This window comes from Oscillospiraceae bacterium (genome assembly GCA_031265355.1).
Lineage (GTDB): Bacteria > Bacillota > Clostridia > Oscillospirales > UBA929 > JAIRTA01.
Genome location: JAISCT010000018.1, coordinates 1 through 47,762, shown reverse-complemented (window position 1 = coordinate 47,762; position 47,762 = coordinate 1). Strand labels below are relative to the sequence as shown.

Here is a 47,762-nt window from a genome sequence, read left to right as displayed (position 1 = left end):
CTCGCGCTCGTAGACGCGCTGCCGCAGGATCCGCATGCCTTTCGGCGCCTCTACGCCCAGTCGGAACAAGCTGCCGGTCTTGATGACTTTGATCTTTACGTCCTCTCCTATGACGATGTAATCGCCTTCCTTCACCCCCAATACCAGCATCTTAGCACCTCCCTGTTGCATGTCCTCGCCTACAACGGAATTGACATTCCGGTGTGAAAAAACGCTCGCCGGCGGCCCGGCGCGGCGACGGCGGCGCGGCGGAAAACCCTTGCCGCAGACTGCTTTCCCGTTCATGTGGCAAATCCCGCGCCGATTTGACTCCCTTGACGTTTCAACCTTGCGTCGCCAAAAACTTCCGTCGGATGCAAGGCCGAGAGCGTTTTTGTCAAACGAAACAAGATCCCAGCGAATATCCGTATATTCGTCAGGATCTTGTCACAATATGCCGGAAAAAGATCCGGTGCAGCGTCAAACACGAAGTCTAGAATGCTGAATTACAAAATTTTCCATAACGTGAAAAGCACTTGACAATAGATAACAAACGCATTATCATTTGAGTAAAGAGAATAGTCCGTATGAGGTTTCGTTAAGAAATCACAAAAATCGATGTCGCGCATACTTGAACCATGAATATATGCGTCAACATAAGCTCGCGCCGTGCGGGTTCGTTGAGTTTGATAAGAAATAATATGGAGGCGAAGCGGGGGATGTGGAGGCGCTTTTTGCCAATGGAGAGAGAAAGAGGTTTTGTTGTGAAGAAGCTGCTCCTGTTTGTGTGCGTGCTTACCTTGGTGTTTGCCCTGCCCGCCTGCTCCTGGATGGGACAAAGCCTGGACGATATGGCGGACAGCGCCGGGGGTGAACCCGAGGTGGACCCGGAGGCCGCTGAGGTCTACAAGCACAACGCGTACATCGAACTGTACAACGACATCCAAAGCGACATCGAAAGGGTCGTGTTCGACTACATAGAGGCGTTTGGCTCGGACGACACTGTTCACATAGACGACGACTTTGACGGATACTCCTTGTATGCCACGAACATTGCGGACAGCCTCGCGGAGGCGATGGAATACGTGGACAAAGAACCGCTGGACACGGCGTCAGACGACGCTCTGCGGGCCTTGGAACCGGTGCTCAGCCGCTATGCCGCCGCGCTGACCGAAGCTAAAAAATATTACGGAGACAAAAATTACGTGGACGACGACCTGGGCCGGGCTCAGGCGTTTCACGACGTCATTGTGGGCGAATATACGCTGGTGTGGGAGAAGGCGGACGCTTTCCTGTGGGCGCTGGACGCACTGCTGGAGGGGCAGTCTGAGGAACAACTGGCCGCGTACCGGGAAAACGGGCAGATGATCCACTACTACAGCCTGCTCTCGCTGATCAGCGCGCAGGATATCAATCTATATCTCACCGACTGCGGCATCGGCGCCGAGAACATACACGACATCAACATGGTCGAATTCCGTCCGCTCTACAATGCGTTTACGGACGCCTATGTGGAATATACGGCGCTGGCCGAAAACAAAGACGCGATCGACGCCGAAGGATTCTTCTCTCTCTTCTCGTACAGCAGCGAGCTCGCCGATTTGAAGGCCAGTCTCTCCGAACTGATCGATATGGTACAAAACGGCCGGAGGTTCAGCGACATCGACGTCCAAGTCGCGCATATCACCGAGGGTACGCCGGAACACATCCGTGAAAGCACACAAAAACTGCTCGACGCGTACAACAGTGGGATTGTCTGAGCGCCATGTTTTGTTTCCGCGCGCGGCGCAGAGGCAAACCGCGTTCGGGAGCCTCCAAGAAGAGCCGTCGAAGACGGCCAAATCCCGTCTATTTGGACGGGGGAGCGGTTTTGTACATCCTGCGGGGAACTTTTTCGCCAAGCGGACGTCTAAACGCGTATACCCGGCGTTTGCCCGGAGCTGTCATTTTTTGTTACCGGATTGTTGCCACTTGTTCTTGTACTGAGAAGAACTACGGTATACAATGGATGAGAAAGGGTGAGAATCGGCCGCTTTGCGGAGGAAGGGCGGCTTTGTTCGTTTGTTTTGGAGGGAAATCCAGCGTTTGCGTTCTCCCTTCGTGCGGAGAAATGATGTGCTAGGAGGTAAATGTCGTGTCGGAAAGCGAAAATACCATATGGACAGACAGCGCGGCGCCGGTCGGGGACAGTCAGAACAGGGCGGCGGAACAGACGGCCGCTCCGTGGGAATCCCCATCGGGCCCGGGAGGGCCGGGGAACCCGGGGCAGTCCGCCCGGAACCGGAGGCGCCGTAAAAAAATCATCAAAACAACCGTCGGTATCGCCGCGGCGCTGCTCGTTTTGGGCGGTATCGCCTACGGCATGTACCGGCTGTTCTTCATCGAGCCGCCGGTCTCCTATGCGACGGAGTTCATCTATACCGGCATGCTGGAGACCAGCGTCAGCGGCTGGGGCAACATACGGCCCGTCGAGTCCTCCGACATCGCGGTGCAGAACCGGGGACGCGTACTGGAGAGCTTCTTCGCCGCTGGCGACATGGTGCAGGAGGGCGATATGCTGTTTACGCTGGACTCGGAGACCCTGGACGCCGAAATCGCCGAGGTCCAAAAAAAGATCGCCGACCTGACCGAGGATCTGACGGCGATCCAGGGCGACCGGCAGGAGCTGATGAACAACCTGGAGCTGAAAGCGCCCTTCGCGGGCCAGCTCATCGAGGCTGAAACGCTGAAGGCGGGGGACACGGTGACCGTCGGCACCAAGGTGGGCACAATGGTCGACAACCGGACGCTCTCGCTTTCGCTTTACTTCAGTTACGCCTACGAGGACGTCATCCGTACCGGCATGACGGCCCGCGTGTCGGTCCCCGCGTATATGTCGGCGGTCGAGGGCTCGGTGGCGCAGATCCACAAAGTGCGGCGCGTGTCGCCGGAAGGTGTTATGACGTTTGAAGTCGTAATCGACATACAAAACCCCGGCTCGCTCACCGACGGCATGGACGCCGGCGCCTCCCTTCAGTCGGGCGGCGAGGAAATCTTCCCGAGCGAAGCGGGCAAACTGGCCTACAAACGCACCGAGGATCTGATCATCAAGGCCCCCGGCGTGCTCCAGACGGTGAACCTTGTGAACTACCTCGACTACCGAGCCGGCGAGACGCTGTGCCGCATCGAGTACAAGCAGGACAACGCCGAGGCGGAGACCATCGAAAAGCAGATTCAGGACCTCGAAAAAGAGATCGCAACCAAAAGCGAGGGGTACAAGAACCTCCAGGTCACGGCCCCGATTGAGGGCACCGTCATGTACAACAACCTGGTCCCCGGGACGGTCGTGGAACCGGGACTGGCCGTTATCTCCATCGCACAGCTCCAGAAGATGATGGTCGAGGCCCAGGTGGACGAGCGGGACGTGGGCAAGGTGCAGCCCGGCATGCCGGTGGAGATCACCGTCTGGGGCCCGAACGGCCAGAGCTCCATGGTCGGCGCCGTCAAATCGGTCAGTATGCAGGCCGGTACGGACCAGGCCGGCATGGGATCCGGTTATTTCCCGGCCATCTTTGAGATCGACAACTACGGAGGCTCGCTGATGAGCGGCATGGGCGTCGACTACCGCCTGATCGTCGAGCAGAAGACGGACATCTTAGTCGCGCCGGTCATCGCGGTCAAGAACACGGAGCAGGGCACCTGCGTCTTCGTCAAAGCCGACGCGCCGCCGGAAAACGCCATTGAGCTGGAGGGGAACATCGTGCCGTCCGGTTTTTACGCCGTGCCCGTCGTCTGCGGCATCGGCAATGAAAACGGCATCGAGATCGTCTCCGGCGTCGCGGACGGGACAGAGGTGTTCACGCAGATCACCCCTTACGATGAGAACAACCAGGACGGCGGCGGGATGGTGGTGTCCTATGCAGGCTGAACCGCTGATTGACGTCCGGGCGGTCTATAAGATCTACCACGAGGGCTTCGAAAACGAAGTGCGGGCGCTGGACGGCGTCAACTTGCGGATTGGCCGCGGCGAATACGTGGCAATCGTGGGCGCCTCGGGCTCGGGAAAATCCACCCTCATGAACATATTGGGCTGCCTCGACCAACCTACTTACGGCGACTACCATCTGGACGGCCTCCTGGTCTCGGACCTGCCGGACCGGAAGCTCGCCCGCATCCGCAACCGGGAGATCGGCTTCATCTTCCAAGGCTTCAACCTGTTAAACGGCCTCACGGCGCTTGAAAACGTCGAGCTGCCCCTCGTCTACCAGGGTGTGCGCGGCGAGCGGCGGCAGAGCATGGCCGAGGAGGCGCTCCGCCGCGTGGGCCTCGAACATCGCATGCGGCACAAACCGGGCGAGATGTCGGGCGGCCAGCAGCAGCGCGTCGCCATCGCCCGGGCCATCGCCGCCAAGCCCGCCATCCTCATGGCCGACGAACCGACCGGCAACCTCGACTCCCGCACCGGCGAACACGTCATTTCGATCTTAAACGGGCTGCACCGCGAGGGCGTCACCATCCTGCTCATCACGCACGACAACAACGTGGCGCGGGTGGCCCGCCGGCGCGTCGGGATCATGGACGGGCGCATCACGCGGGACGAAACCGAGGGCGGCGGAGAGGAGGCGACAGGATGAAATTCGCACAGTCATTCAAAATGGCGTTCAAATCCATCCTGGCCAAAAAGGGGCGCGCCGTCTTGACGATGGTGAGCATCTTCATCGGCGTGGCCGCCGTCATCATCATGGTGTCGCTCCAGCAGGCCCAGACCGACTACTGGATGGAATACATGCGCAACATGGGTACCAATCGCATCCAGGTCTACGCCAGCATGTGGGGCGGCAAGGACTTCACAAAACAGCTCTACGACTTCTGCCTCGGCATGACGGACCTCGTCGAAGGCGTGACGCCGAGCCAGACGCTGTGGGGCACTCAGACGCGCTACGGCGCGAAAAATATGAACGCAAACCTCTACTTCGGCTCCGAGCAGTACGGTGTCTGCACAAATTCCACCGTCGCGGCCGGGCGGGATCTCAGTTACATGGACATCGAGAAGATGAACCGGGTGTGTGTCATCGGTTCGGCCGTCAAAGACAAGCTCTTTGACTACCAAAACCCCGTCGGCGCGCGTATCACGATCAACAACCAGAGTTTCACGGTGGTCGGCGTGTACAAGCAGAAGTTCGACGGCTCCGAGTATTCCGAGGACAACATCGTCTTGGTGCCCTACTCGCAGAACCGGCTGCTGGCGCGGGACACGCGCATGGAGCAGTTTGTCGTCAAGGCCAAGGACGCCGCCGCCACCGACAAGGCCATCGACCGGCTCAAGATCTACCTGATGGCGATGTACCGGGACCGCCCCTATGCCGGGTACGACGTTTACAGCCTGAACCAGTCCATCGAGGAGGGCAACCAGCAGGAGCGGCAGAACATGCTGATGTTCGGCGGCATCGCGGCCATTTCGCTGCTGGTCGGCGGTATCGGCATCATGAACATCATGCTTGTCACCGTGACCGAGCGCACCAGGGAGATCGGTGTGCGCAAGGCCATCGGCGCCGAGCGGCGGAGCATCATCGCGCAGTTTCTCATCGAGTCGTCCCTGGTGTCGGCGCTCGGCGGGGCGCTGGGCGTGATCCTGGGCATTCTGGGGACTCTCGTTTGGATCAAGATCAGTCAGAACAAGATCTTTTACCCCTCGCCGTTCATCATGCTGTTGGCCTTCGGCGTCTCTGTGGCCCTCGGTGTTGTCTTCGGTCTATACCCAGCCGCCAAAGCCTCCCGCCTGCAACCCGTAGACGCGCTCCGCAACGAGTGATGTTTTTAGAAACATCAGCGATGTTTCATGGCCCGTAGACGCGCTCCGTAGCGAGTGATGTTTTCAGGGCGCGGAGATGCGGATGTGCCCGCGTTTGTATAAGAGTTTGCTCCCGTAATAGGTGAGGGGCAAAAGGGCGAGGATGACGAAGCCGCGGAAGGAGGACATGATCACCCCGCGGTCCGGTTGGCCCAGGAAGACGTCGAGACCCAGCAGGAGACTGAGTTCCCGGTCGAACCGCGCGATCAGCAGTGTGAGGACGGCGGGCAGAAGCAGGCTCTTCCAGCGGCCCGCCGCGCGCAGGCCGCCGCCGAGGGACCCGCCCAGCGCGCCGGCGGCCAGAGCCCCAAACAGTGCGGGCAGTACGTTGGCCGAGACGGTCTGTACCTCGGGCCGCGTCAAGACGGGCTGCAGCGGCACGAACAGCGCCACACAGACCACCACCAGGCCCATGACGAGGAGTGACGACACGCCGACCGCCAGGGTGGCTATCACGTCGGCGTCCTCGGTACCGGCCTCCACGTGCAACTGTTTCAGCGCGTTCTCGGCCACCGGCAGCTTGACGTTGATGATCTCCCCCGTGATGAAAGAGAGATAGACGGAGCTGCCGAGGACAGGCGTGTAATAGAGAACCTCGGAAAGACTTGAGGGCACAAAGATCATCAGCAGGGGCAGCGCGGTCTGAAATACCTGCCCAAAGGACGGCAGGCAGTCAAACCGGAGCCCCAGCAGGGTGGGGATGCCCAGCATGATCAGCAGGGCGCCCACCGTGCCCCAGCGCCCCAGCCTGTGCATGGCCCGCAAATGCCGCGCACTCTCCGCCGCGTGCGGAGAGGCGGGCGGCTCCGGTGTCGTATGCATGCGCTGCGCGCCTCCTTTCCCGGCCGAAACGCCCCGGCCGTCCGGTGTGTCTGTACGCAAAGGGCATCTGATTTTGGGTCACGACAGAAGCGCGGTCCACAGCAGCGACGACGCCATGGCCGCCAGCATGCAGAGAACGGGCGCGAACTCCGGAAGCCAGGCGAGCCGGCCGCGCCGGCTGGCGCGGCGCAGCGCCGCAGACAACGCCGCGCTGGTGAGCAGGGTCAACAGGGAGACGGAGAGGGTGAGCAGGAGCGGGACAATCATGACGAGGAAGATTGTGGCGACGAACGCGCCGGCGCCGAGCGCGCCCCAGTGCGGGTCATGCCGCCGCAGGTTCAGCGTGCCCCGCTGGATGCGCGGCGCAAACAGGACGGCGCAGACCATGCCGCCCAGAATCCCGATGGTCATGACATACATGACGAGAACAAACGTCTCTGCCGACGCCCCGGCCGCCCCGGCGACCCCGGTTGCCCCGAGGGACATCTGGGCGGCCATCAGTTCGTAGACCGTATTGCCGACAATGGACAGCCGCCACCAAGAGAGCGGAATGCCCAGCAGCGGGGCCAGACTGAAAAATCCGATCACCACGGCGGCGGCGGGGAGCAGCGTACACGAGAGCGCGCCTTTGACGACGCGCCGGAGTTGCGCCCGTGTATACCCGATGTGTAGCGCGCGCCGCCAGGACCGGTGGAGGAACAGCGCGGTGAGGGCGGCGATGTACAAAACGCCGCCCGCGACCAGCAAGTAGGTCAGCGTGTCCCCGGCGAGTGTGAAGTAACTCACATTCTCACCTCCGACGCCCCGGCGGGACGTCGGGGCCGTCCGGCGCCGATGAGACGCATGTCCGCCGCGATGCGCACGGCGTCCGCCCGGTTGACGGCGCCCAGTTTGTTGTATATACTCTTGATGATACCCTTCACCGTGTTGTCCGAGAGGTAGAGGGCGGCGGCGATCTCCGCCCGCGTGAGGCCCTGCGCCAGGCTGCTCAGCACCTCCCGTTCGCGGGGGGAGAGCCGGACGGGCTCCGCATCCTCCCGGACGTAGGCCTTGACAAAGAGCGTCAGCTTTTTGGCGTAGGCGGAGGATTTGCGGTGTATGTTCTCCAGCCAAGGCCGCGAGAGATGGCAGGACGTGTCCTCCAGCGCGGCGCCGGTCAGGGTTCGCATGTCCCGTCCCAGCTCGACAAAGGGCATGTCGAGGTCCTCGCACCGGGCAATCGCGCGGGCCTCCGCGAGCGCGCGCAGCGCGCCCGGCCTGTCCCCGATGCGGTAAAGGCAGACGGCCCGCAGCACGGTGAGTTCGAGTTTGCCTATCAAAAAATCATCTACCCCCCGCAGCGCTTCCCGGTTTTCGAGGAAGGTGAGGACCAGATGATACTGTTTCTCACCCATGTGATATTTGGCCCGCACGATGTTTTCGAACCCGTAGAGCAGCGAGTTTAAGTCGCTCTTCGCGAAGTCGTTTTTCAGCCAGACGGCGATGTCGCCGGGGCGGTCGATCTGCGCGAAGAACCAACCCGCCGCGATGTCGTACAGCGTGTTGCCGTTGAAAAACTCCGGGTGGCCGCACAGAGCCTCGAGCCGAGTCAGCAGGTGAAGGACTTTCGGCACGTCTCCCGCATGGAGGGCGATTCGGATCAAGAAAAACAGCCCGCGGGTCTCCACCTGAAACTGCTCCCGCTCACGCGCCTGATCGACGGCTCGGTGGGAGAGGCGTTCGGCGTTTTTCAGATCGTTTTTGAAGTAAGCGGTCTCGGCGGCGGCGAGGGCCTCCGTTCCGTACAGCATGCCGTTTTTTGCCTTTGTCACGTAGTGTGCGTAGCGGGCGTAGATCGCATTTGCACGTGCGAGGCAGCCCCGCTCGGCCGGGTGGGCGACCCGGTTCACATAGGAGCTGATGAGTGTCCGCTCGGTGGGCCCTCGGATCATGCCGCCGCTGAGCTGGAAGTACCGGTAGCCCATCTCGCAGTGGTAGGAGTGATCCAAGATATTTGTATGCAGGGCTGTGAACAGCCCGATGTAGCCGAGTTGCAGGTGGCACTCCGAGAGCAGCCAGCAGTGCGTCTGCGTGGGCGGCAGCGGCTCGTAGCGCCGGATGATCTCACGTGCCTCCTCGGCCGCCTCCTCGAAGCGCGAGAGGCTCTGGAGCGTCTTGTTTTTGATAATATACAGCTCTACGTGGTCGCGGTAGGCGTGCTCCGGAAGTCTCTCCAGCAGCGCGAGCAGGTACTCGGCGTCGTGCCTCGGCGTCATCCGGGTCATCGGGTAGGCGGTCTCGGCCACGCCCCGGTAGTCGCCCGCTTTCTCGTAGTAGGTGACGGCGTCGATGGCGTAGTCGTTGGCGGCGCACCAGCGCGCGGCTTTCGTATAAATGGTCTGCCGCTCTTCCGGCGTGAGCCGGCTCTGTTTTTGGTGCAGGAACTCAAGAAAGAGATGGTGGATCCGGTAGGCGTCCGTGTGGCTGTCGTACCGGATGAGAAAGCTCATCCGCCCGATCTGCGCCGGCAGCGACGCCTCCGGCGCCAGTGCCCGCAGCAGATCCATCGGCAGGTGTTCGAGAAGAGAGAGTCCGACGAGAAAACGCTGCAGCGGCTCCGGCGCCACCGAGAAAATCTCCGCCTCGATCAGTTTGAAGAGATTCAGCCGCATCGCGGACAGCGCGTACGCCTCCCCCGTCGGGCCGTTTTTGAGCGCGAGCGCGAGCAGGCTGACGGCAAAGGCCCACCCCCCGGTGGCCGTGTAGGCGCCGGCGGCGGTCTGTGGCGAAAGTGTGATGCCAAGCATCCAAAAGTACCGCAGCATCTCATCCTTCCGAAAGCGGAGGTCCTCCTCGCCGATCTGAAACAGCTGCCCCCGGGCCATCGGACTTATCAGATTGACGGCCGGTTCGCTGCGCGAGATCAAGATGACGGAGACATCCTGAAACGGTGCGGCGGCGACCTCCACAAACTGCAGAATCGCCGGCTCCCGGATCAGATGAAAGTCGTCGAAGACGAGGACGTACCGCGCCTCCGACCGCGTCTCGGACAGGGCCCGGTACTGTGCCAGCTGTGCCGTAGTCTCGGGGAACCCAATGGCCTTCATCCGGGCCGCAAACGCTCGGTCGTACTCCGCAAACGCCCGGGTGAAGGTGTCCCAAAACCGACTGGTCAGGTTGTCCGCCGCGGAAAGCGGCAGCCAGAATGTCACCGCCTCGCTGGTCCGCAGAAACGAATCCACTGCCTGCGTCTTGCCAAACCCCGGACCGGCCACCACCGTGACCAGCTCGCTTTGTATGGCCTGGCGCAGCAGGTTGTGGATATGCGGTCGCTCCAGATACGCTTGGCGACCGGACATGATGGCAGTATTGCGGGTAAAAAATGACCCCGGCATGGCGCACCTCCTTGCTCTCTCCTGTGCTTCGTCTTCGCTGTTATCATACAGGGTGTACGGCGGCCGTTGCAAGCCACAAATGTGAGAGATTGTCAGATAACGTGCGGTGGGGGCCAAATTGTCAGATAACTTCAGATCTGGTAAAATTAGAGTGGGTGTCAAAATGTCAGATAGCTTCAGATCTGGTAATTTTAGAAAAGAAGACCTGCGTATCGTCAAGACGAATAAAACACTGGTCCTGGCGATGCTGTCTCTGCTGCGGCGCCGGAACTTCAATAGGATCACGGTGTACGACCTGTGCGGCGAGGCCCTCGTGAGCCGGACGACGTTTTACGCGCATTTCAACGACAAATACAGCCTGCTGCGGCATTGTCTGGAGGACCTTGAAACAGCCCTGGTGCAGGTGCCGCCCGAGACCCGGGCGGCGGTCATCACGCAGTATATACAGACACAGCGCAGCGTGTTGGCCAACCTGCTGAGCGATGCAAACGCCGAGCTGCGCGCCATTTTGACGGATTTTTTGTCGAGACTCGCGGGGGAGGTCTTCCCGGTGGCGCCGGACAGAGCACCCTCGGTCCACCGCGGCGATCTGTCCCTGTTCTGCGGCGGCGGGCTGCTGAGTTTGCTGCTGTGGCTGGTGAACAAGAATTTTCCCACTGGCAGCGAGACGCTGGCGCTGTATCTCTGCGAGATGCTGCAGGCGCTGTATCGGTGGGACGCCGAGTGGCCCGGCCCTGCCACCGCGCGGACGGCGGATGACGCCTCTCCGGAGCCGCCGGAGCGGCCTCCTTCCGCCTTCTGACACTTGAATTGGACGCTTGAATCAGAGATTGCTAGATATTGGAGGTATTGGCATGCGTCGAACCGAACTGTCCGCGCCTGAAAAGGAAAACACACTGAGCGCGCTGATGCGGGCGGCCTGCGCGGATCTCGGCAATCCGGCCGTCCTGATCGACACGAGCTACAACCTGCTCGCCAGCACGGAGAACACCGTCCGCGACGATCCGCCGTGGAACGAACTCATGACGCTGGGGCACTTCTCTCACGAGATGGTGGATTTCTTTTTCCGGGAAAACTTTGTTCGGGCGTTCGCGGAAAACCCCGTGGTGGCGCCCATGGTGAGCGGCGTGCTGCCCTATGACCGGGTGGCCGGCAAGATTTTCGACGAAAACGGGATCCAGCTGGGCTGTATCGTCGTGGTCGCTTGTTACCGCCCCTTCGAGGTGGGGGAATGGGCGCGCCTCGAGGCAGTCTGCGAGCGCTTCTCGGAATCGCTCCGGCGTCATCCGGGACTGCTCACCGAGCAGGTGTTCGGCGGCGGACCGCTCGGCGCGCTGATCGCGGAAAACACGGAAGACGCGGGCCATACGGGGGAGACCGCCGGCGCGGCGGGCGGGCCGCCCTTCTGGCCGGACCGCGACCCGGACAGCCTGCGGGACATCTACGAGGGGCTCAAACCGCATCTGTTCCTTCTCATTGTGGACATCTCCCGTTACGATCCCACGTTGTCTCACCTCGCGTACTTCAGGGATCTCTTCGCGCGTCTCCAGGACGCGTGCAAGTGCGACATCTACCTAAACCACATTGTGATCTTGACGGGGACGGACCGGCCGCTGTTCAGCGTCCGGCGCGATCTGCCGGCCCTCGGAGCGTTTTTCGAGCGCTACGGCATCTATGCGGGCGTGAGCGGAGGGTTTCAGAACCTTTTGGAGGCGCGCGACCGTTACCGGCAGGCACTCGCCGCGCTGAATCACGGGATGGTCCAGAGCGGCAACGGGCATGTCTTCTGCTACGACGACTTTCGGATCGACCACTTCCTGGACGTCTGCAAAGACGCCATCGACGCCGGGAGTCTGATCCATCCGCTCGTCCCCCTGCTTAGGGACTACGACGCCGAACACGGCACCCGGTTTTTCGAGACGCTCCGCTGCCACATGTTCAGCGGGTTGGACGCGGAGCAGGCGGCGCTCCTGGCCGGCACCGACCTCGACACGCTGCGCGGCCGGCTGCAAGCGCTGGAGGAGCTCTTTGAGGTCGATTGGCGCAGCGGCCACACGCTGTTTTCGCTGACGCTGTCCTACAAGATCCTGGAGTCCGCCTGACCCGCGGGCGCGGCGGGACGCTCTCGCCGAAAAATGGAAATATCTTCAAATTTTGCGAATTTTATAAGGCGGTGTATTGCGTGAAACGAATTCTCTCCCTTGTGGCGGCGCTGGCGCTGTGCGCGGCGCTGTGCCTGCCGGCCGGCGCCGTGTTCTCCGACGTCCCGGACCCGGACGAGCACGCCGCGGCCATGCTGCTGCAGAACCTGGGTATCGTGGACGGCTACAACGACGGCGGCTTTCATCCAAACGACAGGCTGACCCGCGCGCAGTTCTGCAAGATGGCGATGCTGCTGTCCGGCGTGGACGACGTCACCTCCCACGCGGGGTATACGATCTTCCCCGACGTGAAGGCGGCGCACTGGGCGCGCGGCTATGTGAACGCCGCGGTGCGCGCGCGGAAGATCATCGCGGGGTTCCCGGACGGCACATTCCGGCCCGACGTGCCCGTCAGTTTTTCGCAGGCCGTCACGATCCTCGTGCGCCTGCTCGGGTACGGGGATGAGGACGTGGGCCTCGATTGGCCGCGCGACTACCTGGACAAGGCGGCCCTGCTGGGGCTGACGAAGGATCTGCCCGCCGGGCGTGAGGAGATCGACCGCGGTCTTGGCGCGCGGCTCTTTAGCAACATCCTCTTCGCGCAGGACAAAGAGGGCAAGCCCTTCGGCGAGCGGCTTGGCCTCTTGGAGCGCAAAGACGCCGTCGTACTGAAAGCCGATGTGCCGGCGCCCGACGGGTCCGCGTCCTTGGGGCTGCTCCTGCTGGGAACGGATCTCAGCGCGTCGGCGTTTGTGCCCGCCCGCGCCGCGACCGGCCTTGCCGCCGGTGCGAAGGGCACGCTCCTCGTGGACGGGGACGGGTATTTTCTCCGCTTCACGCCGGCGGCGCAGCGCGTCACGGCGCTGACGGCGCAGCGGATCACGGCGCTCGCCGTGACGGGAGAAGGCGGCGAGACGGTGAGCGGCATCGGTTCCGGCGCCCTTGTCTACGACGGCGAGGCGCTCACGACCTGGGGCGAGGCCTGGGTCGATTTCCCCGTCGGGACGCGGCTGCGGTTTTTCTTCACGGCCGGGGGTGCGGTGGAGTACGTCTTTTGGGACGGCGCGTCGTCCCAGACCGAGGCCCGGGTGCTGACGTTTGAACCGCCGGCCGGGCAGAATCCGCTGCCCGCGCTGGGCCTGCCGGCCGACGCCGTGGTGTATAAAAACGGCGCCGCGGCCTCCTGGGCCGACCTGCGCCGCTGGGATGTGCTGACCTACGGCGACAGCGCTGCGGCGACGGCTTCCAGCTTTCGGATCACCGCCCTGTACGAGGGCGGCGCGCCGAATCTGGAATCCCCCGAGACGGTGACGACGCTGGGCGGGCAGTCGTTTCCGGTGCTGCCGGAGGCGTCTGTCAAGCTGGGGACATACGCGCTGAACGCGCCCGTCACCTTTCTCTTTACGCAGGACCGCCGCGTGGCCGACGTGCAGCCGGTTTCGGTGCTGAACGCCCGGCAGCCGGGGGTCGTGACCGACGAGGGCGTCGTGACGCTCTGGAACGGCGTCACAGTCAGAGGGCGCAACACCAACGAGTCCGTCGGGCTGGGAGAGATAGCGGAGATCAACATGACGATCCCGGGCACGCTCTCACTGTCGCCCCTCCTGAAGACCGGCGGGGCCGTGTCGATCCAGCGGACGGCGGGCACGGCGGGAGCCGCGCCGCTCGCGGCCCACGTCCTTTTTTTTGACCGCTGCGCCCCGCAAGGGATCGCGGCCGCGGTGCCGGCCGACCGGCTGCCCGAGAGCATCCCCGCGTCGAAGGTGCTGTATGTCCGGCACGACGCGGCCGGCCGCGCCGACCTCGTTGTGTTGGACAACGTCACGGGGGACGGCTTCGCGTACGGCTTTCTCACCTATACGGAGGGGCACAACGCGTCGGGGCTGGACGACGTCTATGTTCCCTCGGTGGTCGAAGTGAGCGGACCGGACGGGACGCGCCGCTTCACGGCGCCCGTCGGATTCCCCCATCCCTCTGACGGGACCCCGGTGGGCGTAGCGGCCCGGGCGGGCGGCGACGTGACGGAGATCCGGCCGCTGACGCAGGTCAAGGGGATCCGCCGGGCCGACTTCTCCGCCGGCCGCCTCCTCGTCTCGGGCGTCTCCCTGTCGCTGCCGGACGGCATGAAGGTTTACATCCAGAGCACAAAGACCTATGCGACCGTCCAAGAGGCGCGGGTGCTGTCGAACGACTTCGAAGCCTATCTGGACGCTCCGGCCGCCGCGGGCGGGCGGGTGCGCCTGCTCACGGCGCGGGCCTGACGGCCGCATGGACCATCTCGGAGAACAACAGCCCCTGCCAATTGGCAGGGGCTGTTGTCGAAATTGGAAATTGTTGCATGCGCGGCGCTCTTAAAAATCTGCTCAGTACAGGCGGCTCAGGACTTTGGAGGCCTCGGCGCGGGTGATGTCGCCCGCCGGGCGCATTGTGTTGTCGGGGTAACCGGCGATGACGCCCAGAGAGAGCAGGGTGTCGATGTGTTCCTTGGCGTAGGCGGGGATACTTTCCCGGTCGCCGAAGACCGACGGCATCTTCACGTACCCGCGCGCGAGCGTCCGGCCGATGATCGTGCAGAACTCGGCGCGCGAGATGGAGGCCGCCGGGTCGTAGAACAGCCGGCCGCTCTGCGTCTTGCCCCGGACGACGCCGAGGGCGTACAGCGCGCGCACCTCGCGCAGCGCCGCCGCCGGGATCTCGTCCGTGTCGGTGAACGGCAGCGTCACGCTGTCGTACCGGCCGAGATCGACGCCCAGCATCCGGGCGATGTAGACGGCCATGTCGGCGCGCGTCAGCGCCCGGCTCGGCGCGTAATAGAACCGGCCGTCCCGTTCCTCGGCCGTGAGGACGCCCCGGTTGTCCAAAAAGGCGATGTCGCGGCGCGCCCAGTGCGTGAGTTCCACATCCGCGAACCGCAGGTCCGGGGGCAGCCCCTCCGGCAGGGTCGACAGGTCGAAGCTGCGGCGGTCCCGGTTGCCCGCCGGATCTACCGCCTCCAGCGTCAGCCGGTGCGGGTGGATGTCGTCCAGCGGCAGATACGCCGTCACGCGGCCCGTGAGTTCGTCGTGGGTGAAGCTCACGAGCACGCCGTCCAGCCGCAGCGTGATGTCTTCCCGCCGCAGGATGGCCCCGGTATCGTCCGTGACGACGGCCTCGAAGAGGATCCGGCCGGACTGGCTTGTGGCGTCGGCCTTCTCCACGGTCATCTTGGGCGGCAGGTTGTCCTCATACCGGTGGTGGGACGCCACCCACTGGTCTGTCAGAATGGTCCCCGAGAGCGCGCCGGACCCCGCGCGCAGGATGCTCAAGCCCGTCACCCGCGCCGCGCCGGCCGGGAGCAGCACCTGTGTGTACCGGTAGCCCGTGAAATTCAGCGTTTGTACCGTGAGGTCGGTCACGCCGCCCGAGGCGCCCTCCACCTTGACGCTCAGGATGTTTCCGGATTCGTCGCCGGAGACCCACAGGTTGAGGTAGGCGGGCGAGCCGGACAGCGGCAGGTCGACGGGCAGCGTCAGTGTCTGCCCCGCCGGCAGTCCCGTGAAGTCGTAGGAGAGGCGCCCCGCCCGGCGGCCGTAGCGCACATTTTCCGCCTCGGTTTCGTAGGCGAAGGAGATCTTGTCGTCGCCCTCAGAAAACCGCCCGGCGGCCTCCTCGAAATTTTCCACGGTCTGCGGGAGCTGACCCACCGTCACGGGGATGCTGACCGTGTTGCCGCCGCGCAGCGCCACCAGATAGCCCGTCACGCCGATGGTGTCCGCGGCTGTGAACGTGCCCTCCGCGTCGACGGCGCCGATGCGGCCGATGACGTCCCAGACAAAGCAGCTGTCCTGGCTCACGACCGACAGCGTGTCCACGAACCCGACGGCCGTCAGACGCACGCTCTCGCCGGGCATCACCGCGAGAGCGGTGACGGTCTGGTTCGTCTGTTCATTGATGAGGGTTAGGGAATCCAGCGCGTTTACGACCCGGACGACGGCGCCGCCGGAGACGCCGCCGGCCGTCGCCGCCACGGAGACGGTTCCGGGGGCGTGGGCCGTGAAGGTGCCGCCGGCGTCCAGTGTGCCGACCGTGTTGTTGTCACTCCACCAGGTGAAGGCGGGCGCCGGCACAGAGTGATAGTTGCCGTCCGCCGCGAAGCCCTTGTATGTGAGCTGCGCGTTTTGCAGGAGGACGGCTCCGTCCGGGTAAACGAAGATCCGCTCCGCGACGCTCTGGGCGGACGTCTGGTTGGCCAGCACGATAAAATCGGCCACGCGCCGCTGCGCGCCGTCCGACGGCCGGCCCGTGACGGTGAGTTCGCTCTGCCCGGGGTATCGCGCGCCCAGGATCGTCGAGCCGTCGCCGTCCAGGCCTACCGCATCCACGCAGCCGAGGGAGAGCAGACGCCGGGCCAGTTCCGTCAGCGAGAGGCCGAGGCTGTAGTTTTCCTGCCGGCCGTCCACCGTGTAGAACACGCAGGTGCCGTCCGCCTTGATGCCGACGGCTGTCCGAGGCGCCGTGCCGGCCTCCAGGCCGGAGACCGGCTGCCCGTTGGTCAGCAGCCGCTGGTACGCGCCCACCGCGTAGTCGCACGACGAAAGGCGCGCGTCGGCGCAGCGCACGGTGAGGCTGACCGAGGCGCCCGGCACAAGTCCCTCCAGCCGCATAAGCGGCCCCTGGGCGTCCGCGGAGAGCACCATCTCGCCCGCCCGGAGGACTGCCGGGGCCGCGCCGGAGAGGACCTCCTTCACCGTGCCGGTCACCGTGCCGCCCACCGTCAGCGCCCCGCTCACCGTCAGCACCACATGGGTGCCCGCCGTGTTCGTCTGCGTGTTCGCGGCAAAGTCCGGCGTGTAAAGGACCAGCCGGTCCCGGGTTCGGAGCCGGTTGACGTCGTCGACGGTGATGGTTCTGTCGTTGGTGCCGACCCGTGCCGTCAGGTTCACATAGACCGGCGATTTGAAGAGAAACACCCCGCCCGTCCGGGGAAATCCGACGGCTGTCTGGCCGCCGTCGGAGGCGCGCAGGACCCCCTCCGTGATCAGCAGCCCCGTCGGTACGCCGGTCTCCGGCGAGAAGGAATCGGCGTTTACAATGGCCACGGGTTCGATGCCCCGCGCCGTGAGACGCCGGTATACGTCGTTTAACGTGAGCGTTCCCCCGTACACGGCGTCGCCGCCCGCCGTCATCGCGGTGACGGCGGAGCCTGGGCCCCACTCTATGTAGCGCTCCTCCTGCCGCCCGGCGGTGCCATGCGTCAGCGTGGTCTGCGTCAGCACCGTCCGGTCGGCCAGCGTCAGCCGGTCGGCCCGGTGCAGCGTCCCCACATCCGCCACGGTGACGGGCGCGGCGGCGGCCGGGGCCGCGAGCAGCGCCGCACACAGCGCCGTACACAATACCAGCGCGGTCCCTCTTCTGATGTTCATATGGATCATCCTCCCGTGCCGGGACGGATACGCCGCTTCGCGTCCCGCGGCGCTGTCCCAAGTGGTGTCCCTCGTCATACGCGCGATTTAATATGTCGCATTTATTGTATCTCATTTTCCGCGTCAGGTAAACCGGAAATTTTGCCGGCGCAAAGCGCGCCTGCCGCGCCGGGGCTTTTCCGGCGCACTTTACAAAAACCTCGCGAATGCGCCAAGTATTCGCCGCGGTTTTTAGTTTATCTGCCAAAAAATTTTCCGATGCCGCGTCCGGCAGAAATTATTGAGGGCACCCGATTGACATCCGGTCGGATTTTACGATATAATTTGCTCGTTTTATGGGGCATCACGGAGGAAAAAACAGGGATTTAGGCGGCTTCGGTCACTTCTGCGGCTTGACGCCCGTCTGCGAGGGCCGCGCGCCCGGTTAGTACCTTGTTGCCGCGAAACGGCAACAAAAAACAAGAATTTGGGTTGTGGGTTGCAGGTGCGACCCGCGTTAGGGGAGATGGGACATTGAAGATCAAGATCGCCGTTTTGGAGGCGGACAAGCACTATCTGGACCGCATCATGGCCGCGTTCACGAGCCGGTTTTCCGAGAAACTGGAGCTCTACTCGTTTTCCGACCCCGTCTCCGCTGTCGAGACAGTCCGCGAAGCCCGGATCGACGTACTGCTCGCCGGCGACGACATAGACGTCGACCCTAGCGGCCTCCCCGCGCGGTGCGGATTTGCCTACTTGGTGGACTCTGTCGAGGTGGAGACTTACAACGGTCGGCGGACCATCTGCAAATTCCAAAAGGCGGACGCCATCTACAAGGAGATTCTCAGCATCTATTCCGAGACGGCGTCCCACACGTTTGGGGCGCGGTCGGCCGCCGGCGCGGCCGCCAAGGTGCTGACATTTCTCTCGGCCGCCGGCGGCGTCGGCAGTTCCACGCTCGCCGTGGCCTGCGCGATGGCACTGGCCCGGCGGGGGCATCCGGTGCTCTACCTGAACCTGGAGCAGTTCGGCGACGTGAGTCTTTACTTCAGCGGGCAGGGGCAGTTTGACTTCGGCGACGTCATCTATGCCATCAAAAGCCGGCGCTCCAACCTGGCGCTGAAACTCGAGAGCCTTGTGAAGCAGGACGACTCGGGCGTCCACTTCTATGACCGCTGCAAGACGCCCCTCGACATGACTGAGATGAAGCGGGACGACCTTGCGTTGCTGCTCGAGGAACTTTCCTCGGGCGAGTACACCCATATCGTCGTAGACGCGGACTTCTCTCTGCACCCGTTTTCCCTTGCGCTGCTGGAGCTGTCGAGCAGCCTGGTCTTCGTCTCCGACGGCTCCGAGGCGGCGAACACAAAGTTCACGCGGGCCTACCGCGCGCTGCAGGCGCTGGAGCAGCAGTCCGACCGGGCGCTGTGCAACCGCATCGCGCTGATGTACAACAAATTCGACAACCAGACGGGGCGGCGGATCGAAGACGAACACATCCCTGTCCTCGGCGGTCTCGCCCGGATGGAACAGGCGACGAGCAAGCAGCTCCTCGAACGGCTGCGGGCGATGCCGCTGTTTGACAAACTGATCTAACGTGGGTTGCACCTGCAACCCACAACCCAAATTCTTGTTTTTTGTTGCCGCTTCGCGTAAGGGCCCGCCCGACGCGGCGCTGGGCCGGGGAGATGTCGGAGACGCCAAACCGGAGGTGAAGGACCGTGCGGTATGAGGAAGAACAGGCGCTCATCGGCGAAATCAAGCAATACGCGCTGGACAGCCTGCCGCTGAGCCAGCTCTCAGACGAGGCGCTTGAGGAGGAGATCGAGCGGGTGACCGGCGAAAAGATCGGGACCCGCTACTGTTCGATCGAGAGCCGGCTCTCGATTGTGCAGCAGGTGTACAGTTCGATCCGCGGTTTCGGTCTGCTGGACTCGATCATCAGCGACGACAGCATCACCGAGGTGATGATCAACGGCCACGAAAACGTGTTTATCGAAAAAAACGGCCGGCTGATGAAGCTCGACCGGCAGTTTGAGACGCAGCGGCGTCTGGAGGACGTGATCCAGCGGATCGTCGGCCTGGCCGGCCGCGAGGTGAACCAGGCCAGCCCGATCGTGGACACGCGGCTGCCGGACGGGTCCCGCGTCAATGTGGTGCTGCCGCCGATCTCGCTCTCCGGCCCGGTCATCACGATCCGGAAATTCACGAAGACGCCGATGACGATCGACATGCTGATCCGCTACGGCTCGATCACCCGGGAGATTGCCGAGAAGCTGGAGATCCTGGTGAAGGCGAAATACAACATCTTCATCAGCGGGGGAACGGGTTCGGGCAAGACTACATTTTTAAACGCCCTCTCCGACTTCATCCCGAAGGACGAGCGCATCATCACGATTGAGGACTCGGCGGAACTGCAGATCAAAGGCATCGACAACATCGTTTCGTTGGAGACGCGCAACGCCAACGCGGCGGGCGCGGGGCGGGTCACGATCCGCGACCTCATCCGCTCCTCCCTGCGCATGCGGCCCGAGCGCATCGTCGTGGGCGAGGTGCGCGGCGGCGAGGCGCTGGACATGCTGCAAGCCATGAACACGGGTCACGACGGCTCTCTCTCCACGGGCCACGCGAATTCCACGCGCGATATGCTGAGCCGCCTCGAAACCATGGTGCTGCAGGGCGCGGCCGGGCTCCCGCTCGATGCCATCCGGCAGCAGATCGCCTCCGCCGTGGACGTCATCATCCATCTTTCCCGGCTGCGGGACCACGCCCGCAAGACGATGGAGATCACCGAGGTCCTGGACTACAAGGATGGGGAGATCCAGTTAAACCCTCTTTACGTCTTCGAGGAGGACGAACACAGCACGCTTGAGAAGGTCTCCGGCTCGCTGCGCCGGACCGAAAACCGGCTCGTAAACGACTTCAAACTCCGGCTGGCCGGCGCGAAGATCATCTTCTGAGCGCGGCAGACTTTGTATCGATTCGGGCGTCCGGGGGCGCCCATAGTACCTTGTTGCCGCGAAGCGGCAACAAAAAACAAGAATTTGGGTTGTGGGTTGCAGGCGCAACCCACGGTAGGACGGTGATGACGATGACGGCGCCGGCAAAGAAAAAGAAGAAGGAGCCCTACCATCCGAAGCGCGGCCTCTTTGGCAACGCGACCGATTACGCCGTGTACGAGATGAAGCTCTTCGAAAAGATTCTCTACTTCCTCGTCGGCGCGGCGGCGGGTGTGGGGGCGGGGTATCTGTTCTACGAGAACGTTTTCCTCTGCGGGGTGCTGCTGATGGTTTGCGGGCTTGCCTTCATTCCTTTTCGCCGCAAGCAGATCATCGAAAAGCGCAAGAAGAAGCTGCTGCTCCAGTTTCGGGACATGCTGGAGTCCCTCTCCACCTCGATCGGCGCCGGGTCCAACGTCCCGGACGCGTTCCTCGCCGCGGAGGACGACATGGCGAAGCAGCACAGCGAGGGCAGCGATATCCACCGTGAGATCAAGACGCTCAACGAGGGGATCTACAACAACATCCCGGTGGAGACGCTGCTGCTCGACATGGGCGAACGGAGCGGCCTTGAGGACGTTCTCAGTTTCGCCAACGTTTTTGAGACATGCTACCGAAAGGGCGGGGACACCAAAGAGGTGATCAAAAACACCCACCAGATCATCAGCGAGAAAATCGACATCATGATGGAGATCCAAACGGTGGTCACCTCGAAGAAGAGCGAACAGAACGCGATGATGTTTATGCCAATCCTCTTTGTTTTCCTGCTGAAGATGCTGGGCAAGGAGGTCGTCGATCTCACATCCGGCACCGGCATGGTCTCCACGACGATCGCCGTGGGGATTTTTGTAATCGCCTACTTCATCGGCAAACGGGTGCTGAACATCAAAATCTGACCGCAGCCGACTCGCCGCATCCCGGGTAGCGGTCCACGCGGCGGGCAGGCGCTCAAATCCGACTGAGGGGGGAGACGCATGGGCGCAATCGGGAGCGTCGGGATTCTCGCACTGCTCACGCTGGGGAGCCTTTTCTCTGTGTTCTTCATCCTGTTCTACCTGCGGGGACAGGATCTGGCGTACATGATCGAGCCGCTGCATGAGGGGCACCCGGTGAAGGAGATCTACCTTGTGGGTCTCGCTTCGCTGATGTTTATCCGCTATAAGTACAACAGCCGGTTTGACCGGAAGATGCTCGGCTACTGCAAGATCATCTATGGTGCCAAATTTGCCGACTACTACTACCGCATCGTGCTGGCCGAGATGATCTCCCTGGCGCTCTCGACGCTGATTTTCACCTGTTTCCTCTCGGCCATGGCCAATGAGATGCTGATTTTGCTCTTCGGTCTCGCGGCGGCGGCGGGTCTCGTCTACTACGTGTCTACGACAGTGACGGACAAGATCCACGAGCGGCAGGAGAGCATCTTCAGCGACTTTTCGGCCGTGTTGTCGAAGCTGGCGCTGCTTGTGAACGCGGGCATGATTTTGAGCGAAGCCTGGGAGAAGACGGCCGGTACGGGCGAAGGCGTGCTGTACGACGAGATGCGCGCGGCGATCGAGGAGGTGCGCAATGGGCAGCCGGAGATCGAAGCCTACTTAAACTTTGCCTCGCGCTGCGGCGTGCCGGAAGTGAACAAATTCGCCTCCACGCTGGTGCAAAATCTGAACAAAGGGAACCGGGAGCTCGTGGCCTTCCTGCGGCAGGCGTCGAACGAGAGCTGGAGCGAGAAAAAACACCGGGCCCGCCGCAAGGGCGAAGAGGCCTCCAGCAAGCTGCTGATCCCCATCGGGCTGATGTTCATCGGCCTGCTCATCATGATCATGGTGCCGATTTTGGCAAACGTCACATTCTGACGGCGGACGCAGCGGTCCGCCTTTTGTCTGCCTTTGAGAGGTGCCGGCGCATCAGACATTGCACGTCATTTGTACGCATAGCAAGGAGGCGGAGATGGAGCGGACGCGTTTACACCGCGCGCGGGCGGTTTTGACACTCTGTTTGTCAATGGCTTGGGTCAGTGTCGCGGCGGAGATGCCGAATTTTACAGACGGGAGACCGTCTTTTACCGGATACCTGACGCTGCAGTGCGTCGTGGCCGGGCTGGTGCTCTGGGGAGGGCTTGAGCACGTGCGGCCGGCGCTGTTTGCCCGGTGCGGCGCGCGCGCGCCGCTCGCGGCGGCTATGCTGTGTCTGCTTTTGCCGCTGGCGGCGGGATCTCCGCTGTATGTTCCCGCCACGGCCCTGTATGGGATCTCCTGCGGTGTTTTCCTCGGCTCGTCTCTGACAGGGTATCTCGACAGCGGCGACACCTGCGGAAGGCTGGTAAAAATTGGTATTTCTGCAGGTGTTTACACCACGGCCGTCTACCCCTTTGGCGTCGCATATACGCTGCTGGCGTCGTGGCTGCCCGCCGCCGCGCTCAGGTTCGGCGCGTACATTCTCCTCTGCGTTCTGGCGGTCCTCGTCGCGCGGCTGCGCCGCGACCCGGTTCAGGCGGCGAGCACGCCGCCCGAGCTCCCGCCGTACGGAAAACGGCGCGGCGTCACCGCCGCGATGCTGACGCTCATCGTCCTGTTTACGGTGTTCAACCATCTGCTGCTGGTCGGCGTGCTGGAACAAAACGGTGGGACGTTCCGCGCCCCGTGGGTCTACTTCGCAAATGTGGCGCTGCGCCTGCCGATGGGATTCTTGATAGGGTGGTTTGCCCATCGGGGGCGGTGGTATTATGCGGTGGGGCTGCCGCTGGCCCTGATGGTTGCCGGCTGCGCGGTTTCCCTGGTCTCGGGGGGCGGCCGCGTCGGCGACACTGCGATGCTCGGCGTGTTCAACTGCGGCGGCGCGGCCTTCGTCATGCTCGTGCACGCGCTGGGTATGCAGGCGGCGCTCTGGCGCGGGCGCAGAGCGCTGGCCGCCTCGGCGGGTTCGCTCCTGCATTTCACGCTGACGTCGTTTTTGAATGTGGACGCCCTGCGCATTACGCCGGAGTTCTTCGGGCGCGTCATGCGCCAGCCGCTGACCTTTTTGGTGATCGTGAGCAGCCTGCCGCTGTTCCTGCTCATCATGATCGTTTTGGTCAATCACAAGCTGATGACCGTCGCGGATACATTTTTCACGTTACAAGCAAACCCCGCGCCGCTGCCGGCCCCGCGCGAGCCGCCGCCTGCCCCTGCGGGAGACGAGCGCTTTTCGGCCTTTGAGCGCAGGATTGCCGCTTTGCTGATCGACGGCCTCTCTCAGAGCGAAATCGCCCGGAGGCTTCATCGGCCCGCCGGTGAGGTGCGGGAGACGCTGCGCGCGCTCCGCGACAAGGTGGACGGAAACGACCCCGACGTGCGTGCCGCCGCCGCTCTTTCGGAACGGTACAAGCTGACGCGCCGGGAGACCGATATGCTCCGCGGTCTGCGCCGAGGGCTGACAAACGCCGAGATTGCCGCCGAGCTGCAGCTGTCGGAGGAGACGATCCGGATCCATGTCCGAAATCTGATCAAAAAGCTGCCGGTGGAGAACCGCCAAAGCGTCGCGGCATGGGTGGAGTCACAGATCGACTGAATACGCACAAGACACAGAGCCGCGCCGCTCATCCGGCGCGGCTCTGTGTCTGTAAAAAGACGCGCGATGGGTAGAATTGTGCAAAAATTAACCCTGCTTCTTTTCGGGGATCTGTCGTAAAATATGTACGTAGAAGATGGGAAATTATGCTCCCAACGGTACAGAAAAATGACAGAAAATGGAGTGAACTCCGTATGAGAATGCAATTGGGCACGGAACATCGCGCCCCACCGGCACGGCTGAAAAAAGGCCTGGCTTTGTTTTTGACGCTCAGCGTACTTTTGGGATGTTTTTCCACAATGACGGCGGCGACTGCCGCCGAGCGGCCCACGGTCGTTCTCACAGGCGACGTCTATATGACGTTTGATCGGCAGTGGCGGGAGTATCTCTATCCCGCCAAATTCACGGTCGCCGCCGACATCGATGAAACGCTCTCGGCGGAGGGCTATCGAGCCTATTATACCTTCCGTTCGGAGGGGCGCGCCGCCCCAGACGAATCCGCGCTGGTTCCGGGCGACTGGACCTTGTACACCGACCCCTTTGACGTCACGGAGCGGGGCGCTGTGTTCGCCGTCGCCGCCAGAGCGGGCGAGGACGGTAGCCTGACGGCCTATCCGGAGACGCTTTCCTCGCTCTGGGTGATGATGAGCTATCTGGACGCCCCCATGCTCTGGAGCCCCGACGCGATCTGGGACGCGGCGCTGCAGCAAAATGTGTACCGGGTGGCCCCGGGCAGTTTCATTGGGATAGACGCGTGGCTCCCCGACGGGGGCGGCGCCGGCGAAGTCTGGTACACGTGGGCGGTCAACGGCGCGGTCCCGGCGGAGCCCGCGCCAGACGCCGTGGGCGCCGTCCGTGCAGACGACGCCATGGTGCAGATCCCATACGAGGCCTTTGCGGCGGGTGTCCAGGAGTCTGTCGCCTCGATCGCGGTCAAAGCCAAGGCCTTTGTCACGCTGGACGCGGGCGGCGGCGCGTCCTCCGAGACGGCGGCCTGTACCTTTGCCGTCATGACAGCCGCCCCGGTCTTCGCGCTGGAGGACGGGGCCGTCACGATGACCGCAGCCGGCGGCGGCGACATCCACTACACCCTGGACGGAGGAGACCCCCAAAACGATTCCGAAGACGTGTACCGATATACGGCCCCACACCCCGTGGACGACAGGCTGTCGTATTGTTTCACAGCCCGCGCGTACGCCGGCGGAAGCTACGGCGCGGCAGGCACGTATGCGGTTCTGGCCAGTGACGCCTCGGGTTATCCGCTGCCCCCTCTCGCCAAGACGTACTTTGTGGCCGGCAAACAGGGCGGGCATTATCTGTCCCAACGGTTTCGGCTGACAATGGACAGCCCGGCAAGGCTCAGGTTTGACGCCTATCTGTACAACTCCGACTGGACACTCACGCGCGTGGGTGCGGAGAGCGGCGCCGACACATGGCAGCCCTCATACTCGTACGCGGACGGCGGTTATGTCCACGAGACTCCCGTGCTGACGCCGGGCGAATATCTGTTGACCGCCGCCTCCGGGCACACACAGTACAGCTACGAAAACGACCCCGCTTACGACAGCGGTTATGTCTTCTATGAACTTCTTTCCGCCGACCGACTCACGTTCAAGATAGGCGCGTCTGCGAGCGAAGCGGCGAAGCCCGTGGCTTTCGGCGCGTGGGCAGCCGACACATACGTCAGTATCGAGGGCGGCCTGGACGGCGACGCGATCGACTACACGACCGACGGCAGCGACCCCCGCACAAGCGCCACGGCCAAGCAATATGTCGCGGACAGCAGTGTAAGCCGCCCGAAGATCGGCAGAAACAGCGGCATCTACGCCCTCCACGTGAAGGCGGCGCTCCGGCGCGCCGACGGCAGTTACGGAGAGGTGTATGAGAATAAATTCATCGTCAACTACCGTACGGGCGACAAGGTCTACGGCGGACTCGCCGGGGCGTATCAGGGCGGTCTCCGGACGGCTGGCAGCATCGACGATGGGGCAAACCTCCTGATATACAACCCGGACTACGACATCCTCGACCTCGAAAACGACATAGACTTCCTGCACATCTACTACACCGTGGGGGCGTCCGCCAGCCTGCCTCTGCCCTGCACGGGCTTTGACACGCCCGCGGCAGCGGCGTACGCGTACGATTGGAGAGACCCGCCCACGCTGGCGGAGGCCGCTGCCCAGGCGGGCGTCACGCCGGGGCCGAACAGCGCCTTCTACATCCGCGCCGAGATCTTTCTGCGGACAAAGGACGGAGCCGGGGTGGGCAGCTATACGGCAAGCGGCGGCGAAGGCAGCCGTGTGAACATACAGCCCGCCCGGCCCACGGTGCGTCTGGCCGACGGTGAGGACGGCGCCAAGATCATGAGCATCACGCCAGCCTACGAGACAAGCGTCGTCACCTACAGCCTGAGCCGGGATTACAGCTATGCCGCCAACCAGATCCCCTACACAGAGCCGGTGACCGTCGACAGAAACGCCATCCTCCGGGTCAGGGGGACATGGCCCGACGGAACCGGCGGCGCTTGGTCCGAACCGCAACGTATCTGGCTGGGCGGGGCCCACGATTTTGCGGTGCCCGCCCTCGACGCGGGCGCCTACTACCCGAGCGCGAGCACATACGTCGACGTACCGGTGAATGGGGATAACCCGCAGAGCTTCACCGTCAATGTGCCTGCCGGGCGGAGGTACCGGTTCACCCACATTGCCTACGACAGCGCCCAGAGCCAAAGCGGGGCCTCGGTGGGGCTGGAGAAATGGGACGGCGGCCGGTGGGCCGTACAGGACGCGAAATGGATTGATGTGCTGACCGCAAACCAGGGCATCGCCCCCGCCCTCACGGCGGGCCTCTGGCGATTCACCGTCACGTCGGAGGGCGGCGGCCTGAGCGATGTGAGTTTCCGACTGTACAACGCCGAAAACGAAGGCGACTACACCTACCCGCCGCTGACCGGTCTGGCGGCGACGCCCACGGACAGCGACATCCGCATAGGCCTCATCGGTCTCACCCTGACCGACGCGGCCGTGTCGGAGATACAAAATACGCTGCGGATCTATAAAGAAAGCCACGCCTCAGCGGCCTGGGCTGTCCCCACGGCGGCGGAGATAAGGACCGCCCTCGCGTGGGGAAGCGACAAGATTTACCGGTATTATCTCTACAGGCAGGTACAAGGCAACGCAAACTACAGCAGCGTGTACAGCGGTGTACCCGCGGAGGGGGTCTACGCCGACAGTTCGGTTCCCACGGGTGCCTCGTGCCGATATTACGCGGTTGTGGACCTCAATTTTTATTCGGATACAAACGCGTTTGGCTGGTTGGCGCAGATCGACGGCAAGGACTGGCTGAGAACCGCGCCCGGCGGCGCCTATGTGTCCATGCTTACGGACGAGGACGGCCCGACGCTGACGGAGATCGCGGCCGTCACGCCGGCGGGCGCGCCGGCGGACAGCCTGAACCATGCCGTAAAATTCAGCGTAGACGCGTCAGACAACCAGTACCTGGCGGGAGCGGTTTGGGAATACAAGAAAGCCGCCGACCCGGACAGCGCTTACCAAAGTTTCAAGACGGACAATTGGAACGCATACAACGACAAAACCCACACGTTTACGGCGAGTCTGCCACCCGGCAGCGCGTTGACGGCAGGGGAAAGCTACGCCGTCAGGGTGCGGGTCACCGACAAGAGCGGCAACGAGAGCGTGAAATTGCTGCCGCTGACGGCGAGCGCCGACCCGACGGTGGAAAACATCCGGGCAGCGCCCGGCAGTTCCTCGCTGACCGCCGCCTGGGACAGTTTGGGGGCGGGCTGGACCTATACGGTGCGATTCCTGAAAAACAACAGCCCAGTATACTTCTCCTATGAGTACAACACATCGGGCGGCACATCGAACGTCTTGGGCGCCAGCGGCCTCGCGGCCGCCGGCCTGACGGCGTGGTTCGATCCGGACAAACCCGAACACCAGGGTCTGACGGTCAGCGTCGCCGCCTACGCCGCATCGTCCGGTTATACCACCGTGGCGTCCGTCAGCGCCGAAACATATGCGCCTTCGACGGATACCGAGGCGCCGGCGGTGAGCATTGCCGCGGATATCGCCGGCGCGGACGGCGCCTCGGTGTACGGCGGCAAGTCCGTCACGGTCAAGCTCAGGGACGACAGCTATGCGGACAAGGCGGCGCTGTCGATCGTCGCGCTAAGCGGGGACGGACAGGAATCCGCCGTGCCCGGCGCCGAGGTCACTCTTTACGCCCAGACGCAGAGTTACGTCCACCAGGAGATCAGTCTCTACCACACCTACGACACCACGATCCTCACAGACGGGGTCACTTACAGGATGAAAGCGGTGGGGTACGACAGGGCGGGCCATGCGGCGGCCCCGGTTTACGGCAGCGCCTTCACCACGATCAACGGAACCACCTCCCACTATACATACCCCAAGCTGACGGGCCTTTCCGCGGCGCCGACCGAGAGAGGATTTATCTTCAACCCCGGTCAGCTGGCGTACGCCGACAAGGCCAAAGAGGAGCTCTACCGATACCTGAAAAACGACCGCAATTTCACGAGTCTCACCATGGAGGAATTGGAGGCGTACCTGACCGGCGGCGTCAGCGCATACAGAATCTACAGCTATCTGGGCAGTTCCTCGGGCTATGCAAACGCTGTCGAGGTGCCCGCCGACAGCCTGGACGAAACCGGCTGTGTGGAGGTCCCGATCAGTTTTTCAGAGGCCAATCCGAGGATGGCGGGCTATACGTCCTACGGAAGCCTTGTCCTGCCCGGAAACAGGTACTCCTTCGACGTGCAAATCATCTATCCCGACCCGGGTACAGGTTCTTCGGACTGGAAATATTACCTCTACTACGCCACCTATACCGCCGATTGGCGGCGCACCGCTCGTACCGCTACGGCGAGCATCCTGGACGATACCGCCGCGCCGTACATATCGCCGATCCTGGGCCCCACCGAGGGCGAGACGCGGTTTTTCAACGCCCTCACGCCGTTTTCCGTACAGGTGGGCGACAACCAGCTGGTGGCCGATGTGGCGTGGTCTTACAGCACGGACGGTTCCGTCTGGGTGGACAGGAGCGCCTCCGATTGGATACGGGTGTGGGACGATGCAACATACTTCTCGCGGGCGGAATCGTATCTCACCGACGTGCCGTATTCTCTGTTTTACGGGGCGGCGCTGACAAGCGGAGCCACCTATTATGTCAAGGCCGTCGTCACGGACTGGACGGGCCATATGTCTGAAACCTCCGGGGCGTTTGTCTTCGGCGACATGGAGGCCCCCTCGGGGCTGACCGTCGTGCCCGCCAGCTCCTCGATCGGCGTCGGCTGGACGCCCGTCGCGAATCCGGGCGGCGCGCCGTATCGATACCGGGTCTACTGCTATGTCAAGGACCGCTATGATACGGAAAACAACTGGTATACATTTTACGATACGGAGGCGGGGGTCACCGCTTACAGATTTTATCCCACTTTCTACGAGACCGGCGATTTCCGTTTCCGGGTGGCCGCCCTCTCCGCGGACGGGGCGGTGGGACCCCTATCCGGATTTTCGGCCTATGCGAAGGCCGGGGCGGACACCGAGGCGCCGGCGGTGCAGTTCACCGGCGTGTGGGACGAGCGGCGCTCGTACAGGGGTACCGTCAGCCTGACGGGTAGCGCCCTGGACGACGGCGCCCTTCAAGATTGGAAAATTCAGACATACACCGCGCCCGAAAGCGGCGAGCCGACGCTGGTCTACGACGGCGCCGTCACAAGCTTTTCTGCAAACCGCCACAGTACTGTGAATATCAATGCCCAATTTGACACCACGCAGCTGGCGGACGGCGCATACAGTCTAAGGATCGCGGTCGCCGACACGGCGGGGCACCGGACCCTGTCGGCGCCCCGCTTGATTCAGATTTACAACGCCGCGCCGGAGGTGGCGGACCTGACGCCCACCGGGCACTTCGCCCTGGGCGGCTACGGCGGCACGAACGTGACCTTCACATGGCCGGACGTGTCCGGCGCGGACGGAGTGGACCATCTGGTGCTCTGGTACGCGGCGCCCAAGACCGCAAAAGAGGCGTCCGCCCTTGTGGCGGCGGGCGACACGCCCGCCGGCGTGTTTTTCTCACAGAACCTGACAAAGACAGCCACCGCCTATACGTACCCCTACAGCCTGGTCAAGGGGCAGGCGGCGGTGGTCGCCGTGGCGGCGGCGAATGAGCTTGGGTCTGTATCCGCCCCAAAATTTGCCTGTGTGACGGCGGAGGCCGACGTCTATTCAATCCAGTACTATGTCGATGAGATCCCCGGTGGGGACGTGCTTCAGGGCAGTACCATCAGCGTTCGGGGAACCGCGTCCGTGGGCACGGCGGCCAACACCCCCGTCTACCTGATGCACCGGGGAGAAAGCGGCTATCTCCGGAACGGCTATACAGACGTGAACGGCCATTTCAGCCTTTCGTACACCATCCCGAGCAACAATTTCAAATGGACCGGGCCCCAGGTGCTCTATGTGCTGCTTGGCGCCGGCAGCGAGGACAGCGGCTACGCGAGCGCCAATCTGACGCTGCCTCTGCCGAGGCTCACGGACGAAACCGCGCCCGTGATCACCGGGGTGATGCCCCAGACGAACGCCGCCATCGGACGCCCGGAGGACAGCGCCCAGCTGCTGAAAATCACCGCGAGCGACAACTCCGGCGCCGTGGCCGGCTACCGCGTGCAGTGGACCGAATACGGCGGAGCGAAACAGCGCTGGACCGAACTTGAGGTGGCGGACGACCCTCAGGGCGCGGTCATAGACGTGAGCGCCATCTACACGTCGCAGGAGAACGTATTTTTACGGGTCATGGCCTATGACGGGGACGGAAACATATCCCTGCCCTACGAACTGACCTACGCCATAGGCTTGCGCGGCGTGCCCGCCCCGTCAAACATCATGACGGCGGGCGGCGAGCACAGCGTCACCGTGGGCTGGAACCGGGTGACGCGCGTGGACACGGAAGCGTACAGCGTGTACAGGCAGGAGCAGCGCCCCGGCGGCGCCGTCGCGGGCGAGGAGGAGGCAAACGACGGCTGGGTACAAATCGCGGCCCGCACGTCCGACAACATATACACCGACCGCGGCGACGGAGGCGCGGGGCTCGACCCCACGCGACTCTACCGCTACCGCGTCGTCACCATCAGCAGGGCGGGAGACGTGTCGGAGCCGAGCCCGGCGTCGGCCTGGACCCTGCCCGGGGCGCAGAGAGGCGCGGCCACCGTGCTCTACCTGGACCCCTTCAGAGGCGCGTCTTTTAACGGGATGCTGCCTCTGACGGCCTATGTCGCGGACCGCATAGGGCTGACCCAGGTGGTGTTTGAATACGCGTATCTGGGTGTCTCCGTGCTGGCGGAGCCCGCCGATGTCCCCGAGGAAAACTGGCAGCCCCTGGCGACGGTGGGCAGGGAGGACATCGAAGAGACAGAAGTGGACGGCGCCCTGCTGCCCCCGGGCTGCAAAGCGTTTGCCGCCCACGCCGTCCTGACTGTGGCGCCTGTGGAAATCACGGAATACTTCGCCGTCAGGGTCAGGGCGTTCAACTATTCCAGCGACGAAGCCGTCTATCTCTCCCAGTACACGCTGGACAACGACCCGCCGTCGCCCGTGAGCGGCGTGACGGCGACGGACGAGATGAGCGGCGGTGCGGTGGTCGTCACCTTCCACGCCAGCGGCTCGCGGGACGTGTACCGTTACGACATATACCGGGGCGCGACCAACTTGCCGTCCGAGGCGGTCAAGGTAGGAGAGACCGCGTCCACGGCCTACCGTGACACGGCGGCGGACAGTGTGCCCCGATACTACTGGGTGGCGGCCGCGGACAGGGCGGGCAATCTGTCCCCGCTCACGGGCGGCGCCTCCGCCTTTGCCACGGCTGTCAGCGACACGGCGGTCCGGTCGGTGGACGTGCGGGAACCGTATATCACCGCCGGGGACAGCGTCGGCGTGGAGGTGAAGGTCTACAACGCCGGCCCGGCCAAGGCGGGCGGCGCCGTGACGCTGTATATGTCCCGCGACGGCGGCGCCGACGAGGAGACGGCGTCTCAGACACTGACCCGGGCGGCCGGCAGCCTGCTTGCAGCCGGGCAGACCCGCACCCTGACATTCAACGCGCCGATCTCACTGTCTGAAAATGCCGTGAACATAAAATTTGCCGCCGCGTTTGTCAATGACGACGACGTCGGCGCGGAGGCATCCGCCGACAACAACTACCGTGACGGCGACGTCTTTACCCTAAACCACAGACCGGTCCCGGCGTTCACCCTGGCGGACGCGTATCTTTCCGGCGAGCAGATCCTCTTTGATCCATCGCAGACGTCGGACCCGGACGGGGACGCGTTCACCCTGGTCTGGTATTTTGGCGACGGCGCGTCGAGGAGCGCCCAAACGCCGGTGGACCACCGCTACATGAAACCCGGCGTCTACACGGTGCGGCTGAAGGCCACCGACGCCAAGGGTGCGTGGGCCGAAACCTCACAGACCGTCACCGTCACAGACAACCGGCCCGACATCTATGTCAAAGAGATCTCGGTGTACAAACAATCGGACGGCGACGAAGACTGGGTTCTCGCCGACAGATACGAGGACGCCGACGGTGCATGGGGGCAGAGCTTGTCCGGCGCACAGACCGCCGAAGTGTCCGAGGGAGATGCGGTCAGGGTGTCCGCCCTGATCGCCAACAAGGGCCTGGGCGACGTGCCGGCCGCGCTTTCCTTCTACAACACGTTCCGGCTCAACGGCGGCACCCGGCAGGAGACCCGCATGACAGAGGGCGGACTGCCGGTGGGTGAGGCGTATGCCAAGAGTCTTGACTTTGTCTATACCGCGCCTAAGGGCGCACAGGTGATCCAGATACGCGCCCGAGACATCGTGAACACCATAGGAGAAACCGACGACTACGTGAATGCCAACAACAACCGTCAGGTGGTGCTGAACGCCGCCCAGACGCAGTTCCCGGACATCGCCGTGACGGGTGTTTCGTGGGTCAATGCACAGACCCTGGACCAGAGCGTGACCGCGTTCTCCACCCAGGACAAGGTCTGGTATCGGGCGGTGCTAGGAAACGCCGGCGAGGCCGCGGCGTCGTTCCTCCTCACGCTGTATGTGGACGGTGAGGCGGTCGCGTCGAAGACGGTTGCCAGGGCGCCCGGGGCCTCCGGAATGGAGACCTTCGAAGTGACCCCAACCGCCGGGGCGCACGCCGTCGTCATCGCGGCGGACGATCCGCAGCTCGTGGAGCTTGTGACGGACAACAACCGCGCGGCGCTCATGACCCCGCTCTTTGCCGTGACGGAGCCCGTTTTGACCGTGAGTCCCCTCGTTGTCAGCCCCGCGGGCACGGAGCTTGCTCAGGGCAGCACGCTGCGTTTTGACGTGCAGGTGGGCTCCGACAGCAGGATCGTAACGCCGTTCAAGGTCTGCTTCTACGTGGACGGCAAACTCCTAAAGACCGTGTCCATGGCCAAAAACGCAAATGGCGTCGTGCTGTCGGGCGGCGGCGAGAAGAAGCCGGTCTTCGCCGAGTGGAAGGTGGCGGACGGGGTTCACGACATCATGGTCACAGCGGACCCGGAATGCGCCGTGGTGTCGGAGCCTGTCACCGTGCGCACCGTGACCCAAAACGTGTCCGTCGTCAAGCCGGACCTGTGGTTCTCGGACGTCTACTGGGCGCCGGCGGATACGGTGGATTGGGGCAGAGCCGTCAGCTTGGCCGCCTATGTCTCCAACCGCTCGACCGCCACACTGTATACGAAGTACGCCATCGGCGTCTACTGCGCCGAAATCACAACGGACATAGACGGCCGCGACGTGGTGGGGGCCTTTGTCAAAGACAGGGTCTATCAGTACGGCGGTCTGCAGGGCAACAGCACATCGCTCCAGATGCTCGAATGGACCCCGGCCAAGTCGGGCCGTTTTGTCCTGCGGCTGACGCTCGAAAGTCTGCCCGGCTCCGATTTCGACACCACCTGTTACACCGCCCCCTGGGAGCAGACTCTTACTATCAAAGACGGCATCGTCTTTGCGGTGAATCCGAACAAGAACGGGGAAAACAACGAATTCGGCGCCAATATGTTCCTGTCGTCCACCCCGTACATCGATGTGACGGCCGGCATCGCACTGGCCTCCCGCCAAACTGTGAAGCTGACGGCGGGGCAGGGGGCCCAGGTCGTCGCCTCGATATTGGACGCGGAACGGACCTATGTAACGGCGCCCTTGAGCGACATGGGAAATAATGGAAATTTTGCCGTCCAGCTGCTCACCGCCGGTCTCAATACGGGAAACTATGTCCTGCGCTACGAGGCGTCGGCGGGGGGTTATCACGAGACGTACGAGACAAACATCACGTTCATCGGCACGGTGTCCGGCCATGTGGAGACACCGCGGGCGGACTACGCCGCGGGCGATCAGGTGGTCGTCAGCGGTTGGGTCACGGAGGACGGGCAGCCCTTCGCGGGCCGGACCATCGTGCTTGAGATGGATCTGGAACCCTCGTACCGGCGGCAGCCAGACGGCACCGTGGTCATCCGGGAGGAGGGAAGCGAGGGCGGAGAGATCTACGACTGGTGGCGCGGGCAGAAGATTGTCTTTCTCACCTCAGACGCGAACGGCCAGTTTTCCTATGCCTTCCGGCCGGAGGCGAAGCAGGCGGGCCGATGGAACGTGTCGGCGTATGCCTACGAACGAGTACAGGGTACGCACATAGCGGGCGGCTCCTTTGAGGTCTACGGCCTTGAGGCGAGACCGTCCAAGGTGAACCTGACCGCCTCCAAAGGCACCGACTTCCAGGCGGCCGTCACGGTGGTAAACGGCGCGTTTGACGGGGCGTTCGGCGGGCTCACAGGTCTGTCGGCGGTACTTGTAAATCCCCATCAGTACCCGGGCGTCGTCGTGTCCCTCGATCAGTCCAGTGTGCCCGAGGTGCTGCCGCCGGGCCAAGGGGCGGGGTACCCGGGCTCCGTGGGCGCGTTCGACCTGATCTTCAATGTCAGCGCCAGGCTCGACGCGCCGGACGAGGCGTCCTACACGGTGGAACTCAGCAGCGTGGAGGGAGCCCGCGCCACGGCGACGCTGAACCTGTACCTGAGGCCGGGGATCGCGCTGCCCGTAGCGGTCCCTTCGACGGTGACGGCCGCGGCCAACCCGGGCCAGTCGGTGGTCAAGACGGTGACGGTGAAGAACAGGGGCGTCGCGCCCATGCAGGGTATCTATCTGCGGCAGTCCTCGCTTTCCTTCGTACACGCCCAGAACCTCTCCAAGACCAGCCTGCAGCCCGGGGAGAGCCTGACCTATGACATCGTGTTTGCGCCCACGGCGGACACCGCGCTCGGGAAGTACCAGGACAGCGTGGCGCTGACGAACGGCGTGTTCACCGCCACCGTGCCGGTGGGGCTGGAGGTCAGCGACCTCACGTACGGCGCGGCGGGTCTCCAGATCACGGACGACTTCGGCAACCCGGTGCCGGGCGCCCGGGTGGACGTCTATGGGCAAAAGGCCTATGTCCAATATGTGGACGGCCGGGAGACAGTCTACTACCAAAACTTCACGGCCACGGCGGATGCGGCGGGCTATGCGGAATTCGCCGATAAACCCGTGGGCCCATACGACTTTACCGTCACGGCAAACGGGAAGAAGAAGGTCACAGGTGCGCTGGACATCATGCCCTCCGAAACTGTCGCCCTGACGGAAGTGGTCATGGAGACCCTGCCGGTGGAAATCACCTGGACGGTGACGGAGACTACGATCGTGGACGAGTACGAGATAGCGATTCACATCGATATGGGCGTGGTGATCCCCACGCCCAAACTCGGCGCCACGGTGCCCTGGTTTACCATAGCCAAGAACGTGGACCGTCCAGTGATGCTCTCGGTGAACATCGTGAACAACAGCCTGATAGACGTGGAGGACGTGACGGCGGGGCTGTATGCCGCCAGGGGCAAGAACTACAGCGGCATCTCCGTGGCGGGCGGAAATTACATCGGAAACATCCCCGCCATGGGGTATAAAACCGTCCAGCTTTTGGTCATGCCCGGGTACTACGAGCTCGCCGCCAAGCCGGAGGCGGAGCTCTACCTGATGGTGGAGGGCAGCTATGTGTCCTTCGACCGGGAGACCGGCCTGCCGGAATACCCGGTGAAGACCACAGGGGTGCGCATTCCCATCTACAATCCGGGCGCGAGCCGGGTGAATGTGGACACCACAACCGCAGACAACGAGGGCGGCGGAGCGGTGACGCTGGAAATGCCGGAGGGCCTGGAAGTCGAGGAGATCGCGTACATCCTCTTCCCAGACGAAACCGGCGTACGGATCCCGGAAGAAAAGCCCGACGGCGGCCAGGTCTACGAGACTGTCAAAATGGAGCTGAAGCAGACCGCTTCGTTGGAGCGGCAGGCCTTTGACGCCGAGCTGACCATCACCAACAATTACCCGTCCCAGACGCTGAGCAACGTGTCCGTGCAGGTGATAGTCGAGCGCGCGGACGAAAACGGCGTGCGGATCGACGCGACGGACAAGATGTACATCATCCCCATCGGCAGCATGGCATCCTCGGTGCGGCCGGGGCAGACGGTGACCATGAGCTGGAAGCTGGTGCCCGGCGACGGCATGGGCGGCGAGCGCCCGGAGGGCGTCGTGTACACCGCGCGGGCGGCCATCGTCTACGACGTCGGCGGGGAAATCATCGAAACGAGCACGCAGGCGGAACCCATCACCATCCTGCCCCAGCCAAATCTGACCCTCAGCTACTATCTGCCGAAGACAGTGTATCCCAACAAAACCTTCCGTTTGGGCGTAGAAGCGGTGAATAACGGCGCGGGGGCCGCCAAAAATCTGACCCTGGATTTGAGCCAGCTCGAAATCACCGAGAACCAGTCCGGTCTGAAGGGCACGTGGTCCGTCGTGGGCGCCAGCTTTGGATCTTTCACACCGGGCAGCTTCCGGTTGAACCTGGGCGATATACCGGGCACCGGCGATGTGGACGACGAGGGCCGGCCCGCCCAAAACATGGTGTGGGGCTACTACACCATCCGGTGGGAACTGCCCACGCTGAACCTCGGCGACTTTGCGCAGGATGAGGTGTACGGGGAGATCCGGAATTTCTCCGCCACGCTCACCCACAGGCCCTACGCGGGCGTGACGCTGAATCCGCTGATAACGGACGTCTTCACCTACGTCGTCGGACAGGAGGATGTGCCCGCCCTGTCCGACGACGCGGGCGGCGGTATGAGCATGATCATGGGCGCAAACGGCCTGCCGGCCTTCGCCAAGAACCTGACTACCAATGTGACGGTGCAGGTGTACACGCCCTGCGGTCTGGCGGGCGCCTACGACCCGGCGGCGGCGGCCATGCACTTCTTCGCGCCAGCGGAAAACGGCGCCGCCGCGACAGTACCCCACGACAGCCAGACCGCGGCGGAACAGGGCATGCGGTTCGGCATCTATATGCTCACCGAAGCCGACGCCCAAATAGGCGCGCCCATCGCCCAAGTGATCCGATACGACACGCCCCCCGAAGGACGGGACATGACGGCGGATCCGGGTGTGACGCTGAGTGGTGGTAACTATTGGAAATCAACCTATACAAATGACGAGGGCATAGAGACGGAGTACCTCTATGTCGTGGACGAACTCCGCCGGGACGGCGCCGCCGGGGACATCCTCCCCCGGTGGTACACAGTCACCTACGGCGCGGGGGGTGAGCTCTCCGAACTCAAAACCTCGCAGATCACATATGAAAAGAGGCCCATGACAGACGACCTTGTGAGAATGGCCACCTTCTCCGAAACAGGCAGGCCCCACGACGAGGGCGACACCGTGCCGATGGAGATACAAGTCAGGCTCACAAACCATGCCTTCCATCCGGAGACCGACACGGTGTACTTCTACGCCGCCCGGGTCTTTGACGGGGTGGTGCAGGCGTATGAACAGATCGGCGCCGATACCAAAACCGTGCCGGCCGAGGGCACGGCGCTGCTTGGCGCCGCGTGGAACCTGATCACCGAGCAGGTGGAAGCGGGCGTCTACAGCATCAAGGCCAGCCTGTCCTCCAACCCGCAGGCGGACGGTCTCACGGCGCAGGTTGCCGTCAATGCCCTGCCCGTGGCGGACGCCGGGATCGACTTTACCGTACCCGTCAAGACCGCGTTTTACTTTGACGGGTCCCGGTCCTACGATCCGGACGGCCGCATCGCTCTGTATCTCTGGGAGTTCGGCGACGGCGCCTCGGCCTACGGCCCCGCCCCCCAGCACACGTACCTGGCCTCGGGGACATACATCGCCACCTTGTACGTGATCGACGAGTACGGCGCGGAAAATGTCCGCGACACCGCGGGCTATGTGAACATAGACGGCGTGATGCGGCCGGCGGATTCCGCCAAGGTCCACGATGTGATGGTCACGGTGACGGAGACCCGTCCCGATCTCATCATCAAGCCCTCGGACGGGCTGACGGTGACGGGAACGCCCGCTTCGGCAGGCGGCACGGTGCGCATCACGGCCGTGGTCGTGAACGACAAGCCCGCGCCGGTTCGTGACAACTTCATCGTCACGCTGTATGTCGACAACCAATACCTGACATATAAGACGGTGAACCTCTCTGACGATGCGCGCGGCCTGTACAAACCCGACACGGACAGCCATGAGCTCAGGCAGGGCGACGAGGTGACGGTGACGTTCGACTACACCATGCCCGACAGCCGCTCCCATGTGGTCACGGTCAAAGCCAGCGATATGTCACTGCGGATCGACGAGGCCGACCGGTACAACAACGGGCGCAGCGCCCTCATACAGGGCTCGGCGGGGGTGACGGCCTTCCCCGAACTGGTGCTGACCGACGTGAAGGTCGGTGGATTCGCACCCGACGACAGCGGGCTGGTCCATGAGATAGGGGAGGACAACACCCTCGGTTACGGCGAGACGCTCAGGGTGACCGCCCAGGTGAGAAACACCGGCGATTTGGCCGCCGAGGGCTTCGCGGTGACGCTGTTTGAGGACGGCGTCTTTGTCGGGGCCTGTGACGTGCCTGGGCTGAACCCGGGCGCCTCCGCGGACGTCGCCGTCGAATATGCGCCGATGACAGACGGCAAGCGGACCCTGACCTTGACGGCGGACGGACCTATCTCAAAGATTGTGGAGCGGAACAAGGACGACAACGAGGCCCGTATGACGCTGGCGCACCTCCACATCGCGGCCTCCGATCTGACCGTGACCGGTGTGACGATGACAGGCGGCGCCCCGGCGGGCGTGCCGATTGTCCTGACGGCGGCCGTGGAGAACCTCGGCGAGGCGGCGGCCGGCGATAAGATCGTCGTGAACTTTTACACCGGCAGCCGGTTCATCGGCGCCGCGACCAAAAACGGCGGTCTGGCGGCGGGCGCCAGCACGGCCGTGACATTCCAATGGATGTCGCCGACGGCGACGGACACCATCGTGGCGGTTGTAGATCCTCAGAACCTCTATCCGTTGGACGACGCGGCCAACAACAGCTTTCTGCTGGCCGCCGAAGAGGGGGCGCTCCTCACGGGCGGCGGCCCCCGGGCGGCGCTTGTGGTGACGGACGTCGCCACACCGGTCGGTGTGGCTTACGGAGACAGCGTCGTCAGCGTGATCACGGTGAGAAACGACGGGGCCGGCGCGGCTTCGGCGTTCACAGTGTCTCTGTTCGCGAACGGGGCGCTGGCGGGGGAAGCGGACGTGGCCTCTTTGGCGGCCGGCGGCCGCGCGGACGTGCCCATCGCGTGGACGGCCGACAAGACCCCCACGGGCGCGTACGAAATGGCCGCGGTGGCGGACAGCGCGTACAGGGTCGTCATGGAAAGCAGGGACGGCGTGTACTACACCGCGACCTTGGCGGTGGCGGACGGCATTCTGGCGGAGCTCCAGCCGGTGACGGGCGCTGCCCTGACGGCCGACGTCCGCAACGAGATAAAAGTCGGCGTCCGTGCCTCCAACCGGAATGCGGTGGTGGGCGGAGACGCTTCGGTCCGTGTCAGTCTCCTCGACAGGGATACGAACGCGGTGGCGGCGGGGCCGTTTGCCGGCGTCTACGCGCCGGGCACGGCCACATACGACGCCGTCCTCGACCTGACGGGCGTGACCGTCCGTGAGATCGGCGCGGAGGGTCTCGGCGGATATACCCTGGCGGTCACCGCTTCGTGGACGGATGGGGCTTCGCAGACGCAGTACACAGCCGGCGACAGGGCGGCGGTCTCCGTACTTGCTCCGCTCGGCGTCACCGCGGCTGTGGACAAAACTGTCTGCGAAACAGGCGACGCCGTGACGGTCAGCGGGCAGGTCAGCGGCGTGGAAGGCGAGACCGGCGTCACCATACGCGTCGTCGGAGACAGCGTCTGGGCATTTGAGGGCCGCACCGACGCGAACGGTATCTTTACCGAACGCATTTCCCTGCCCGCCCGGGCGGGCGGCGGCGTGGCGGTCACCGCCGAGGTCAGGAGAGGCGCGGCCGTAAAAACGGCCACCGTACCCCTCTATGTAAAAGGCCTGTATCTCGGCGCGGGGGACCGGCAGACCCTCACGGCGGGCTTTGCCGCGGATACCGAAGGCCACCTTGAAAACATCGGCTACACCGACATGGACGGGGTGACGCTGACGGCGGCGGTGCGCCGCGCCGGCGACGGCGGCGGGACTTTGCCCGCGGTGAAGTTCAGAAGTCACGGCAACGCCTATGTGATCGGCGGCGCCGAGGGGATCGACTGCGGCCGCCTGGCCGCCCGCGCGCCCGGGGCCTCCTCGGCGGATGCGTACGCTTCCTGCGCGTTTGCCTACAGGGTGGACGCGGCCAGCGTACCGGCCGGAGACTATGTGCTGACGCTGACGGCCCGCGCCGCGAGCGGCGCCCCCGGCGTCCCGTCAGAATATACCAAAATTTGGGAAATATCACTGACCGTGCAGGAAGCCATGGGCGACTGGGATGTGACGCCTACGGCGTCCGAAGGCAGCGGTTTTATGAGGACTGACGGCGGTCTGTCCTGGCGGCAGACCGTCCGGCCCGGCGAGCGGGTGTCCTCCGCCCTGCGCATTGTGAACACGGGCACGGCCGACCTGACGGACGTCACCGTGACCACCCCAGAAGATTTGCCCTGGATCACGGCGGTGACGGCGGGCACGGACGTGATCAAACCTTATAAAAAGGGCACGGCTTTCTCCGCCCAGGGCGGAGCCGCCACGGTGCAGGTCATCCTCGACGTGAACGAGGCGGTCCCCATGGGCGCCTATAACGGGTCTGTGAAGCTGACGGCGGAAACGGGCGCCGGCACCCTGGAGATGCGCATTCCCATCGCGGTATTTGTCAGCGCCGGCGCCGTGGGCAGCGCGGTCGTCGAATTGCGTGACACGGACGATGTGCCTCTGCAGGGCAAGACGGTGGTGCTGTACGGCCCCGTGGCCTCGGACTCCGCGCGGCCGGCGGCGTACAGGAGCAAGACAAGCACGGAGGGCGTCGGCGCGGGCGGCGTGCCGGCGCCGGGCGGTCTCGCGCGGTTTGAGAACATCCCCGCCGGCGCGTATGAGCTCAGCATAGAGGAAAACGGTTACAAGCCATACGGCGGCGCCTTCGCCGTCCAGGCGGCGGTCGACTTCGCGCCGGTGGTGGTCCGGCTGGAACCGCAGCCGTTTGCGTTTGTCATGACCGCGGACCGTGAAAAGAGCCTCTCTTCGGTCCTCGCCAAAAACAGCGAGTATGACGACGTCGTCTGGCAGCTCCTGTCCGGCGAGAGCTACAGCGGTGCGCAGCCCGCCCTGCGGGCGAATTTCCCCGCCGACGAATTCGACGCGAACTACAACACCGGGCGGATCTCGTCGCGTCTCGCCGTACAAAACCCGTATACACCCCCGGACGGAGCGCTGCGCGACGGCGACTACGTCCGCGGCGTACGCGTGTATACCGAGAGCTCCGACGAAAACTTTGACCCCGCCCTCGTGACGCTGCGCGCACCGTCCGGCGAGGTCTCGGAGCTCATGCTCGGCGATCTCGCGCCGCAGGCGGCGGCGGACGTCGTCTGGAGCCTGAACCAGGCCGCGCTGTTCTGGTACGCCTCGGTGGAGGATGTCTCCGAGTCCGTGTGGCGCGTGACGCTGCCGGGCGACCCGGCGGGCGGCGACGCGTACGCGGACGTGACGTGGGGCGGCCGCGCGGAAGCGCTCCGCACCGCATGGCTGGCAGAGAACGGCCAACGGGTGAACGGCGCCTACGCCGGGGCGGACAAGTACGCTGTGGAGGCCGAGAGCGCAAAGACGCTCCTCGTGACCGCGCGGACATACACGGACGAAGACGGCGTGACGCGGCATTACGGCGCGCCGGACGGCCGCGTGCCGAAGCTGGCGAGCCTCTCGGTCGATCGGGACGGAAAAACCGTGATCGGCCCCGGCAGCTATCAATTCAGTCTTGTCTTCGAGGGGTATATCCCGCTGGGGACAGACAGCGAAACCGGACAGGAGATCACACAGGCGGTGAAACAGCGCGTCCCGGTGCTGATCACCTACACGCCCGAGGGGTACTATGTGAACACCGACGCCGCGGTCCTGGTCTCTGATCTAAAGGTGAACGCGCTGTTCGAGGCGCCAAACGGCCCCCATTTCAAGTATTTCAACGAGGAATTCCTCGCCTCCGTGTCCGGGAACGCCACGCGCGCCGGCGCGGCGGGCGACGGTTTCCAGATCGGTTTCGCGCAGGACATCGTCTACGACGACAGCATGTCCAAACTGTCCGTCGCGTTCACGAATCCGTCGCAGCTTACGGCGCTGGAAGACGTCACCATCGAGCTCATCATCTCCGATCTGGCGCCGGACGAAAACGGCGAACTGGCCGACGGCGCGGAGCGGTTCAATGAGGCGTTCCTGGCCGAGCCGGTGATCCGGCGGGCCGTGCGGGTCGCCGACGCGAACGGCACGCCGGTCGACGCCGACGGGCTCCTGATCGAAGACGGCAAAATCGTCATCCCACGGGTGCTCGGCGGCGGCTCGTTCTCGGCGGATTTCCTGCTCCGCCCGACGGTACAGGCGATCGACCCCGAGTTCATCATTGAGCTGGTGCGCGAGGGAGAGCTGACCGAGGACGAGGCCTACGGCATCTTCGAGTGGATCGACACTCTCGCGGGTGAGTACTACGCGTGGATCCGGTACGGCTACACGCAAAGCGGCCGGGCGTATGCCGGGAGCACCGCCGCCGTGAAGCAGACGGCGGAACATTCGCCGGCGCTGTACACCACCTATGACGTGTACGAATCGCAGGAGGAGGACGGCGTCTGCTATCTGACGGCCATCGTCACGAACACGGGGCGCGCCGCCGCGAAGGACGTGCGGCTGAACCTGCCGAATCTCCCCGCGCTCGACGGGACGATGACAAAGCTCTTGGCCTCCGTGTGGTCGCGCGCGGACGAGGCGTATGACGAGGACTGGGAGACGCGTCCGCCGCCGGGCGTCATGGAGATCGGCACTGTCGCGGCGGGCGAGAGCGTGTTTGCGGTATACAAACTCCGGGCGCTCGATTACCGTGCGCCGGACGGTTTTTCCGGGCTGCGCACCCTGGCGAACACATCCGCGGGCGCGTCGTACATAGAGGGACTGAAACAGAGTTTCAACGCGTTCGGCGGCCTGATGAACATCGACGCGTACGGCGGTGCGCCGGCTGTCGAACAAAACCCGTTTGTGCAGGACACGCTCATGCGCTCCCTGTACGCGCGCGAGACGCTGGCGCAGCTTCTTCAGATGCTCGGCAACACGCTGACAGAAGAGGAAAAATGGGCGCTGTTCGCCGAGTACCCGGAACAGCGGAGTTTCGTCGGGCTGGAACAGAACGGCGATTTTGGCGTCGACGCGCTCTATGACCAGAACATCCACTCGCTGACGCACCAAGTGGTGGAATTCCTGCAGACGGCCGAGGAACAAGGCCGCATCGAACAGCAGATCAAGATTACGGATCTGGCATACAACGCCGCCGTGTTCGTTGGACTGAACATGATCTCCTCCGCCTACAAGGCGGCGAAAATCGGATACGGCACGTATAAAGCGGTCGGAACCGGCGGCAAACTCGGCCAGGCGCTCGCGGATGCCGGTGTGAGCGTGGGCAAAGACGTCGTCGCTTGGCTCCAGAAGCTCTGGGCGGCGCCGGGGAAACTGAAAAACGGCGTCAAGGGATACATCAAAGCGATCAAACAGCTGAAGGACGGAAAAAAGGCGCTCAACACGATGAAACAGACGGCGCGGGCCGTCGAAAAGCTCACGGACGAGATGGGAGATCTGCGAAAGCTCGGTGACCTCGGCGATCTTGGCAAACTCGGCAAAGAACAGGGGTGGCTCGAACTCGACTTCCGGCTGTTCCAGGAAGGCGCGGACGGGGTCGGAAACAGCGTAAAACTGCTCGAAGACAATGTCAAAGCCGTCGCGCAGCTGGCCAAGGAGGGCAAGGACACCGCGGCGCAAACGGCGGAGATCGGGCAGCAGATGGACACGGTCAGAGCATGGGTGCAGAGACATATCAACGACCTCAAGATCCTGCAATCCTTCCACCCAAACGAGATGGCGGCGCTCGCGCAGAGAATCGACAAATATAAGCAGATGCTCGAAAACGGCCTGCATACGCAGTCGGCTGTGTCCCGGGTAACGGCATACGCCGCCACAGCGCGGAAAACGAAGCGTCAGATGGACGCAAGCGAGCAATTCATTAAAGAATCCAAAGAATTCGAAAGCGATCTGCCGGCCGCCGTTTTGGATCTGGCTAAAAACGTGGGCAATGGCGCACGGGCGATGCTCGACGGCGACACCCCGACCGCGTGGTGGGCATTTGGCAAGGTCTCCGCCGTACTCAAACCGCTCTCAGGCCTCGTGGACGCGCTGGAGATCGCGTTCGGCTTCAAGCCGGAGGCGACCGCGGAGCTGCGCGCCGCGGAATCGATGGCCGGCGTGACCGGCGCGACGCTGACGTTCCTCAGTGCGTACGAGGAAGTGCTCACAAAGATGGTCGTCGACGAGCGAAGGAGCGCGGAGGAGATCCGCGGGCGGCTCCCGGCGGAGCTCTTTGACCTTGTGTCCGACGCGGTCGGCGGTATCGCGCCGGACGATTATGAGACGGGTTTTGACGTCGAGACGTGGGTCGCGCAGACGCTGGACAGAAAGGGCGAGCTGGCGGACAACAAATTCTGGGGCGGCGGCCCCCCGCAAAACGCCAACAGGGTGATTTTGTACAGGGATGAGTGGTTTGAAGGCATGATGCAGCTCGGGCTGAAAGCGTTCTTCTACGCCGCGCCGTACACAAAAACGGAATACAAATTCGTTTACCGCGTGGACGAGAACGGCGAGATAGCGCCGGAGACCGAGACGGTCACGACGACGACGTCCTATTACGAGGCGTGGACGGCGGCGTTCGAAGAACTGGACAAAATGGTCGAGCAGCTGGAGACCAATGGGGGCTCCCGGTTGTTCCCGTTCGCAAACTTCCCGGTGGAATCCCTGACGTACAACCTCGCGCGGCTCAACCGCCAGATTTCCAACATGGCGAGCCTCGGGAATCACTGGGGCGGCTATCAAAACATCCAATATTACCAGGCAAGCGCCGACAATTTCAGCACAGCCCCGTTCACGACAGCGGAAATAGACCTTCGCGCGTACAGAAAGGCCGCCATGTACGTCGAACAGGCGCTGACAAACTACGACGCGCTGACGGGCGAATACAGCACGTTCCGGAACATAAACTACGTCATGCGCGCTCTCTCAATCGGCATGGAGGCGGCGGGTCCGGCGCTCGGGCCGTACGGTACGGTGCTCGGCGGCGTCGCCAGCGTCGCGTGGGATCTGCTCAACGGCCTGTGGACGGACAGCCTGCGGCAGTCCGCGCAGATCCGCGCGGACAACGTGGGCTATAGGATGGGCGCCTCTGTGGCGGAGCTGCAGAAGCTGGCGGGCGCGGAAATCGACATGACACACGCCACCTCACAGCTTGTACATAAGGCGTTTGATCCGACGCTCATCGACCCGCCGCTGCCGGTCGACCTTCTGACGTTCTCTGTCGCGGACATCGCCGTGCCGGACGGGGAGAGCGCGGCGCAGGGCCGCGTGCTGGTGACATTCGGCAACAACCACACGGGTTTGGTGGAGGTCGCGCCGACGGTGCTTGTCTACAACAAACACGGATTTGTGACCGCCGTAGAACTCTCGCCCGTGGGCATCGCCCCGGGCGGCGCGGTCACGCAGGAGAGCGATTTCACGCTCCCGCGCGGCACGCTCACCGACGTGAGCGGCTACACCGCCGCGCTCTACTGGCAGACGTCGGAATCCGCGACAAATACGTACGCCCCGGCGGACGGGCCGTATATGACGCATTTCTACGCCGGCGGCGTACAGCAAAACGCGGCGCTGCGGCGCGAGGTCAGGGCCGGAACCATTGCCTCCGCGCCGGTTGGACAGACGGACGGCGCGTTGGAGACGACGTACGCCGCCGCACCGGGCAGGGAGCTGCGTTTTCTCTTGAAAGCCCCGCAGGGCGTCGCGGCCGCGTTCACGGTCACGGCGCCGGGCGGCGAAACCATGCCGGCACAGTCGTTTGACATGCCGGGCGACTGTGTCGTCGTCCCGGACACCGGCGCGGGCGGCGTGTACACACTGCGCGCGGCCGTCCCGGCCGGCTTCGGCGGGCGCGTCTCGGTGGAGGCTGTGGAATGCCCGCTGACGGGCCCTGTGCCCGAGGTCGGCATGGCCGGGCGTCTCGCGATCGGCGCGACGGAGCGCCTGCAGCCGGACGGCGCGTATGTTGTGGAGACGACGACGGGAGTGGCGGATATCTTTGTCGCCGAGTCCGGCGCGGGCGCGGGAAACGACCTCGGCGCGGTGTCGTTTGCGTTCGAGAGCGGCGAACCGGCGCTGCGCGGCGCGTTCCTGCGCGACAACCCGGACGCGCTCACAGACGACGCGGCGGCGCCGTTCATCGACGCCGCCTTGGATGCCCTGCCGGGCGGCTACGCCTCAAGTCTGTACCTGTTCGTCTCGCTCGACGACGCGGCGGCGAGCGCGGAACACACCGTGATAGACGCCCGCGGCCAAAAACGCCTCGCGGACGGCGTCTATGAGGCGGCGGTGCGCGTGACGTTTAGGCAGGCGGGCGCGGCGCTGAATCCCTATCTAAAATCTCTGCTCGGCGCGCTGGATGGCAACGGCGCCTGGACACTGCACCCGGACGGCTCCGCGACCTATACGCGAACGGTGCAGATCGAGGTCGGCCGCAGACTGCCGTCGGTCCCGACGATCGATTCCGTGGACGACGGCGACGGCACGGGCGCGGGCATGGTCAGCGGCACGGCGGACCCGAACACGCTGCTCTGCGTCGAGATGACAAACCCCGAAACGGGTATCCGCACCCTGGTGGGTTACGGGCAGGCGGACGCGGCGGGGCAGTATATGCTGACGTTCCTCCGTGCAGCGGCGGGCGGCGCGCTGACGGTTCTCTCGGTGTCCGACACCCATTCCTCGCGGCGGTCGGAAGCCAGGCTGGTCGCGCCGCCGGCGACAGTCGCCGCGGCGAACGCCGACATACAGACCGCCCTCGCCGCCATCGAAGGCGCCGCGCTGCCGGCCGTGGCGCAGGCGCAGGCGAACAGCGCGGCGGCGGCGAGCGCGGCGGCGCAGGCGGCGGTCGACGGCTTGTCTTTGCCGGCGGGTGTGACC

At 63.8% G+C, this 47,762-nt stretch carries 18 protein-coding genes; 13 read left to right on the top strand and 5 right to left on the bottom strand.

The genetic code is table 11. The features are described from left to right. On the bottom strand, nucleotides 1–150 hold a 150-nt coding region (locus LBK75_02670; protein MDR1157196.1), incomplete at its 3' end, for a carbon storage regulator. Nucleotides 151–743: 593 nt separating this feature from the next. Between LBK75_02670 and LBK75_02665 the strand changes: the two genes are divergently transcribed. The 4 genes from LBK75_02665 to LBK75_02650 all read left to right on the top strand — a co-directional run bounded on the left by LBK75_02665 (nucleotide 744) and on the right by LBK75_02650 (nucleotide 5,770). Beyond that, complete coding sequence (locus tag LBK75_02665; protein MDR1157195.1) at nucleotides 744–1,739, top strand: YiiG family protein; 996 nt, start codon at nucleotides 744–746, stop codon at nucleotides 1,737–1,739. 374 nt (nucleotides 1,740–2,113) lie between these two features. Next, a complete protein-coding gene (locus tag LBK75_02660; protein MDR1157194.1) occupies nucleotides 2,114–3,886 on the top strand; it encodes an HlyD family efflux transporter periplasmic adaptor subunit in 1,773 nt (590 codons plus the stop codon). Beyond that, on the top strand, nucleotides 3,876–4,592 hold the full coding sequence (locus LBK75_02655) for an ABC transporter ATP-binding protein (GenBank protein ID MDR1157193.1): 717 nt from the start codon (nucleotides 3,876–3,878) through the stop codon (nucleotides 4,590–4,592). The genes LBK75_02660 and LBK75_02655 overlap by 11 nt, the downstream gene beginning before the upstream one ends. Beyond that, a complete protein-coding gene (locus LBK75_02650; protein MDR1157192.1) occupies nucleotides 4,589–5,770 on the top strand; it encodes an ABC transporter permease in 1,182 nt (393 codons plus the stop codon). Before LBK75_02655 ends, LBK75_02650 begins: the two co-directional genes overlap by 4 nt. Before the next feature lie 63 nt (nucleotides 5,771–5,833). Here LBK75_02650 and LBK75_02645 read toward each other — a convergent pair whose 3' ends face one another. The 3 genes from LBK75_02645 to LBK75_02635 form a co-directional block, all read right to left on the bottom strand. Next, complete coding sequence (locus LBK75_02645) at nucleotides 5,834–6,631, bottom strand: hypothetical protein (protein MDR1157191.1); 798 nt, start codon at nucleotides 6,629–6,631, stop codon at nucleotides 5,834–5,836. A gap of 78 nt (nucleotides 6,632–6,709) precedes the next feature. Then, nucleotides 6,710–7,417, bottom strand: a complete 708-nt coding sequence (locus LBK75_02640; GenBank protein ID MDR1157190.1) for a DUF5058 family protein — start codon at nucleotides 7,415–7,417, stop codon at nucleotides 6,710–6,712. Beyond that, a complete protein-coding gene (locus LBK75_02635) occupies nucleotides 7,414–10,005 on the bottom strand; it encodes a LuxR C-terminal-related transcriptional regulator (GenBank protein ID MDR1157189.1) in 2,592 nt (863 codons plus the stop codon). The genes LBK75_02640 and LBK75_02635 overlap by 4 nt, the downstream gene beginning before the upstream one ends. A gap of 163 nt (nucleotides 10,006–10,168) precedes the next feature. On the opposite strand from LBK75_02635, the gene LBK75_02630 reads away from it, so the two are divergent. From LBK75_02630 to LBK75_02620, 3 genes are all read left to right on the top strand, one after another. After that, nucleotides 10,169–10,807 carry a TetR/AcrR family transcriptional regulator gene (locus LBK75_02630; GenBank protein MDR1157188.1) on the top strand — a complete coding sequence of 213 codons (639 nt, stop codon included), beginning with the start codon at nucleotides 10,169–10,171 and terminating at the stop codon, nucleotides 10,805–10,807. Between the two features lie 52 nt (nucleotides 10,808–10,859). Then, complete coding sequence (locus LBK75_02625) at nucleotides 10,860–12,107, top strand: hypothetical protein (GenBank protein ID MDR1157187.1); 1,248 nt, start codon at nucleotides 10,860–10,862, stop codon at nucleotides 12,105–12,107. An 80-nt stretch (nucleotides 12,108–12,187) separates the two neighbouring features. After that, the gene (locus LBK75_02620) at nucleotides 12,188–14,407 is read left to right on the top strand and encodes an S-layer homology domain-containing protein (protein MDR1157186.1); all 2,220 of its coding nucleotides are present in this window, start codon (nucleotides 12,188–12,190) and stop codon (nucleotides 14,405–14,407) included. 102 nt (nucleotides 14,408–14,509) lie between these two features. On the opposite strand, the gene LBK75_02615 is transcribed toward LBK75_02620, so the two are convergent. After that, nucleotides 14,510–17,548: a phosphodiester glycosidase family protein gene (locus LBK75_02615; GenBank protein ID MDR1157185.1), complete on the bottom strand. Its 3,039-nt coding sequence runs from the start codon at nucleotides 17,546–17,548 to the stop codon at nucleotides 14,510–14,512. Between the two features lie 513 nt (nucleotides 17,549–18,061). On the opposite strand from LBK75_02615, the gene LBK75_02610 reads away from it, so the two are divergent. From LBK75_02610 to LBK75_02585, 6 genes are all read left to right on the top strand, one after another. Next, complete coding sequence (locus LBK75_02610; protein ID MDR1157184.1) at nucleotides 18,062–19,123, top strand: chromosome partitioning protein ParA; 1,062 nt, start codon at nucleotides 18,062–18,064, stop codon at nucleotides 19,121–19,123. A 125-nt stretch (nucleotides 19,124–19,248) separates the two neighbouring features. Beyond that, on the top strand, nucleotides 19,249–20,487 hold the full coding sequence (locus tag LBK75_02605) for a CpaF family protein (protein ID MDR1157183.1): 1,239 nt from the start codon (nucleotides 19,249–19,251) through the stop codon (nucleotides 20,485–20,487). Nucleotides 20,488–20,618: 131 nt separating this feature from the next. Further along, nucleotides 20,619–21,422 carry a hypothetical protein gene (locus LBK75_02600; GenBank protein MDR1157182.1) on the top strand — a complete coding sequence of 268 codons (804 nt, stop codon included), beginning with the start codon at nucleotides 20,619–20,621 and terminating at the stop codon, nucleotides 21,420–21,422. Nucleotides 21,423–21,500: 78 nt separating this feature from the next. After that, nucleotides 21,501–22,376, top strand: coding sequence for a type II secretion system F family protein (locus LBK75_02595; protein MDR1157181.1), 876 nt, complete (start codon nucleotides 21,501–21,503; stop codon nucleotides 22,374–22,376). Nucleotides 22,377–22,470: 94 nt separating this feature from the next. Beyond that, on the top strand, nucleotides 22,471–24,069 hold the full coding sequence (locus LBK75_02590; GenBank protein MDR1157180.1) for a LuxR C-terminal-related transcriptional regulator: 1,599 nt from the start codon (nucleotides 22,471–22,473) through the stop codon (nucleotides 24,067–24,069). Nucleotides 24,070–24,368: 299 nt separating this feature from the next. Further along, nucleotides 24,369–47,762: PKD domain-containing protein (locus tag LBK75_02585; GenBank protein MDR1157179.1), on the top strand; the 23,394-nt coding region annotated here is incomplete at its 3' end.

What these genes read in the sequence shown, in the direction of transcription:
- LBK75_02650 (MDR1157192.1), top strand. Translation starts at nt 4,589, where the DNA reads ATGAAATTCGCACAGTCATTCAAAATGGCGTTCAAATCCATCCTGGCC.
- LBK75_02615 (MDR1157185.1), bottom strand. Translation starts at nt 17,548, where the DNA reads ATGAACATCAGAAGAGGGACCGCGCTGGTATTGTGTACGGCGCTGTGT.
- LBK75_02645 (MDR1157191.1), bottom strand. Translation starts at nt 6,631, where the DNA reads ATGCATACGACACCGGAGCCGCCCGCCTCTCCGCACGCGGCGGAGAGT.
- LBK75_02655 (MDR1157193.1), top strand. Translation starts at nt 3,876, where the DNA reads ATGCAGGCTGAACCGCTGATTGACGTCCGGGCGGTCTATAAGATCTAC.
- LBK75_02600 (MDR1157182.1), top strand. Translation starts at nt 20,619, where the DNA reads ATGACGGCGCCGGCAAAGAAAAAGAAGAAGGAGCCCTACCATCCGAAG.
- LBK75_02635 (MDR1157189.1), bottom strand. Translation starts at nt 10,005, where the DNA reads ATGCCGGGGTCATTTTTTACCCGCAATACTGCCATCATGTCCGGTCGC.
- LBK75_02590 (MDR1157180.1), top strand. Translation starts at nt 22,471, where the DNA reads ATGGAGCGGACGCGTTTACACCGCGCGCGGGCGGTTTTGACACTCTGT.
- LBK75_02595 (MDR1157181.1), top strand. Translation starts at nt 21,501, where the DNA reads ATGGGCGCAATCGGGAGCGTCGGGATTCTCGCACTGCTCACGCTGGGG.
- LBK75_02630 (MDR1157188.1), top strand. Translation starts at nt 10,169, where the DNA reads ATGTCAGATAGCTTCAGATCTGGTAATTTTAGAAAAGAAGACCTGCGT.
- LBK75_02625 (MDR1157187.1), top strand. Translation starts at nt 10,860, where the DNA reads ATGCGTCGAACCGAACTGTCCGCGCCTGAAAAGGAAAACACACTGAGC.